A 50,953-nucleotide genomic window follows, 5' to 3' on the forward strand; every position below is an offset into this window, starting at 1 on the left:
CGATCCGCCGGACGCGCGCAGGCCTCAAGGACCCCAAGCGGCCGTCGGGCAGCTTCATCTTCCTGGGCCCCACCGGTGTCGGGAAGACCGAGCTGGCCAAGGCGCTGACCGAGTTCCTGTTCGGGGACCAGGACGCCATGATCCAGCTCGACATGAGCGAGTACATGGAGAAGCACACGGTCAGCCGTCTCGTCGGCTCGCCTCCGGGCTACGTCGGCTACGAAGAGGGCGGTCAGCTCACGGAAGCGGTGCGGCGCAAGCCGTTCTCGGTCGTGCTGTTCGACGAGATCGAGAAGGCCCACCCCGACGTGTTCAACGCGCTGCTGCAGATCCTCGAGGACGGGCGGCTCACCGACGCGCAGGGTCGCACGGTCGACTTCAAGAACACCGTGATCATCATGACGTCGAACCTCGGCACGGCCGACCTGCGCAAGGCGAACATCGGCTTCGCCCGGGCGGACGAGGCGGTCACCTACGAGAAGATGAAGGAGAAGGTCACCGAGGAGCTCAAGCGCCACTTCCGGCCCGAGTTCCTGAACCGCATCGACGAGGTGATCGTCTTCAACGAGCTCAGCCAGGAGGAGGTCACCGAGATCGTCGACCTCCTCATCAGGCGGGTGACCACCCAGCTCGAGAGCCAGGGTCTCGGCCTCGAGCTCACGCACGAGGCGAAGCTCCTGCTCGCCAAGAAGGGCTACGACCCGCAGCTGGGCGCGCGTCCATTGCGCCGCGCGATCCAGCGGCTCGTCGAGGACCCGCTGTCCGAGAAGATCCTGTGGAAGGAGTTCCACGCGGGCGAGACGGTCGTCGTCGACGCCGAGGGCGACGAGGTCGCCTTCCGTGCCGTCGAGGGCATCGAGCCGCCGCCGGTGGAGCTAGCGGGGAGCGGATCGGAGGGCTGAGCGACTCACGCTCGCTCGGTGAAGTCGCGTGATCGGCGGACGGGTGACCGTCCGCCGATTCGCGTCCTGATCGTCGCGCTCCTCGTTGCCGTCGTCGTGGCGTCGTGCAAGGCCGACACCGCGCTGACGGTCACGGTGAAGCCGGACGGCAGCGGAACGGTGCGCGTGCACGTCATGCTCGACGCGGACGCGGCGCGGCAGGTGCCGCCGAGCACGATCCCGCTGGACGACCTCGCACGGGCGGGATGGCGCGTGACGCGCGACGCGACGTCGATCACGGTCGAGAAGGGCTTCGCCGACACCGCCGCGCTGCCCGGAGTCCTGCGCGAAATCAGCGGTCCCGGCGGCGTGCTGCGCGACGTGTCGCTGACACGCGATCCGTCGTTCCTCGACGTGAAGTACGCGCTGCGCGTCGACGTCGACCTGCGCGGCCTGGGCGCGAACGTCGCGAGCGACGCTGCGCTCGCGCAGCGGCTGCGTGCCGCGGGCGTCGACCCTGCCGCGGTCGACGCCCGGCTGTCCGGCTCGCTCCGCGACGCGGTGTCCCTCGACGTCCACGCGCTGTTGCCGGGTGGCGGGGTCCGGACGTGGCACGTCGCGCCGGGCGGCCAGGTGGACGCGCGCGCGACGTCGACCGTGTCGAACGGCGGCCGGCTGTGGTGGCTCGTCGCGGCCGGGATCCTCGTGGTGCTCGCAGTGCTCGTCGCGGTGCTGTCACTCCTCGCCCGGCGACGCGCGGCGACCGTCAGGTGATCCGCAGCAGCTGGTCGTACACGTCGCGCGTCGACGGGCTCGGTGACGCGCCGAGCTCGTCGCGCAACGCCTCGCACAACGAGCTGTAGACCTGCAACGCCTCGGCCGCGTTGCCCTGCGCCGCGAGCGCGCGCATGAGCACGCAGTACCCGCTCTCGCGCAATGGCGCGAGCGCGACGAGCCGCCGCGCCGCGCGCACCGCGGCCGCGAGCTCGGTCCCGCCGATTCCGAGACCGGCTCGCGCGTAGGCCTCGAGCGCGCGCAGCTGGAGCTCGTGCAGATGGCGCCGCCGATCGACGATCCAGTCGAGGTCCTCGCCGGGGAGGAGCTCGCGCTCGGCAGCGAACAGCGCGACGAGCGACGGACCCCAGGCCCGGTCGTACGACTCCAGCGCGATCGCGGACTCGGCGCGGTGGATGGCCTCGAACGCCGCCTCGACGTCTATCCACGCGGGGTCGATGCGCAATCGCACCCCGGCGCGGCCGTCGACCGCGTGCGCTCCCAGCGCCCGGCGGAGCTTGGAGAGCAGCGCGTTCAGCGCGGTGTCGGTGGCCGCCGGCGACCCGTCGGGCCACAGCGCGGCGAGCAGCTCGTCGCGCGTCACGGGCCGGCGCCGGTTCAACACCAGGTACGCGAAGAGCAGGCGTCCCTGCCGTCCCGGCAGCGCGCCGTCGAGGCGCTCGCCGTCGCGCTCGATCACCAGTGGTCCGCACACCTGGACCCGCGTGGTCGCCACCGACGCCAAGGTCACACCAACATTCTGGCAATCACGCCGTCGTACAACGAGCGAGGGAGATCCCGATGGCCAGGGTGATCAGGTGCGAGTGCGGATTCGTCGCCCGGGGCGAGACCGACGACGAGGTGGTCGCGGGCATCCGCGAGCACATGCGGACGGACCATCCGGTCCTGCTCGAGACCGTCGGCCACGACGACCTCCTCGGTTGGATCGAGCTCGAGTGAGCACCCGACGGAGGTGGACGATGGAGATGCTCGACGACTTCATGGCCGCGCGCGACGACGCGCTGGTCGGGCCGGACTGGCTCGAGGCACACCTGGACGATCCCGACGTGCGCGTGGTCGAGGTGGACGTGAACGCCACCGCGTACGGCGACGGGCACATCCCGGGCGCCGTCCTCTGGGACATCTACACCGATCTGAAGGACGCCGACTACCGGCTCGTCGACGACGACGCGTTCGCGCGTCTCGTCGCACGCTCGGGGATCGACAGCGACACGGTGGTCGTGCTCTACGGGTACGGACCGGCGATCGGGTTCTGGGCACTCGCGCGCTCCGGTCATCCGCGCGTCCGCATGCTCGACGCGACGCGCGCGAGCTGGCAGAGCGACGGGCGTCCCTGGACGACCGCGACGACGGAGCCCGTCCCGCGGTCGGTGCCCCGCCCGCTCCCGCGCCCCGACGCGCGGGTCCGCGCCAGCCGGGCGGACGTCGAGCGGGTGATCGGCGACCCCGGCGTCGTCGTCCTCGACGTCCGCAGCGAGGCCGAGTACCGCGGCGAGCGGTTCTGGCCGTCGGGCGCGTCCGAGCCGGGCGGCCGAGCGGGGCACGTTCCGGGCGCGGTGCACCTCCCGTGCGACACGCTCTACGGACCGGATGGCCGGTTCCGGTCGACCGACGAGCTCCGCGAGGTGGTCGAGCCGCTCGGCCTCCGCGCCGGGACCGACGTCATCACGTACTGCACGATCGGCGCGCGCGCGTGCGCGGCGTGGTTCGTGCTCGCCGTGCTGCTCCGGCACGAGCGAACGCGCGTGTACGACGGGTCGTGGGCCGAGTGGGGCCGGACGCCGACGACACCCGTCGAGCGCTGAGCGCGCGCGGTCGGATCCACGCGCCGCGAGGTGGTCAGGCGTTCGTCGACGTCTCGAGCCACGCCGCGAAGTCGTGCAGCGTGGTGAGGACGACGTCCGCGCCGGCCTCGCGCAGCTCCTGGGCGTCGTGCGGCCCGGTCGTCACGCCGACGGGGACCGCGCCCGCGGTGCGCGCGCCCAGCACGTCGGGCGGGCTGTCGCCGACGAACACGTGCGCGCCGTGACGCGCGAGGACGTCGCCCTTGCCCGCGCCCCACACGAGCCCCTCGACGACGTCGACGTCCAGACCGACGTGCTCGACGCAGGCGCGCGCGTTCGCGGTGTCCTTGGCCGTCACGACGAGGGAAGTGCCGGACGCGCGACGCACCGCCGCGAGCGCCTCGTGCGCGCCGGGCATGGCGAGCGTGCCGGGCACGCCGAGGCGCGCGTAGATCGTGCGGTAGCGGTCCGCGGCGGCGTCGACGCGCTCGGCCGGGAACCAGTTCGCGAGCTCGACCTCGAGCGGGGCCCCCAGCCGGGAGAGCACGAGCTCGGTGTCCACGAACGTCCCGGTCTCGCGCGCGAGCGCGTCGCAGGACGCACGGATGCCGGGGCGGGAGTCCACCAGCGTCATGTCGAGGTCGAACCCGACGACGAGCCGTGCCATCGAAGGACGCTATGCGACGGGCCGTCGTTCGGTGTCACACCCCCGTGCGATCGTGCTCGCATGCCGAAGACACGCACGGTCCACCGCTGTCGCGAGTGCGGAGCCGCCGCGCCCCGCTGGCTCGGGCGCTGCCCGGAGTGCGGCGAGTGGGGGAGCCTGGTCGAGGAGGCGACCGGTCCGTCGCCGTCGTCGGGTGCCGTGCTGCGCGCGGGCGCGGAGCGACCCGTCCCCGTCCGCGAGATCGATCCCGTCGCGACGCTTCGGCGGTCGACGGGGATCGACGAGCTCGATCGCGTGCTCGACGGGGGGCTCGTCCCCGGGTCGGTCACGTTGCTCGGCGGCGAGCCGGGGATGGGGAAGAGCACGCTGCTCCTCCAGGCGCTCGCGGCGATGTGCGATCGCGGCGCACGCGCGCTGCTCGTCACCGCGGAGGAGTCGAAGGAACAGGTGCGGCTGCGTGCGTCGCGGCTCGGCACCACGCCGGACGATCTGTTCGTCCTCGCCGAGACGTCGCTCCCGGACGTGCTCGCGCACGTCGACGCGCTCGACCCGCACGTCGTCGCGATCGACTCGATCCAGACCGTCGTCGATCCCGACGTCGGCGGCGTGGCGGGCTCGGTCGCGCAGGTGCGGGAGTGCGCGGCCCGGCTCGTGCGGATGGCGAAGGAGCGCGACGTCGTCACGCTGCTCGTCGGCCACGTCACCAAGGACGGGTCGCTCGCCGGGCCGCGCGTGCTCGAGCACGCGGTCGACACCGTCCTCGCTTTCGACGGCGATCGCCACCACGCGCTGCGGCTGGTGCACGCGTTGAAGCACCGGTTCGGGTCCACCGGCGAGCTCGGGCTGTTCGAGATGACCGAGCGCGGCCTCGTCGGTGTCGACGACCCGTCCGCGCTCTTCCTCGCCGACCGCCGGCCCGGAGCACCCGGCTCCGTCGTCACCGCGGTCCTCGAGGGCGCGCGCCCGTTGCTCGTCGAGGTGCAGGCGCTCGTCGCGCCGGCGGCCAACAGCACGATGCCGCGCCGCACGGTGCAGGGTCTCGACCCCGGCCGTGTCTCGCTGGTGATCGCCGTCCTGCAACAGCGCGTGCGCCGCGGGTCGCTCGGGGCCTGCGACGTGTGGGCGAGCGTGGCGGGTGGCGTGCGCGTCCGGGAGGCGGCCGCCGACCTCGCGGCCGCGCTCGCGCTGGCGAGCGCCCGAGCCGGTGCGCCCGTCGCGGCGGACATCGTCGCGGTCGGTGAGGTCGGTCTCGGCGGCGAGGTACGCCAGGCCGCGCACACCGCGCGTCGGCTCGCGGAGGCGGCCCGCCTGGGGTTCCGGCGGGCGATCGCGCCGACGACCGCGCCGGATGTCGACGGGATGGAGGTCGTGCGGGTTGCCGACGTCGGGGAGGCGCTGCTCGCGGTCGGACTCGGCCGCGACCGCACGCGACCCGTCCCACCCCGCGACGACGACGCCGGCGAACCCGCCATGGTGCCGACCCGGGGCACGGCTCGCGTGCTCCGGGCGGTCGGGCCGGCGACCGGCGACACGCGGCATCGCTGGTAAATTCCCGGGCATCCCTCGGACGATCGCGTGCTGAACGTTCGAGTTCCCCCGAGGAGGTGACGGCTCGGTGCCGCTCCAGCCGCGATCCGAACCGATGCTCGCCGCGCTCCGGCTCGTCGCCCCCGGCCGTCCGCTGCGTGAGGGCCTCGATCGCATCATCCAGGCCAAGATGGGCGCCCTCATCGTCGTGGGCGACGGCCCCGACGTCCTCAGCGTCTGCTCGGGCGGCTTCCTCCTCGACGCCGAGTTCACGCCCCAGCGGCTCTCGGAGCTGGCGAAGATGGACGGCGCGATCATCCTCGCCGCCGACTGCTCGCGCGTCGCACGTGCGAACGTCCACCTCGTCCCGGACCCGAACATCCCGACGTTCGAGACCGGAACCCGTCACCGCACCGCCGAGCGGGTCGCGCGCCAGATCGACGTGCCCGTCATCACCGTCTCGGAGGACATGTCGGTCGTCGCGATCCATCGGCGCGGGCAGAAGCACACGCTCGAGCCCGTCGCCCGCGTGCTCGCGCGCGCCGACCAGGCGTTGCAGATCCTGGAGCGGTACAAGGCGCGCCTCGACGCCGTGAGCGGGTCGTTGTCGGCGCTCGAGGTGGAGGACCTCGTGACCGTGCGCGACGTCGCGACGGTCCTGCAACGCGCGGAGATGGTCCGGCGCATCTCCGAGGAGATCGAGGGCTACATCATCGAGCTGGGTACCGACGGCCGGCTCGTGCTGCTGCAGCTCGAGGAGCTCATGGGCGGTGTCGGCGACGACCGTCGGCTCGTCGCCAAGGACTACTTCCACGAACGGGGCGACTGGGAGCTGCAGGACGTGATGGAGAAGCTCGCCGCGCTCGACACCGAGCAGCTCGTCGACCTGCGCGAGGTCGCGGCCGTCCTCAACCTCAACGCGGACTCCGATCTCGACACACCGCTGCAGCCGCGCGGCTTCCGCCTGCTCCACAAGGTGCCGCGCCTGCCCGAGATCGTCGCCGACCACGTCGTCGAGCGCTTCTCGAACCTGCAGAAGATCATGCGCGCCGGCGTGGCCGATCTCGTCGAGGTGGAAGGTGTCGGCGAGGCGCGTGCGCGTGCGATCAAGGAAGGGCTGTCGCGTCTCGCCGAGACGTCGATCCTCGAACGGTACGTGTAGCGCGCTTCGCGTCGCTTCTCGCTAGCGTCGAAGGCATGGGACTGCTCGCCGAGGGAACACACGAGCCGTTCGTCGAGCGTGTCACGATCCGGAGCGCCGACGGCACGACGGTGCCGACGATCCACGCGCGGCCCGAGGGGTTGCCGCTCGGCGGGCTCGTGCTCGTCACCGACATCATGGGCGTGCGCGAGCTGTTCGATGACACCGCCCGTCGTCTCGCGTCGCACGGTCTCGCGGTCGCCGCGCCGGAGCCGTTCGCGCACGTTCCGGGCTACGAGTCGCTCGACGCGAACGCCCGCATGGCGCAGATGAAGGACCTCGTCGACGACGTGCAGCTCGACGACCTGGCCCGTGCCGCGGACCTGCTCGTCGTCGAGGACGACGTGTCGGATGTCGCGGTGCTCGGCTTCTGCATGGGCGGGATGTACACGCTGAAGGCCGCCGCGACCGGTCGGTTCGACCGCGCGGTTGCGTTCTACGGGATGATCTGCCTGCCCGACGCGTGGCGCGGTCCCCGACAGCGTGACGCGCTCGACACCGCGGCGGACACGTGCCCGACCCTCGCGATCTTCGGCGGCGACGACCCGTTCACGCCGACGGAGGACATCGACGCGCTGCGCGCCGCGTTCGCCGGTCTTCCCGACCACGAGGTCGTCGTGTACCCGGGCGCGCAGCACGGCTTCGTGCACGCACCGGACCGCGACGCGCACCGCCCCGACGACGCCGCCGACGCGTGGCGCCGCGCGCTGTCGTTCCTGTTGGGCTAGGACCCACCACCGCGTTGGGACAGTTTCTCGGCGTATGGACGACAAAACGACCCAACGCGGCGAGAGGTCACGGGTTCGCGCGCTGCTCGAGTGCTTCGCGGTCGAGGAGCTTGTAACGGCCGCGGCCCTTCGGCTCGACCCAGCCGAGCCGGACGAACAGCGCGAGGGCCTTGTTGACCCGCTCGCGTGACGCACCCACCAGACCGGCGAGCTCCTCCTGCGTCATCGCGAGCCGGAACTCGTCCGCGTCGCCGGCCGCCTCGAGCAGCCGCTTCGCGGTCCGCGCGGGCACGTCGAGGAACTGCGCGTCCGCGAGCGCCTCGTCCGTCGCCCGCAACCTCCGGGCGAGCAGGCGAACGATCACCCACAGCAGCTCGGGTCGGTCGCGGAGCACCTCCTGCACCGGGTCGTAGTCGAGCGCGAGGAGGCGGGCATCGGTCAGCGCGCGCGCGTCGGCCGAGCGGCGACCGCCGTCGAAGAGCCCCAGCTCGCCGAACAGCCCGCCACCGTCGAGCACCGCGACGACCGACTCCCGCCCGTCCGTCGAACGGCTCAGCACCGCGATGCGACCGTCGAGCACGACGAACAGCTCGCTCGACGGGTCGCCCTGGACGAACAGCAGCTCGTTGCGCCGCAACGACCGGACGCGCGCCTTGGCGCTCAGGTCGTCCAGCACGTCGGGTGGCAGCGCCGCGAAGAGCTCGGTCGTGTCGAGAAGGCGACGCTCGGGCACGGCTGTACCTCCGGATGCGAGCGAGGTGTTCGACGATCGAGGCTACCGGTCGCCCGCGCCGTCGCCCTTGGTGCGCCCCCGGGATTGGGGAACGTCGGCACGTCCGGTATCCTTGAAGGCCCTGCTGGCACGGCGTGCTCCGAGGAGTGACATGGCGTTCGACGTCGGTGACAAGGTGGTCTACCCCCATCACGGGGCGGCGACGATCGAGCGACGTGAGAAGAAGGACGTCTTCGGCGAGAAGCGCGACTACCTGGTCCTGCGCCTCGCGTACGGCGATCTCACGCTGATGGTCCCGGCCGACAACGCCGAGGAGATCGGCCTCCGTGACGTCATCAACGACGAGGAGGTCGAGGAGGTGTTCGCGGTGCTCCGCAAGAAGGAGGCGCGGATGCCGACCAACTGGTCGCGCCGCTTCAAGAACCACGTCGAGAAGCTCAAGAGCGGCGACATCTACCAGGTCGCCGAGGTGGTCCGGAACCTCACGATCCGTGAGAAGGACAAGGGCCTGTCGGCCGGCGAGAAGCGGATGCTCGGCAAGGCCCGCCAGATCCTCGTCTCGGAGCTGACCTTCGCCATCGGCGTCGACGAGGACGCCGCCGAGGCCAAGCTCGACGAGGTCCTGACGAAGTAGCTGCCGCGCGCGCTGCGCGCGGAGGTTCAAGCCGCCTCGGTGAGGCGCCGATCCTCTCTTGCGGGATCCCGCGGGAGGAAGCGCCATGTTCGTCGAGGTCGTGCGCCTGTTCATGGTCGTGCTGTTCACCGCGGCCGGCTACTGGCTCGGTCGCGACACCGGCAGCACGGCGGCGACGGCGTCGGGCATCGCCGCGATGCTCGGCTGCCTCGTCGGGTACGTCATGGGCGGGCTGTTCGGCCGGTTGCTCGAGCGCGCGGTCGGCGTCGTGGAGCGCCGCGTCGAGCGCCTCCCGGCCGCGCAGGTCATCGCGGGGTTCGTGGGCGCGTGCATCGGTGGTCTCGCGGGCGCCATCCTCGCGGCACCGATCGTGCTCGTCGCGCCGCCCCAGCTCTCGCTGCCGTCGGGCGGGATCCTCGTGTGGACGGGCGGCTACCTCGGGTTCCGCATCGCGGCCGGCAAGAGCACCGAGCTCTTCCACCTCGTCGGCCTGTCGACCCGCCCGCTCGTGCGCGCGCACCCGTTCGACGGCGAGGACGGGTTTCTCGTGGACACCTCTGCGGTGATGGACGGGAAGCTGCTCCCGCTCGTCACCGCGGGTCTCTTCCGCGACGACCTGATGGTGCCGCGCTTCGTGCTCGACGAGCTCCAGGGTCTCGCCGACGCCCCCGACGTGAAGCGTGCGCGTCGCGCGCAGCGCGGGCTCGAGATGCTCGACGTCGTACGCCGCGACTCTCCGCTGCGCGTGTACGTGCTCGACGACGAGGTCCCGGAGATCGCGGCCGTCGACGCGAAGCTCGTCGCGCTCGCGAAGCGCCTGCAGCTCCGGCTGCTCACGACCGACACGAACCTCGTGCGCGTCGCCGAGGTGCAAGGCGTGCCGACGTGCAACCTGCGCCAGCTCGCAACCGACCTCGGCCCCGAGGTGACGGCCGGCGAGGTGCTCGAGGTCGACCTGACGAAGCCGGGCCGCGAGCCCGGTCAGGGCGTCGGGTTCCTCGACGACGGCTCGATGGTCGTCGTCAACGGCGGCGCGGACCTCGTCGGCGCGGGCCGCGTGCCGTTGGTCGCGACGTCCGTCGTCCCCACGTCGGTCGGTCGCATCGTGTTCGCGCGCCCGGCCGAGGACGACGCCGAAGGCGGGTAATACTGGCCGGCGTGCCGGTGTGGGCGATCGTCGTCGCGGCAGGTCGCGGCGACCGGTTCGGCGGCGCCAAGCAGTTCGTGACGCTGGGCGGCGCGCGCGTGGTCGATCGCTCCGTCGCGGTCGCGCGCCGCGCGTGTGACGCGGTCGTCGTCGTGTTGCCACCAGGCGAGCACTGGACCGGTGAATCCGTGACCGCGGTCGTCGAAGGCGGCGCGACGCGCTCGGAGTCGGTGCGGGCGGGCCTGGCCGCCGTACCGGACGACGTCGACGTGGTCGTCGTGCACGACGCGGCGCGGCCGCTCGCGTCGCGCGAGCTGTTCGACGCGGTCGTCGGCGCGGTGCGCGCCGGCGCGGACGCCGCCGTGCCCGGCGTCGCGGTCGCGGACACCGTCAAGCGCGTCGACGGTGCGCAGGTCGTCGAGACGGTCACGCGTGACGACCTCGTCGTCGTGCAGACGCCGCAGGCGTTCCGCGCGGGTGCCTTGCGTGACGCGCACGCGCGGTCCCACGACGCGACGGACGACGCTGCACTCGTCGAGCGGGCCGGCGGCCGTGTGGTCGTCGTGCCGGGCGGCCGTCACAACCTGAAGATCACGGATCCGGACGACGTCCGCATCGCGACCGCTCTGCTGCACGACGAGGCGCGGAGACCGTGAGCGGGCGCGTCGGGATGGGCTTCGACGTGCATCCGTTCTCGTCCGACGGGGCGCGGCCGCTCGTGCTCGGGGGCGTGACGATCGACGGCGCCGGGCTCGACGGCCATTCCGATGCCGATGTCGTCGCGCACGCCGTGGCGGACGCCGTCCTCGGCGCCGCCGCGCTGCCGGACCTCGGCACGCTGTTCCCGGCCTCGGACGAGCAGTATCGGGGCGCGTCGTCGATCGAGTTGCTCACAGAGGTCGCGGGGCGCGTCGCGCAGCGTCGGCTCTGGGTCGTCAACGTCGACGTCGTCGTCGCGGCGGAGCAGCCGAGGCTCGCACCGCACGTCGAGCAGATGGGCGAGAACCTGGTCGCCGCGCTCGCCGCCGCGCGTGAACCGATGGGCGAGGCGCTGCGCGTCTCGGTGAAGGCGAAGCGGGCCGAGGGCCTGGGCGCGATCGGCCGCGCGGAGGGCATCGCCGCGTGGGCGGTCGCGCTCCTCGAACGCGGCTGAACGGATCCCGTCCGGTCCCGCGGGACCGCTCGATCGCGTCCGTGCGTCGCTCGTTGTCGCATGGCGACGTTCAGCGACGCAGAAAGTGCGCCGGGTGCCGCCGCAGGCCGGCGGTAGCCTCGGGTGATGGTCCGCCTGTACGACACGTTGGCGCGCCGCGTGGAGGAGCTGCAGCCGCGCGAGCCCGGCCGGGTGTCGATGTACGTGTGCGGACCGACGGTGTACGACGTTCCCCACCTCGGGCACGCGCGCACGGCGGTCGTGTTCGACACCGTTCGTCGCTATCTCGCGTGGGCGGGGAACGACGTCACGTTCGTCTCGAACGTCACCGACATCGACGACAAGATCATCGCCCGCGCCGCGCGCGACGACACGACCGAGCCGGAGATCGCGCGCACGTACGAAGGCGTGTACTGGCGCGACATGGATCGGCTCGGCATCCTCCGCCCCGACCGAGCACCGCGCGCGACCGAGTACGTCGACCGCATGCTCGAGCTCGTCGGAGAGCTCGTCGAGCGTGGGCACGGTTATGTCGTCGACGGGCACGGCGTGTACTTCGCGGTCGACACGTACGACGGGTACGGCGCGCTCTCGCACCGCAGGCTCGAGGACCTCCTGGAGTCGGCCGGCGGTCGCGTCGAGGTCGACGAGGCGAAGCACAGCCCGGTCGACTTCGCGCTCTGGAAGGCGGCGAAGCCGGGGGAGCCGTCGTGGGACTCGCCGTGGGGACCGGGCCGTCCCGGTTGGCACATCGAGTGCGCCGCGATGTCACTCGACCTGCTGGGCGAGTGCTTCGACCTGCACGGCGGGGGCGACGACCTCGTCTTCCCGCACCACGAGAACGAGCGCGCCGAGGCCGAAGCCGCGGGACGGCGTTTCGCGCGCCACTGGATGCACTCCGGGATGCTCAACGTCGGCGGCGAGAAGATGTCGAAGTCGCTCGGCAACTTCACGACGCTCGCCGACGCGCTCGACGCGCACGACCCTCGCGCGCTGCGGCTCGCGATCCTGCAGACGCACTACCGCAAGGCGGTCGAGCTCGGTCCCGACGAGCTCGCCGCGTCGGAGCGCGCGCTCGACCGGCTCGACGCGCTGATGCGCGCGTTCGAGGTTGCCGGCGTGTCGCTCGACGGCGTCGAACCCGACGCCGAGGTCGTCGGCGCGTTCCGTGCCGCGATGGACGACGACTTCGGCACGCCCGAGGCGCTCGGCACCGTGTTCGCCGCCGCGCACGACGCGAACAAGGCGCTGAGCGCGGGCGACCAGAACCGTGCCGCGTCGCTCGCGGCCGCCGTGAGGTCGCTCGCGGGCGCGCTCGGCATCGAGCTGCGCAGCGACGTCGGTTCCGGCGACGCGGAGATCGACGCGCTCGTCGTGCAGCGCGACGACGCACGTGCGGCGCGCGACTTCGCGACCGCCGACCGCATCCGCGACGAGCTCGCGCAGCGGGGGATCGTGCTCGAGGACACTCCGCACGGCACGGTGTGGCGGCACAGCTGAACCGGCGCCGGCGACCGCGCGATCGCGCGACCGGCGGGGAGCAGGTCGAGGGCCGGCGATCGGTGCGCGAGCTCTTGCGCGCCGGTCGTCGCCGGACGCGCCAGGTGTGGATGGCCGACGACAACGCGCCCGCCGCGGTGCTCGACGAGATCGTCGACCTCGCAGCGGAGCGGGGCGTTCCCGTCCGGCACGTCCCCGCCGCGCGTCTGGAATCAGCCGCACGCACGGACGCGCCGCAAGGCGTGCTGGCGTTCGCGGATCCGCTCCCCGAGGCCGACGTCGACGCCTTGTTGCACGATCCGCATGCGTTCCTGGTCGTGCTCGACGGCGTCACCGATCCGCACAACGTCGGATCGATCCTCCGGAGCGCGGAAGGCGCGGGAGCAACCGGCGCGGTGCTGCCGCGACACCGCGCGGCGGGGCTCGGACCGACGGTCGCGAAGGCCTCCGCGGGCGCGATCGAGCACGTGCCCGTCGCGAGGGTCGGCGGCATCCCGGCGACGCTCGAGCGCGCGTCGCGTGCGGGCGTGTGGACCGTCGGTCTCGACGGCGACGCGGTCGACGACCTGTTCGCGCTCGATCTCGCCGACCGCCCGATCGCGCTCGTGCTCGGGTCGGAGGGACGCGGGCTGTCGCGGCTCGCGGCCGCGCGCTGCGACGTGCTCGTGCGCATCCCGATGCACGGCGCAGTCGAGTCGCTCAACGTCAGCGTCGCCGCCGCCCTCGCCTGCTACGAGGTGGCGCGCAAACGGGGTGCGGAGCCGGAGGTCGGATTCGAACCGACGACCTGACGCTTACAAGGCGCCTGCTCTGACCAGCTGAGCTACTCCGGCGAGCGCACGCGCAGGCTAGCCACGATCGTCGAGCTCGCACGGCGGCACGCGCGCCGCGGCGGCGTCGACCTCGAAATGCTTGATTCGCGCGCGGTGGGCGGCCAGGATCGACGCCCGATGCCGCTCTCCGACCGCGATCGCGCGATCCTCGATCTCGAACGCACCTGGTGGCGGTCGTCGGCGTCGAAGGAGTCGCAGATCCGCGACCGGCTGCGTCTCTCACCGGCGCGCTACTACCGGTTGCTCGCGTCGCTGGCCGACGAGGACTCCGCTCTTGCGTACGACCCGCTCACCGTCAAGCGTCTGCGTCGCCGTCGCGCCGCGCGCCAAGCTGCACGCGTGCACGGACGCCAGGAGCGGAAGACATGAGTGAATCCGGCGGCACGTTCCTTCCCGGTGGCGAGCAGGGGCCGCGGCGGCCGCGCAACTCGGGCGGCGGCACGCCGTCGCACGGCATCGGCGTGCACACGACGCGCGCGGCGCGTGGCGCGGGTCTGATCGCGCTCGCGGTGATCCTCGGCATCGTCCTGCTCCAGGTCGTCGACAAGGGCAACACCGGCCCGATCGGTGACCGCAGCGCCGCGAAGCACGCGGTCACGACGACGACCACGACCGGCGCCGCGACGTCGTCGACGACCGCGACCACGGCGCCGCCCGCGTCGACCACGACGGGCGCCGCCGCGACGCGGCCACCGAGCCAGGTCGTCGTCGACGTGCTCAACGGCTCGGGCACCGCGGGCGTCGCCGGTCAGCTCACGACGCAGCTCAAGGGCAAGGGCTACCAGACGATCACACCGGGCGACACGACCCATCGGACCGGATCGGTCGTGTACTACCGCTCCGGGTTCGAGCGCGAGGCGACCGCGCTGGCCACGCTCGTGCCGAACAACCCGAAGGTCGCGGCGATGCCGTCGCCGGCGCCGCAGAACGCCGACTCGAGCGCGAACGTCGTCGTCGTCATCGGCGCCTGATCCCGGCGTGAACCTGGTCGCGACGCTCGCGGACGGTGATGCCGCGCGCCTCGCCGTCCTGTCCGACTTCGACGGGTCGCTGTCGCAGATCGTCGACGAGCCCGACGACGCGGTCGCGCTGCCCGCCGCCCGCGACGCGCTCGCCGCCGTCGCGCGCCGTGCCGGTCTCGTCGCCGTCGTGAGCGGCCGGCCGGTCGCGTTCCTGCGTGAGCAGCTCCCGATCGATGGTCTGCGCTACGTCGGGCAGTACGGCCTCGAGTGGACCGACGACAACGGCGCGATCACGTACGACGACCGCGCCGAGCCCTACCTCGACGCCGTAGCCCGAGTCGCCGATGAGGCCGACGCGCGCTTCCCGTCCGCGTGGATCGAGCGCAAAGGTCGTCTCGCGGTCACGCTGCACTGGAGGATGCATCCCGAGCTCGGCGACGACGTGACGCGCTGGGCCGACGACGCCGCCGCGCGCCACGGCCTGGCGGTGTACCCGACCCGGATGGCGCGCGAGCTGAGACCGCCAGTACCCGTCGACAAGGGCACTGCGGTCGGCGCGCTGCTGGACGCGCACCCTGCGATCGACCGGGCGTGCTTCGCCGGTGACGACCACGGCGATCTCGCCGCGTTCCAGGCCCTCCGTGACCACCGCGCTGCGGGGCGGTTGCGGGACGCCGTGCGCATCGCGGTCCGTTCCGACGAAGCGCCGCCGGACCTGCTCGCACGGGCGGACGTCGCCGTCGACGGACCGGCCGGTCTCGCCGCGCTGCTCGACGAGCTCGCGCGCTCGCTCAGTTGACGCGGTCGGGCTCGACCCCGCACGCGCGCAGCTGATCCACGAGCCAGTCGTGCGGAGTGCGCGCCGACGCACGCTCGCACAGCGTCTTGGCGCGCGCCCGCCGCTCGACGGCGTCCATGTCGAGCGCGGTGTGCAAGGCGGCCGCGGTCTGCTCGAGGTCGTACGGGTGCACGCGCACGGCCGCGTCACCGAGCTCCTCGTACGCACCCGCCTCTCGCGACAGGCACAGGACGCCGTCGCGGCGGTTGAGGATGGGACCTTCCTTCGCGACGAGGTTGAGCCCGTCCTTGATCGGGTTGACGAGCAGCACGTCCGAGCGCTGGAGACCGGCCACGCTGCGCGGGAAGTCGTCGCGGCTGTTCACCACGACGGGTGTCCAGTCCCGACGCGCCCACCGCTCGTTCACGCGCGCGGCCGCCTGCTCGACCTCCTGCGCGTACGCGAGGTACTCGGCGAGCCCCTCGCGTGACGGGTACAGGTAGGCCACGAACACGACTCGCTCGTGCCATTCGGCGTGCGTCTCGAGGAACCGGTCGTACGCGAGGAACCCACGCACGATGTTCTTCGAGAGCTCCATCCGGTCGGTGCGCAGCACGACGCGCCGGTCGCCGACGAGCTCGTCGAGCGCGTCGCGTGCCGCGGCCGTCTCGTCGGACTCGGCGACCTCGGCGAGCGCCTCGCGGTCCGGACCGAACGACGCCGCGAACGCGGGCGCGTCGATGCCCAGGAGCTCCGTCACCGTCGAGCGGTACTGGGCGACCCAGCGAGCGGTGTGGAAGCCGGCGGGCCCGCCCGCCATCGACGCGCAGATCTCGTCCGCGACGTCGTCGGGCAGCACGCGCATCATGCTCGGACCGCTGAACGGCGTGTGCGTGAAGTGCCCGACGTGGAGGTCCGGGCGCACCCGGCGGATCATCCCGGGCGTCAGCGCGAGCTGGTAGTCCTGCACGAGGACGACCTCACCGTCCCCGGCGCGTGCCGTCACCGCGTCGGCGAACACCTGGTTCACGGTTCGGTACGCCTCCCAGGCCTCCCGGAAGCGGTGGTCGAAGCGCGGTCGCCGCGGCAGGTCGAAGAGCACGTGGTGGAGGAACCACAGGACGCCGTTCGACACGACGTCGTAGTGCATGCGGTGCAGCGCGGGGTCGATGTCGAGGAGCGTCAGGTCGATGTCGTCGTCGCGCGCCGCGCCGGCGTGCACGGCGGCGCGGTCGTCGTCGGTCATCGCGGCCGCGACCCAGACGTGACCTTGGCGCGCGAGCAGCGGCGTCAACGCGCTCACGACGCCCCCCGCGCCGCGACGCGTCTCGAACGTGCCGTCGTCGCGCCGCGCGAACGAGTACGGACCCCGGTGCGAGACGACGATCATGCGCGGGCGCCGGTACGGGGGCCGTTCACGACCCGAGGTCCACGAACAGCCGGAGCCAGTCCTCGAGCTCGCGTGTCGACAGGAAGTTCGCACGCACGTGCTCGCGCCCGCTCTCGCCCATCGTGTCCGCAGTTGCCGGATCGGCGAGGAGCTCGATCGTGCGGCGCGCGCACTCGTCGACCGAGTCCACGAGGTAGCCGTCGACGCCGTCGCGCACCTGCAGCACGATCCCGCCCGCGCGGCCGCCGATCACCGGCCGGCCCTTCCAGAGGCCTTCGCTGACGGTGAGCCCGAAGCCTTCGCGCAACGACTTCTGCAGGACCACGTCGGCGGCGCGTTGGAACGCGTTGATCTGCACGTTGCCCACCTGCTGGATGTTCGACAGCAGGTGGATGTCGCGGTCGCCGCCGCGCGCGTCCTCGGTCTGCTCCCACACGCGGAAGCCCTCGGGATCGTCGGTCGCCATCGAACCCGCGAGGACGAGCTGCGCGTCCGGCACCTTCTCGCGTACGACGCGGAACGCCTCGATCACGCCGACCGGGTCCTTCCACGGGTCGAATCGGCTCACCTGGCAGACGAACGGACGTCGCGTATCGACGCCGTACTGCTTGCAGATCTCGGTGACGAACGGGGTCGGCAGGTCGAGGTTCTTGACCGACAGCGGATCGATGCACGGCGGTGCCTGCACGATGCGGTCCATCTCGAGCGACGTCGGCACGAACTCCGGCATCGTCCACACCGACGCGTCGTACCGTTCCACGTGCGGACGGAAGAACTCCCACACCGCGTCGTTCGCGTCCGTGAGGTCGATGTGGCAGCGCCAGATCCAGCGCGTGTCGGGCCGGTCGATCGCGGTCCCGTGCAGGAAGCTCAGCATCGCCGCCGGTTGCGGGTCGTGCACGACGATGAAGTCGTACTCGCCCTCGAGCAGCAGCGCGTTGTCGAGCACCTTCTCGAGGTAGGTGCGGGCCATCTCCGGCGTCCACTCGACGTCCGAGCCCTGCAGCGCGTTGTGCACCTGCTTCGTGACACCGAAGAAGTCGTCGCTGCCGTGCATCACCTGCCACTCGGCCTCGAGCCCGGCGCTCCGCAGCAACGGGACGTGCGTGGCGAGCAGCTCGGCGACGCCACCGCCGTACGCCGTCGCGTTGAGATGCAGCACGCGTGCACCCCGCAGCGGCTCGGCGAGCGCACGGATCCGTTCGATCGTGTCGCTTCCGGCGATCTCGACATAGTCGTCGAGGTCCTTCTCGAGCAGCGGGACGCGTTCGAGCACGGGCGCGCTTTCCGGTTGGGGCGGGAACGCGGTCAATCTATCGGGATCATGAGCGTCGCCCTTGCCTGTCCCGACAAGTTCCGCGGGACCCTCACCGCGTCCGAGGCGGCCGATCGGATCGCGGCGGGTCTCCGGACGGCCGGCTTCGACGAGGTGCGCGCGCTGCCGCTCGCCGACGGCGGCGAGGGCACGCTCGACACGTTGCTCGCCGCCCGCGGTGGCTCGCGTCGCCCGGCCCGGGTCACGGGACCGCTCGGCGAGCCCGTCGACGCGGAGTGGGGCCTCCTCCCCGACGGCACCGCGGTCGTGGAGATGGCGAACGCGAGCGGGCTCGCGCGCGTCGACGGTCGCAACGACCCGTTGCGCGCGACGACACGCGGCACCGGCGAGCTCGTCGCGGCCGCGGCGCGCGCTGGCGCGCGCCGGATCATCGTCGGTGTCGGTGGCAGCGCGACGACCGACGGTGGGCTCGGCGCGGTCGACGCGCTCGGATGGTCGCTCGCGGGACTCGACGTCGTCGTCGCGTGCGACGTGCACACGCGCTTCGTCGACGCGGCGCGTGTGTTCGGCCCGCAGAAGGGGGCGACCGACGCGCAGGTCGCGCTCTTGACGCGCCGGTTGCAGAGCGTCGCGCAGCAGTACCTCGACCGGACGGCATTCGACGTGCACGGTGTCGAGGGTGGCGGTGCAGCAGGCGGGCTGGCCGGTGGCCTCGCCGCGATCGGTGCCCGTCTCGAACCCGGCTTCGACGTCGTCGCGCGCGTCGCGGGCTTCGAGGACGCGGTTGCGGACGCCGACGCCGTCGTCACCGGGGAGGGAAAGCTCGACCCGACGAGCTTCGACGGCAAGGTCGTCGGCGGCGTGCTCGAGTGGGCGGGCGAGCTCGGCGTCGAGCACCGCGCGGTGATCGCCGGTCAGGTGACGCCCGAGGCGCGTGACGAGGCGTCCGTCCTCGGCGACGTGCAGGTGCTCGCGCTCACCGACCGCGTCTGGCAGGCGGGCGAGGCGTTCCAGCGCGCCGGCACGCTCGTCGAGGAGGCCGCGATCGAGGCCGGCAAGGACGCGCTGACGAAGATGCGGCACTGACCGTCGCTTTGCGTACGTCAGTGCCGCATCTTCACCCTCGTCACCCGTCGAGGAGCGTGTCGACGGCCTCGGCGAAGCCGGCCCCGTGGCCCTGGCGCGTGATCGTCGCGTTCGGCACGCGCGCCACCACGTCGGCGAACGGCGGGTCCTTCTCGATCGCGTTGCGGACGACGAAGCAGCGCGCGACGACGTCGTGACACGCGAGGTCGGCGGCCGCGTCACCGACGACGGCACACTCGGCCGCCGCGATCCCGCGCTCCTTCCGGTCCGCGAGGACGGCGTCACGCTTCGAGATCCCGCGCGGTGCGAGGTGGTAGACGCGCACCTTCGAGACGGACGGCAGCGAGTCGTACGTCCGCGGGATGATCCCGTTCTCGACGATCTCGACCCACCCGTACCCGTCGCGGTCGAGGCGCGCGTGCGCGTCGTCGACGTCGAGCTCGCCGCGCACCATCAGCGAGACGAGCCGGCCGTCGTTCCACGGATCGTGCGGCTCCAGCCGACCTGGCGCGCGAGCGACGAGCTCGCCGACCAACGGATAGAGCGCGTCGACCGGTGATCCGTCACCTCGGTACGCGCCGACGTCGACCACACGCCGCGTGCCGCGCTCGTACACGCGCACGCCGCCGAGCTCCGCGATCCATGCCGCGAGACCGAGCAGCCGGCCGAGCTCGTCGACGCGCGCGACGTCACGGCCGCTCAACGCGACGATCTCCAAGCCGCTCGCACGAGCGCGCAACAGCGCGTCGACCGCGACGCGTGTCGGCGCGCCCGACCCGTCGAGCAACAGGTTGCCTCCAGGACCGACGAGCGTGCCGTCGACGTCGGTGTAGAGGACGCGCACGCGCTATGCGGAGAGCTCGCGCGAGAACTTCGCCCGGTACGCGGCGACGGTGTGCATCGGCGGACGCTCGCGCGTCTCGACGGGCACCCGCTCGACGACGTGCGCGTCCGTGAACCGCACGAGGTCCCGCCCGTCGCTCACGTCGATGCCCGCGCGCCGCAAGGCCGTCACGAGGATCTCCGTCGCCTGCGGGCCGAGCTCGTCCAGCGGGCGGTTGCGGTGCCGGCGCGTCCCGAGGTCGACCTGCGCGACGGCACCCAGGCCGTACCGGTCGACGACGTCGACGAGCAGCCCGAGCTCGACGCCCCAACCCTCGACGAACGGGACGGCTTCGAGGAGTTCGCGCCGGCCCGCGTACTCGCCGGACAGCGGCTGCACGAACCCGGTGAGGTGGGGGAACAGCTGCGAGACGAGCGGCCGGGCCACGAGCTCGGTCACCCGGCCCCCGCCGTCGCCGTCGTCGCCGGTCGGGCGGCGGTAGAAGCCCTTCACGAAGCCGATCTCGGCGCGGGTCAGCAGCGGGCCGACGAGACCCGTGACGAAGTGCGGCTCGAAGCCCCGGATGTCCGCGTCGACCCAGCACAGGAGGTCGCCCTCGCACGCGAACAGCGACTTCCACAGGACGTTGCCCTTGCCCGTCCCCGGTCCCGCATCGGGCAGCACCTCGGCGGCCCCGACGACCCGCGCCCCTGCCGCGGCCGCGGCCGCGGCCGTGCCGTCCGTCGAGCCGTCGTCCATGACGACGATCTCGTCGACGAGCGGGACGCGTTCGGCCAGCTCACGGCGGATGCCGGCCACGATCGGGCCGACCGTGGCGACCTCGTCGCGGGCGGGGAGGCACACCGAGACGGTCGTCCCGAGCGCCGCCTTCACCGCCGCCAGGGCGGCCGGCGTGAAGTCGCGGTGGTGGGACGGCGCGAACGGCAGGGACACGGCCGGAGTGTACGGGAGGCCCGGGTCTTCGGATCGCCCCGATCGTGCCGATGAACCCGCGATGCTTTGACCAGGGCCGCCGCGACGTGCGACCCTGGTCGCACGCGTTCATCAAGAGCGGCTGAGGGACAGGCCCGACGACGCCGCGGCAACCAGCACCGATGTGCGAGGAGCACTGACGTGCCAGGTGCCAATGCCTGAACGATGAGCCGCCGAAGAGCGATCCGGCCGCCGATCGGCCTCCGCTCGAGGCGCTCACAGAGCGCGTCGAGGCGAGCGGGCACGGGGCCCGCTCCACGGAGGACGAGGAGCAACGGCGATGCCCCACGTGGCCGGACTTCGGTGTCGTGAATGCGGACGTGAGTACGACGTCGCGCCCACCTACACCTGCGAGTGGTGCTTCGGGCCGCTCGAGGTCGTGTACGACTACGCGTCGATCAGGAAGACGGTGACCCGCGAGTCGATCGCGGCCGGGCCCGCGAGCATCTGGCGCTACCAGGACCTGTTGCCCGTCGAGCGTGCGGCGGCCGTCGACCTCGGTGCCGGGTTCTCGCCGCTGATCCGCGCGGACCGGCTCGCGGCCGAGCTCGGTCTGAGCGAGGTCTGGGTCAAGAACGACACCGTCAACCCGACGAACTCATTCAAGGACCGCGTCACCGAGGTCGCGCTGTCGAAGGCGCTCGACTTCGGGTTCAAGACGGCCGCGTGCGCGTCGACCGGGAACCTCGCCAACGCGGTCGCCGCGCACGCCGCGCGCGCCGGGCTGCACAGCTTCGTGTTCATCCCGTCGAACCTCGAGGCCGGCAAGGTCGTGACGACCGGCATCTACGGCGGGAACCTCGTCGCGATCGACGGGAACTACGACGACGTCAACCGTCTCTGCGCCGAGCTCGCCGGCACGTACCGCTGGGCGTTCGTGAACGTCAACATGCGGCCGTTCTACGCCGAGGGCTCGAAGACGCTCGCGTTCGAGACGGCCGAGCAGCTCGGCTGGGAGACGCCCGACCACGTCGTCGTGCCGGTCGCGAGCGGCTCGCTCCTCACGAAGATCCACAAGGGGTTCCACGAGCTGCACGAGGTCGGACTGCTCGACGCCGAGCCGAACGTGCGCGTCTCGGGCGCGCAGGCGCTCGGATGCTCACCGGTCGCGACCGCGTGGATCGAGGCGAGCGACACGATCCGTCCCGTGAAGCCGGACACGATCGCGAAGTCGCTCGCGATCGGGAACCCGGCCGACGGCTACTTCGCGCTCGACGCGGTGCGCAGCACCGGCGGCGGGCTCGCGGCCGTCACCGACGACGAGGTCGTCGAGGGCATCCGGTTGCTCGCGCGGACCGAGGGGATCTTCGCCGAGACCGCGGGCGGCGTGACGATCGCGAGCCTCAGGCGTCTCGCGCAGGATGGCGTGGTCCGCGCCGACGAGCGCGTCGTGGTGTACATCACGGGCATCGGGTTGAAGACGATCGAGGCGGTCGCGCCGCGCGTGGCACCGACGGCGACGATCGCGCCGACGCTCGATGCGTTCCACGACGTGTTCACGCCGGACACCATCGAGGACTGAGAGGAAGCGAATCCATGCCCGTGTCCGTCCGCATCCCGACGCAGCTGCGCGAGCTGTCCGGCGGCAGGTCCGAGGTCGAGGTCGACGGCGGCAACGTCGCCGAGGTGCTCGCCGGGCTCGAGAAGCTGCACCCGGGCTTCGCGAACCGACTCCACGACGACGACGGCTCGTTGCGCCGCTTCGTCAACGTGTTCGTCGCCGACGAGGACATCCGCTTCCTGCAGGGTCTCGACACCGCGGTCAAGGACGGCGACACCGTCAGCATCGTCCCCGCCGTCGCCGGCGGCTGACGTCTCGGGAACGCGCGACTCGGGTACGCCCGCGCGCGCTGGCAGACTGACGATCGTGCGCCGCCTCCTCGCTGCCGGTCTCACGTCCGCGCTCGCGGTGGCGCTCGTCGGCGCGTGCGGCAACGGCTCCACGGGGTCGAACCCGGCGACCGCGTCCACGTTCGCCATCGACACGCAGGTCACCGACGGGTTCCAGACGATGGTCGCGTCGGCAAACCAGGCGACCGCGGGACTCGGCCAGGCGAGCACCGCGGCCGACGCGTGCGCCACCGCGTGGAACGGGATCCGCGCCCGGGTCACGCAACGCGAACCCGCGCTGGGCCAGGAGCTCGACGCCGCCGTCGCGGCGTTGCAGCGGGGTGCCGCGGCCCACGATGCCGTCGCGGTCGCCAACGCGGCCGCGACGATCGCGCGCGACGCGGCCCGGTACACCCGGCTGTACCCGTGACCGCGCCCGATCCCGCCTTGACGGTCGATCGGACAGTTAGTTAGGCTTCCCTTACCGCTGCTGGCGGGTACACCCCAAGCATCGGCGGTCCGCACCGCGAGTGGTGGCGGGACCGGCGACGTGAACAGCGACACGGAGGAGCCGCGTGTCCACGCCCGAGATCCTCGGCCTCGGCGCCATCGCCGGCCTGACGATCTTCCTCGGTCTGCCGATCGGCCGGCTGCGCTCGCCGGCGCCGCGCACGCAGGCCTTCCTGAACGCCGTCGCGATCGGGATCCTCGTCTTCCTCGTCTTCGACGTGCTGGAGCACGCCAACGAGACCGTCGAGACCGCGCTCACGCACGCGAGCGACGGCGACGGGAGCTGGTGGCGGTTCGCGATGCTCGCCGCGATCTTCGCGGCGGGCGTCGGCATCGGGCTGCTCAGCCTCGTGTACTACGACCGCTGGCTCGCGCGACGGCGCCGGGCCCGGTTCGGGCCGGGCGCGATGGCCGTCGAGGAGCTGCACCGTCCCGCGCCCCGCAAGATCCACGAGCCTGCGTACCAGCTCGCGACGTTCATCGCGCTCGGCATCGGGTTGCACAACTTCTCGGAGGGGCTCGCGATCGGTCAGTCCGCCGCGCGGGGCGAGATCAGCCTCGCGCTCGTGCTGATCATCGGCTTCGGCCTGCACAACGCGACCGAGGGTTTCGGCATCGTCGGACCGCTCGCCGCGGAAGGCGAGCGCGCGTCGTGGGGGTTCCTCACCGTGATGGGCCTCATCGGCGGCGGCCCGACCTTCCTCGGCACGCTCGTCGGGCAGTCGTTCGTGAACGACGAGCTGTTCCTCGCGTTCCTCGCGCTCGCGGCCGGCTCGATCATCTACGTCGTCGTCCAGCTCGTGCAGGTCGCCCACCGTCTCGGCCACAAGGAATGGCTGATGTGGGGCCTGTTCCTCGGCTTGGTGCTCGGCTTCGCGACGGATTACGTCCTAGTAGCTGCCGGCGCGTGAGAAGAGTTGCTGAGACGCGTGACGCGGCGTGACCTGCGCGACCGAGACGCGTTGCGCAGCGTGGGTCGCTGTTGGCAGGGCGCCGCTTGCCAACGGTCCAGCCTGCCCCGCTCCGACTCCGGGGCGGCGCAAGGAGACATCGCGCCGCCGTCAGGCGGCGCGCACGTACATGAGGTCGGCGATGCGTGACGGGACCGTGTGCTCGCCGGCGTCGGTCTTGACGACCGTCCCGTCCGTCGAGTGGCTCACGACGATGCCGTGGGAGCCGGGCACGAGACGCAGCGAGGCGAGCAGGCGGAGCGCGTCGTCGTCGAGCTCCATCTTCTCGCTGATGCGGCTCACGACCATGCCGCCCGGCGAGGCCTTGCTCAACGCCACCGCGTCGCCGGCGTCGACGCGCTGCTTCGAGCCCGGGATGGGGTTGCCGTGCGGGCACGTCGCCGGGTCGCCGAGCAGCGCGACGAGCTTCTCCTCCACGTCGGCCGAGATCGCGTGCTCCCAGCGGTCGGCCTCGCGGTGCACCTTCTCCCACTCGAGCCCGATCACGTCGGTCAGGAGCCGCTCCGCGAGCCGGTGGCGCCGAACGACGGTCGTCGCCAGCGCGCGGCCCTTCGGTGTGAGCCGCAGGCTGCGGTCCCCGAGCAGCTCCGCGTAGCCCTGGTCGACGAGGCGGTTGACGGTCTCGGAGACGGCCGGCGCGGACAGGCCGAGCCGCTCGACGAGCCGGGCCCGGATCGGGACGACGCCCTCCTCCTCGATCTCGAGGATGGTCTCGAGGTACTCCTCGGTGGCGTCGTGCATCTCGGCCATGGGGTCTCGGAGGATACCGCCGATGCAGGCCGTGAGGACCCCGGTTCCCGCGCTTGCACTCACGCACCGAGAGTGCCAACATGCATTAGCACTCCTCGACCACGAGTGCTAACACCCCAGAGCAAGACCTCGCCGTCGACGACGCGCCCAGCGGCCGTACCGGCGGCGACGCGGACGCACCAGCAACCGCACGCATCAGCAAACCGCACGCACCAGCAACGACGCTGCCCCAGGGGGTATGACGCAATGCCGAAGCAGATCGCGTACAGCGAGAACGGGCGCCGGGCGCTCGAGGCGGGCATGAACAAGCTCGCCGATGCCGTCCGGGTCACGCTCGGGCCGAAGGGCCGGAACGTGGTGCTCGAGAAGAAGTGGGGCGCGCCGACGATCACGAACGACGGCGTCTCCATCGCCAAGGAGATCGAGCTCGAGGACCCGTACGAGAAGATCGGTGCCGAGCTCGTCAAGGAGGTCGCGAAGAAGACCGACGACGTCGCCGGTGACGGCACCACGACCGCGACGGTGCTCGCGTGGGCGATGGTGCGCGAGGGCCTGCGCAACGTCGCGGCCGGCGCGAACCCGATGAGCCTGAAGCGCGGCATCGAGCTCGCGGTCGAGCGCGCGGTCGACTCGATCAAGTCGTCGGCGCAGCAGGTGAAGGAGTCGGGCGAGCAGGTCTCGAACGTCGCCGCCATCTCGGCGAACGACAAGGAGATCGGCTCGATGATCGCCGAGGCGCTCGGCAAGGTCGGCAAGGACGGCGTGATCACCGTCGAGGAGAGCCAGACCTTCGGCATGGAGCTCGACCTCGTCGAGGGGATGCGCTTCGACAAGGGCTACATCTCGCCGTACTTCGTCACCGACCCGGAGCGCATGGAGGCCGTCCTCGACGACGCCTACGTCCTGCTCGTCAGCTCGAAGATCTCGGCGGTCAAGGACCTGCTCCCGGTGTTGGAGAAGGTCATGCAGTCAGGCCGTCCGCTCGCGGTGATCGCGGAGGACGTCGAGGGCGAGGCGCTCGCCACGCTCGTCGTCAACAAGATCCGCGGCACGTTCAAGTCGTGCGCGGTGAAGGCGCCCGGCTTCGGCGAGCGTCGCAAGGCGATGCTCCAGGACATGGCCATCCTGACGGGCGGCCAGGTCATCAGTGAGGAGGTCGGCCTCAAGCTCGAGAACGTCGGGCTCGACCTGCTCGGCAAGGCCCGCAAGGTCGTCATCACGAAGGACGAGACGACGATCGTCGAGGGTGCCGGCTCGCGTGCCGACGTCCAGGGCCGCATCAACCAGATCCGCACCGAGATCGAGAACACCGACTCCGACTACGACCGCGAGAAGCTGCAGGAGCGGCTCGCGAAGCTGTCGGGTGGCGTCGCGATCATCAAGGTCGGTGCCGCGACCGAGGTCGAGCTCAAGGAGAAGAAGCACCGCATCGAGGACGCGGTGCAGACGACCAAGGCCGCGGTCGAGGAGGGTGTGGTGCCCGGTGGTGGCGTCGCGCTGCTCCGCTCTCAGGCCAAGGTGAACGAGCTCGCCACGACGCTCGACGGTGACGAGGCGACGGGTGCGCGCATGGTCGCCCGTGCGCTCGAGGAGCCGCTCAAGCAGATCGCGGTGAACGCGGGCATGGAGGGCGGCGTCATCGTCGAGAAGGTGCGCAGCCTGAAGGGTGCCAACGGCCTCAACGCCGCGACGGGCGACTACGAGGACCTCGTCAAGGCCGGCGTCATCGACGCTGCGAAGGTGACGCGCTCGGCGCTGCAGAACGCGGCCTCGATCGCGGCGCTGTTCCTCACGACCGAGGCGGTCGTCGCCGACAAGCCCGAGGAGAAGTCCGCGGCGCCGGCGATGCCCGGCGGCGGCATGGACGGCATGGGCGACTTCTAGTCGCACCACTCGCGGCTGCGAACGTCCGAGCGGGGCGCCCTCCGGGGCGCCCCGCTCTCGCGTCTCCACGCACGTTCATGCGTCGTTCGTCGTCGTATGGCGACGTTTGACGACGCATGAAGGCGTGAGGGCTGGACCGGTGCACCGGGCGGCCGATCAAGTCCCGTGCGTGTGTGGTCGATCCCGTCGACGGTGCCGTCGTTCGTCCGCGTCCGTGCTGCCGTCGTCGTCGTGGCGGTCGCCTCCGTCGTCGCTGCGGCGTGCGGGACCGGGTCGCAGCCCAGCCGCTCGTCGCAGCAGCGCTCGACGTTGCCGACGCCGCTCGAGCTCGTCGCCGCGAGCGCGGACCGCACCGCCGCCGCGAAGACGTCGAGGGTGTCGCTCGAGCTCAGCGTGACAGGCAGCGACGCCGTCACGATCACGGGTGACGGCAACGTCGACTACGTCACCGTCCGGATGGCGCTCGACATGAGCGTGTCGAGCGCGTCGGCGGGCGTGGTCGCGACGACGAGCGAGCGCGTCGTCGGGAGCGCGCTGTATCTCGACGTGTCGGGCATCCCGGGGAGCGGATTCGACCGTGCGCTCGGCGGCAAGCGGTGGGTGAAGGTCGACATCGGCGACGACGCGCTCCACCGTCTCGGCCTCGACGACACGAGCGCGCTCGGGTCGAGCGATCCGTCGCAGGTGCTGCAGGCGCTGCGCGGCGTCGCGGACGTGCGCGAGGTCGGGCACGACGTCGTGCGCGGTGTCGACACCACGCACTACGCCGCGAACGTCGACCTGCAAAGGGCGATCGCGAGCACGCCGTCGCAGGACCGCAACGACGCGCGCCGCGCGCTCGGCATGCTCGGGTCGACGACGATCCCGATCGACGTGTGGGTCGACGCGCAGGGACGCGCGCGCCGCATGACGGTGCACGCGGACACGAGCGCCCTCGGCGTGTCGGGCCGCGCGTTCACGATGACGGTCGAGCTGTACGACTTCGGCGCTCCGGTCGACGTGCAGCCGCCGCCGGCGGACGACACCGTCGATCTCAGCGCGCTGTTCGGCGGGGCGAGCGCCCGCCGTCCCCGCCACGACGGCGGGGCGTCGCGCATCTCGGCCTGACAGGGCCGGTCGGACACGCCGAGGGCTACCCTCGACGGTCATGCAGCCGGTCTACCCGTCCGTCGGCTGGGGGGTCCTCCACCTGCTCTACCGGGTCGACCGGGCGCGCGCCGAGGCCGAGCCGCAGGCCGCGAAGCGGGTGCTCGACGCGGTCGCGTCGCTCGAGGCCGACGATCACCAGGCGCTCGTGTTCGCGGTGCTCGGTCACAAGGCCGACGTGGGGGTGATGGCCCTCGGGCCTGACCTCGCACGGCTGCAGGCGTTCCAGCAGGAGCTGCTGCGCGCGCCGCTCGTGCCCGCGTACTCGTACGTCTCGCTCACGGAGCTGTCCGAGTACTCCTCGAGCGAGCAGGAGGAACGGGCGCGGCTCGCGCATGACGAGGGTCTCGCCGGTGACGAGCTCGACGCGCGCCTCGCGACCTGGCGCGAGCGGATGGCGCACTACGCGGAGAACCGGCTGCACCCGCGCTTGCCGCGCAAGAACCTGATCTGCTTCTACCCGATGTCGAAGCGGCGCGACGGCGACGTCAACTGGTACGAGCTGCCGTTCGACGAGCGGAAGCGGCTCATGGGCGGGCACGCGCGCGTCGGCCGCGCGTACGCCGGTCGCGTGTTGCAGCTCATCACCGGTTCCGTCGGGCTCGACGACTGGGAGTGGGGTGTGACGCTGCTGGCCGACGATCCCGTCGCGCTGAAGGAGATCGTGTACGAGATGCGCTTCGACCCGGTCTCCGCGCGCTACGCCGACTTCGGGCCCTTCTACACGGGCCTGCTCCTCGACCCGGCCGATGCCCTCGCGCGTGTCGGCCTGGACGTCGACGGAGGGGCGTGACGATGGCGAGCGAGCGACTGTTCGTGTCGTTCCCCGAGTCGCTCGTCGAGCGGCCGATGATCTACGAGATCGTGAAGTCCTACGACGTCGTCCCGAACATCCGGCGCGCCAACGTCGAGGCGCACTCGGGCTGGGTGATCCTGCAGCTCACCGGCGAGCAGGACCAGCTCGACGCCGCGGTCGCGTACCTCGAAGGGGTCGGCTGCCAGGTGAACCGCATGGAAGGCGACATCGTCGCCGGTTGATGCGCGCGTGACCCGCAGCCGGTGAAGATCCTCGCCACGGCGGTGTTCGAGCGGATCGTCTACTTCTGCCACTGCGTGGACCCGAGCGATCCCGCGCACCCCGCGCTGCAGGTCGACGCGCTGTTGCGACCCGGCGACGCGGACGGACCGCTGCTGCTCCCGGTGGCGGAGTGGAAGCGGATGGCAGGCTTCGACGTCGTCGACGCGAACCTGCCTCGGCTGCGGGCCGCCCGGCGCACGACGCGCCGTGACGGTGTCGAGTACGTCGTGTTCCCGGTCTGGGAGCGGTGCCCGTGACCGACCCGCGCGAGCTGCCGCCGGGTGTCGGCGCGGGCGCGCCCGACGTCGAGGCGGATCCCGCCGGCGCCGAGGCGCGGGGCATGGCGATGCTCGAGGAAGCCGCGCGCGCCATCGTGGACGGCGTCGCCCGCGAGGTCCCGGGCTGGTCCGTTCGGCGCGTGACGGAGCTGGTGACCGCATGGGGCGCGGATCCCGACACGCGCGCCCGAGCCGTCGACGCGGCCGGCGACGCCGGTGAGCGGGCGGCCCGACGCGTCACCGCCGCGCTCGTCGAGCTCTTCGCCCAGGACGTCGAGGTCCAGCGGGCGACGCCGCTGCAGATCGTCCGGTCGGTCTACGAGGAGCCGAGCCGCGTGCTCGCCGACGCGGGCGTGCCCCCGGTCGTGCGCGACGAGTTCGACGAGCGGGCGCTGCCCGGCGACCGCTACGGGCTCGCGCCGCGGGGCCTCGGGGACCTCGGCGATCCCGAGCTGGGGCCCATGCAGCTGGCGTGGGGGATCGGGAAGGCGACGGTCATCCGGGCCCGCCGCGCGGCCCGGGGCCGCGGCCGCCGGCGCCGCTGAAGTCCCGAATCCGGGCCGGTTTCCCTGATCGGTGGCCCCGATCGCCCGATAGCACTCGTGACGGCCGACACGCCGGCCGGGCGCGAGGGCGCAGATGCGGAGCGAGCGCGAACGGACGGACACCACGGGCTCCACGGGCGGGGCGAAGCCCGCGCGCGGCCCCGTCGCGTCCGCAGCGCCGCGCGCGGCGGACGAGGCGCCGGGCGCCGCGCTCGCGGCCGAGCACCGACCCGCGACGGCGGTGCTCTCGGCGGACGGGCTCGTCGTCTCGTGCGACGACGAGTGGCTCTCGCTCGCCGCCGCGCCCGCCGCCGAGGTCCTCGGCCGCCTCCCGTTCGAGTCGGCCTGCTTCGCGCGGGACCGTGACCGGCTCCACCGGGCCGTCGACGGCGTGGTCCGCGAGCGCGCGTCGGCGAGCGTCGCGCACCGCGTCGTGCGTGACGACGACACGGTCGCGTGGTTGCACACCTGGATCGTCCCCGTGCCGGGTGACGCGCGCGGGATCCTCGCGGTCAGCGAGGAGACGACCGACCGCGTCGCGCTCGTGCAGCTCGGCGACCAGCTGCGCGCCGCGCTCGACGAGACGACGGATCACGTGATCCTCGAGACCGGCGACGGCCGCGTCCTCTACGTGAACCGCGCCGCGCGCCGGGCGTACGGCGTCGCCGACGACGCCGACGTCGCGACCCTCGACGTCCGCGCGATCTACCCGCCTGCGATGCGCGAGCGCTTCGCCGAAGACGTCGGCCCCACGCTCGCACGCGAGGGGATCTGGCGTGACGACGTCACGATGCCGACCGCGGACGGGGACACCATCCCGCTGTCCGTCGTGTGCGTCGCTCGCCGCGCGCCCGACGGCGCGATCGAGCACATCGCGACGCTCGGGCGTGACATCCGCGACCTCAAGGACGCCGAGGCGCGGCTGACCGCGTCGGCCGAGTGGTTCCAGTCGCTCGTCCAGCATTCGAACGACATCATCAGCGTCAGTGACGCCCACGGCCGGTGCCGGTACGTGAGCCCGTCGATCGAGCCGCTGCTCGGCTACCCGCCCGAGCTCCCCTTCGTCGAGGACGGGCTCGACCTCGTGCACCCGGAGGACCGGGAGTCGGTCGCGGCGATGCAGCGCGAGCTGCGGGCCCGGCCGGGCGCCACGATCACGCACGAGTACCGCTTCCTCGGCTCCGACGGGCGGTACCGCCACATCCAGTCGCACGTGACGAACCTTCTCGACGACCCGCGCGTGAACGGCATCGTCGCGAACTCCCGTGACGTCACCGACGCCCGTCGCGCGCAGGAGGCCTTGCAGCGCGGTGAGGAGCGGCTGCAGGCGCTGCTGCAGAACTCGACCGACTTCGTGCTCGTGTGGGACGAGGACGGGAACATCACCTACGTCACGCCGTCGGTCCGCCGGTTCCTGGGCGCCGCGCTCGACAGGCACACACCCGGTCAGGCACTCGACATCACGCACGAGGACGACCGCGCTCGCGTCGACGCCGTCCTCGCACGTGTCCGCGCGACGCCCGGCGCGGAGGAGGCGATGCGGTTCCGGGGCCGACGCGCCGACGGCGAGTACCGCTGGCTCGAGACCGTCGTCACGAACCTGACGGAAGACCTGGCGGTGGGCGGCATCGTCCTCAACGCGCGCGACGTGACCGCGCAGGTCGCCGCCGAGCACGCGCTGCACGAGTCGCACGACGCGTTGCGGCGTTCGAACTCGACGATGACGGCCATCCTCGAGAACGCGCCGCTCGCGATCTACGCGATCGATCGCGACTGCAACGTCATCCTGTGGAATCGCGCGTGCGAGACGTTGTTCGGGATCCCGGCCGCGGACGCGCTCGGGCGCTACCTGCCGATGATCAACGACGACGAGGTGGAGCGCTTCGAGCAGTTGTGCGCGCACGTCGCCGAGGGTCGCGTGTTCAACGGGATCGAGTCGCGCACGGTTCGGCCCGACGGACGCCCGGTCGACATCAGCCTGTCCGTCGCGCCGATGGTCGGACCCAACGGCGCCATCACGGGGATGCTGCTGCTGTGCGCCGACATCACCGACCGCAAGCAGACGGAGCGCGCGCTGCTCGCGAACGAGGCGATGTTCCGCGGCGTCGTCCAGCACGCGTCGGACCTGATCCTCATCGTCGGCCGCGACGGCCTGATCCGGTACGCGAGCCCGGCGGCCGAGTCCGTCTTCGGGTACGCGCCCGACGAAGCGATCGGTCTCGACCCGCTGTCGTTCGTGCACCCCGACGACGTCGAGCGCGTCGCGCTCGAGCTCGCCGAGTCGCTCGTCGAGGCGGGGCCGCGCACGCCGTCGGAGTTCCGCGTCCGGCACGCCGACGGCTCCTACCGAACCGTGCAGTCGGTCGGGCACAACCTGATGGACGACCCCGCGGTCGAGGCGCTCATCGTCACGGCACGGGACATCACCGAGCAGCGCAGCTCCGAGATCGCGCTGCGCCGGAGCGAGGAGCGGTTCCGCGCGCTCGTCCAGAACCTGTCCGAGATGATCACGGTGATCGGATCCGACGGTGAGCTCGTCTACTCGAGCCCGTCGGCCGTGGAGTTCTTCGGGAACACCGGGGTCCACCTGGAGGACAGGGCGTCCGTCATCCATCCCGACGACGTCGAGCGCGTGACCGAGGCGTTCGTGCACCGCGTCGCGAACCCGACGAGCGACCGCGCTCCGATGCGCTATCGGGTGAGACGGGCGGACGGGGAGTGGCGGCACGTCGAGTCCGTGGTCCTCGACCTCAGCGAGGATCCTGCCGTCGGCGGCGTCGTCGTCACGACGCGCGACGTCACCGAGCAGCGCGAGGCGCAGGAGCGCATCGCCGCGAGCGAGGAGCGCTATCGCGCGATCGTCGAGGACCAGACCGAGTTCATCGCGCGTGTCGACCGCCACGGGCGCTTCACGTTCGTGAACGACGCCTACGCGCGCTACATGGGCAGCACGCCCGAGGAGCTCCTCGGAGGGCGGCTGGCCGACGTCCTCGGCGAGGAGGGCGCCGAGCGCGCGAGCGAGCACGTGAGCAGGATCAGCGCCGACGGCGGCACGCTCGCGCTCGAACGCCAGGTCACGATGCCTGACGGCGCGACGCGCTGGCAGGCGTGGACGACGCGCGCCATCGTCGACGAAGCCGGCCGCGTCGTCGAGTACCAGTCGATCGGCCGCGACGTGACCGAGCGCAAGAAGGCCGAGGCTCGGCTCGCGGAGCAGGCGAAGATCCTGGAGCTGGTCGCGGAGGGGCGTCCGCTCGCGCAGACGCTGGAAGCCGTCGCGCGCGCCGTCGAGGCCGGGCTGGGCGGCGCACGATGCTCGATCGTCCTGCTCGAGGAGGGAAGCCGCCGCCTGCACTGCATCGCCGCACCCAGCATGCCGGACGGATTCGCCGCGGACGTCGAGCGCATCGACGTCGGTGACGACGTCGCGTCCGGCCTCGTCTCGATGGGCGACGTCGTGATCGTCGAGGACCTGGTCGCCGACGAGCGTTGGGGCGAGCGGTACGGCCGGATCGCGCGCGGGCTCGGCTTCCGCGGCGTCTGGTCGACCCCCGTGCGTTCGGCGTCGGAGCGGCGAGCGCCCCGGAAGGCCGCGCCGGGTATCCCGGCGCCGAGCGAGAGAGATCCGACGGCATCGAGTGCGTCCGTCCTCGGTGCGCTCACCGTGTACTTCGACGACGTGCGCACGCCGCTTCCGGAGGACCGTCAGCTCGTCGATCAGATGGTGCACCTGACCGCGATCGCGATCGAGCGCAAGGAGTTCGAGTCGCAGCTCGCGCACCAGGCCCATCACGACCCGCTCACCGGGCTGCCGAACCGCGTCCTGTTCCTGGAGTTCCTCGACGTCGCGCTCGCGCGCTCGCGCCGGCGCGACACGACGGTCGGTGTCCTGTTCCTCGACCTCGACCGCTTCAAGTACGTGAACGACAGCTTCGGGCACGACGCCGGCGACGAGCTCCTCACGTCGCTCGCGCGCCGGCTCCGCAGCGTCGTGCGTCCGGGCGACACGATCGCCCGGTTCGGCGGCGACGAGTTCGTCGTGCTGTGCGAGGACCTCACGCCCGGTCTCGCGCGCGAGCAGGCCGTCGACGTCGCGGAGCGGCTCATCGCCGCGATCCAGCAGCCGTTCTCGCGCCAGGGTGAGTCGCAGTTCCTGAGCACGAGCATCGGCATCGCGCTCTCGACCGGTGAGGACGACCGGCCCGAGGCGTTGCTCCGCGACGCCGACGCCGCGATGTACCGCGCCAAGGAACGCGGCAAGGGCCGGTGGGAGCTGTTCGACGAGGCGATGCGCGCGACGGCGCTCCGGCGCGTCGAGACCGAGAACGCGCTGCACCGTGCCGTCGAGCGCAACGAGTTCCGCGTCTTCTACCAGCCCGTGATGTCGCTGCGGGACGGCACGTGCGTCGGGGCCGAGGCCCTGGTGCGCTGGCAACACCCGGATCGAGGGCTGGTGTCGCCGGCGGAGTTCATCACGCTGGCCGAGGAGACCGGTCTCGTCGTGCCCCTCGGACGGTGGGTGCTCGAGGAGGCGTGCCGGCAGACCGCGCACTGGCACCGCGTGCGCGGCGGGGGACCGTTCACCGTCTCGGTGAACCTCTCGGCCCGTCAGCTCGCGCGCGCGGAGCTCGTCGGCGAGGTCGCGGCCGCGCTCGACGCGTCCGGCGTCGCGCCGGAGTGCATCTCGCTCGAGATCACCGAGAGCGTGCTCATGGAGGACGTCGAGGCGTCACTCGGTGCGATCAAGGCGTTGCGCGCGCTCGGCGTGCGGCTCGGCATCGACGACTTCGGCACCGGCTACTCGTCACTCGGCTACCTGAAGCGCCTGCCCGTCGACACCGTGAAGGTCGACCAGTCGTTCGTCGACGGTCTGGGCACCGACGCCGAGGACTCCGCGATCGTCGCCGCGGTCGTCAACCTCGGTCACACGCTGACGTTGAACGTCGTCGCGGAGGGCGTCGAGACGGAGGAGCAGCTCGCGGAGCTCGTCGCGCTCGGATGCGACAGCGCGCAGGGCTTCCTCTTCGCGCCTGCGTTGCCACCGACGGAGTTCGAGGCGCTGCTCGCGCCGGGTGCGCTGTGGCGCCCGACCCGTGGTGCGCTCCCCGGTCCGTTCGGCGAGGCACACGAGCGCCGCGCCGGCTAAGGGACCCGCCGTAACACGCCCGTAACCGAGCAGCCATCGGCACGAAACGCGCGACGTTCATGCTCCCGCAGGCCACATGAACGGGAGGTGACGCGTGCTGGGGGTGGTGAACGCGGGGGACACCGCCTGGGTGCTCGTCGGCGGCGCACTCGTCATGTTCATGACGCCGGGCCTCGCGCTGTTCTACGGCGGGATGGTGCGGTCGAAGAACGTGCTCGCGATGCTGATGCAGAACTTCTTCTCGCTCGGGCTCGTGAGCGTGCTGTGGGCCGTGCTCGTCTACTCGCTCGCGTTCTCGGGCACGAACCGGTGGATCGGCAACCTCGACTTCGCGGGCGTGACCGACGCCGCGAAGCACGCGCCACCCGGGTTGCTGCTTACGATCCCGCCGCTGCTGTTCATGGCGTACCAGATGATGTTCGCCGTGATCACGCCCGCGTTGATCACCGGCGCGATCGCGGACCGGATGCGGTTCTCGGCGTGGGTCTGGTTCCTCGGTGCATGGCTGATCCTCGTGTACGCGCCGGTCGCGCACTGGGTGTTCGCGCCCGCCGGTTGGCTGTTCCGTCGCGGCGCGCTCGACTTCGCCGGCGGAACGGTCGTCCACATCAACGCGGGCGTCGCGGCGCTCGCGGTCGTCCTCGTGATCGGCCGGCGTCGCGGGTGGCCGCACACGCCGATGCCCCCGCACTCGTTGCCGTTGACGCTCATCGGCACGGGGATCCTCTGGTTCGGGTGGTTCGGGTTCAACGCAGGCTCCGCGCTCGCGGGCAACCACGTCGCGGTCCAGGCGTTCGTCAACACGCACCTCGCCGCGGCGGCCGCGATGCTCGGCTGGCTCGTCTTCGAGCGTCTGCAGAGCGGGCACGCGACGACCCTCGGTGCCGCGTCGGGCGCGGTCGCGGGACTCGTCGCGATCACACCGTGCGCGGGCTTCGTCGGAGGGATGTCGCCACTGTGGATCGGGTTCATCGCCGGCGCGGTGTGCTCGTTCGCGGTCTCGCTGAAGTTCCGCTTCGGCTACGACGACTCGCTCGACGTCATCGGCGTGCATCTCGTCGGCGGGGTCGTCGGCTCGTTGCTGCTCGGCTTCTTCGCCGACAAGGCGGTCAACGCGGCCGGTCGCAACGGGGTGTTCCTCGGCGGTGGCTGGGGTCTGCTCGGCGAGCAGGCACTCGCCGTGGGCGTGACGCTCGTGTACTCGTTCGTCGTCACGCTGGTGATCTGTCTCGTGTTGCAGCGGGTGCTCCCCGGCGGACTGCGCGTCTCCGGCGAGGACGAGGAGGTCGGGCTCGACCTCAGCCTGCACTCCGAGGTCGGATACGCCCTGGACCGGGTGTGATGCAGGTGGACCGGGCACTCTCGGGGCGCGGCGAGCGGAGCAGCCCAAAGGGTGCGGAGCGAGCTCGCAGGAGCGGCGAGCTCCGCGAGCGCGACCAGGGGGCATCGTGAAGCTGATCACCGGGATCATCAAGCCGTTCAAGCTCGACGACGTGAAGGAAGCGCTGAAGGATCTCGGCGTGCACGGGCTCACGATCGGTGAGGTACAGGGATTCGGCCGCCAGCGCGGCCACACCGAGGTGTACCGGGGCGCGGAGTACACGATCGACTTCGTCCCGAAGGTGCGCGTCGACGTCGTCGTCGACGACGCGGACGTCGAGCGTGTGACGTCACGCCTCGTCGAGGTCGCGCGCACGGGCAAGATCGGTGACGGCAAGGTCTGGGTCGTCCCCGTCGAGGAGGTCCACCGCATCCGCACGGGTGAGGTCGGTCCCGACGCCATCTGACGCGCGCTCGCTGCGGGCGGCCCGCGACGCGCTCGTCGCCGACGGCACGTTGCGCGGCGAGTCCTTCGGACGCGCGCTCGCGTCCTTGGTGGACGCGGCGCTCACGCACGCGCTGCACGACGCGGGCGCGAACGACGGCGTCGTCGTGTGCGCGCTCGGGTCGTACGGTCGCAGGGAGCTGTGCCCGCAGTCCGACGTCGACGTGCTGCTCGTCGACGACGGCGCGCGCGCCGGCGCGCTCGCCGACGCGCTCTGGTACCCGCTGTGGGACGCGGGGTTCGTGCTCGGCCACGCGGCTCGGACGCCCTCCGAGGCCGTGGCGTTCGCGGACGAGGACCTCGACGGGATGACCGCGATGCTCGACTTGCGGGTCGTCGCGGGTGACGCGCGCGTCGGCCATGACCTCCTCGCGCGTGTGCGAGAGCTCGCCCGCCGCAGGCGGACGCGCGTCGTCTCGCAGCTGGCGGCCGCGGCCGCGGCGCGCGTCGCGCGTCCGGGGCCCGTCGCGGAGATGCTCGAGCCGAACCTGAAGGACGGCGCCGGAGGTCTGCGCGATCTGCAGTCCCTCGACTGGGCGGGCTGGGCGCGCGGCGAGCCGGGCGGGCTGGCGACGCTCGTCGACCGCGGGTACCTGCGGCCCGGCGACCCCGACGTCATCGCACGGGCCCGGGCGCTCCTCTTGGACGCGCGCGTCGCGCTGCACCGGTGCACGGGTCGAGCCCACGACGTGCTCGCGTTGCAGGACCAAGACGCTGTCGCCGACGCGACCGGGTTCCGCGACGCCGACGAGCTGGTGCGCGCGCTCGCGGGACGCGCCCGCGAGGTCGCCTGGATCGCCGCGGACGCGTGGGAACGGCTGCAGGCGACCGAACGCGGGCCGATCGGCCGCCTGGCCCGCCGTGACCGCCGTGTCGCACCCGGAGTCGTCGTGCGCGACGGCCGCGTCGTCGTCGAGAGCGATGCAACCGTCGACCCCGCGCTCGTCCTGCGGGTCGCCGCGGCCGCGGCCGAGCGGCACGCACCGATCGATCGGGCGACGCTCGAACGGCTGCGGTCGGCGCCGGCGCCGCGCTGGACGGGCGACGAGCGGCGTTCGCTGATCGCGCTCCTTCGTGCCGGGCGGGACGCGATCCCGGTGCTCGAGGCGCTCGACCAGGTCGGGCTCGTCGCCCGCCTCTTCCCCGAGTGGGAGCACGTGCGGTCCCTGCCGCAGCGCAACGCCTACCACCGGTACACGGTCGACCGGCACCTGCTCGAGGCGGTCGCGCAGTGCGCCGCGATGCTCGACGACGACGGCTACGACGGCCACGTCGCGGCCGAGTGCGATCCCGAGGTGCTGTTGCTCGGCGCGCTCCTGCACGACGTCGCGAAGGGCCGGGACGGTGACCACTCGGTGGTCGGTGCGAGCGTCGCGCGCGAGGTGGGTGCGCGCCTCGGGCTCGACGGCCCGTCGACCGACACGCTCGCATGGCTCGTCGCGAACCACCTCGCCCTGGCCGAGACCGCGACTCGGCGTGACCTGTCGGACGACACGACGATCGAGCGCGTCGCGCGTCTCGCGGGCACGCCCGAGCGCCTGGCGCTGCTGTACCTGCTCACCGTGGGCGACTCGCGCGCGACCGGGCCCGCGGCGTGGAGCGCGTCGAAGGCCGCGCTCGTGCGCGAGCTGTACGTCAAGGCTCAGGCCGCGCTCGTGGGTTCCGCGACCTCGGCGACCGAGCACCGCGACGACGCGCGCGACGCGCTCGCGTCACGCATCGGTGTGCAGGAGGCGACGAGGCTGATCGACGGGTTCCCCGAGCCGTACGCGAACGCCTTCGCGCTCGACGACCTCGTCTACCACGCGTCGCTGCTCGACCGCGACGGAACGGTCGTCGAGTGGGGCGACGCCGCCGACGGTCATGTGCGGTGCACGGTCGTCGCGCGCGACAGGCCGGGCCTGCTCGCGACGGCGGCCACCGCGCTCGCGCTCGACGGGCTCGACGTGCGGGACGCGCTCGCGTTCACGCACCGCGACGGTCGCGCGCTCGACGTCTTCACCGTCGTCGACCGCTTCGGGCGGCTCGACGACGCGTCACGCCGTGCCACCGTGGCGGCGCGGGTCGCACGCGCGCTCGAGGACGGCGCCGATCGGCGCGACGCCCTGACCGAGCACGTGCGCCGGTACGCGCGGGCGCGGCCAGGCGACGACGGACGCGTCTACGTCGAGATCGACGTCGAGAGCACGGCCGCGTCGGTGATCGTGGAGGTGCACGCACCCGACCGCGTCGGCCTCCTCGCGCAGCTCGCCGGCGCGCTCGACCGGGCGGATCTCGACGTCCGCCTGGCCAAGGTCGAGACCATGGCCGACCGCGTCGTGGACGTGTTCTACGTGCGCAACCGCGACGGCACGAAGCCGACCGACGCGACACGACTCGCCGAGGTCGGCGCGGCGATCCGAGCAGAGCTCGGTCTCGTCTGAAGCGCACGTAGGCTGCCGGCCGTGCGGACGACGCCGGGCCGTGCGCGGCGGCGCGGGACGGCCCGGCCCGAGGGAGTCGACGACATGAGCGATCCGGAAGCGCACCCCGTCTCGGCGGCGGACCTGCTGCGGTGGTGCGAGGCGCTGTCCGGCATCGCGCGCACGGGACTCGGCTTCACCGAGAACCTCTACGAGCGCGAGCGGTTCGAGGAGGTGCTGAAGGTCGCCGCCGACATCCGCGCGGCGGCCATCGAGGAGGCCGAGGCGGACGCGCTGTTCGACGAGTGGATCAGCACCGTCGGTCAGGGCGTCGCGGGGTACGTCACACCGAAGGTCGCGGTCGCCGCGGTCGTCGGCAACGACGACGGCGAGATCCTGCTCACGCAGCGGGCCGACTCCGGCATCTGGCTCTACCCGGTCGGCTGGGCCGACGTCGGCTACTCGCCCTCCGAGATCGCGATCAAGGAGGTGCACGAGGAGACCGGCATCGAGGTCGAGCCCGTCCGCCTCATCGCGGTGTTCGATGGGCTGCGCCTCGGCTTCGCGCGCGTGCCGATGTACTCGATGGTGTTCCACTGCCGGATGCTCGGCGGCGAGCTGCGCGGCCACCCGCTCGAGACGCGCCAGGTCGGCTTCTTCTCGCGCGACACGCTGCCGTGGCCGCTCGCAGGAGGCGAGCGTTGGGTCGACCTGGCGTTCGCCGCGATCAACGGCGAGGAGCGCCCCTGCGTGTTCGACGCGCCGCGTACGCCACCTTGGCGCGGCGACTCCTGACGTTCGTGCGTCGTTGAACGTTGCGCTGCGACGACGAACGACGCACAAAGGCGGAAGCTCAGGACCGCAGCTGCTCCTCGAGCAACGCGACGACCGACACGTCACCACGCGACCGCTCCCACGCGTCACCGATCCGGTCGTGGTCGACCATGCCGACGGCGTCGGGCGGGATGCCGAGCGCGTCGCTGACGACACGCGCGAGGTTGACGGGCTCGAGGTCGTCGCCGAACGCGACGAAGCACTCCAGCCCGTCCCACAGCGAGCCGAGCGCGCGCTGCTCGTCACCGAGCTGCAACGCGTCGGCCGGCGCGCCCGCGGACAGCTGCGCGACGACCTGCTCCCACACGTCGTAGTGCGAGATGCCGGCCGGTGCGCGGTACCCGGCGACGGGGTGCAAGCGCCACTCGAACGTCGGCGCCGGGTCGCCGGCCGTGTGGCCCGACTCCTCCACGAGCCACGTCTGCGCGCCGTTGACGTAGCTGTCGACCGGCAAGCCGAGCCGCTCGTCGAGGGCGAGCACGATCTCCGGACGGGTGTGCCACAACGCGCTCGCGACGCGCTCGGCCACGACGACCTCGTCAGGCCGCGACGTCGGACGGCTCGACGCGCCCGTAGCGCACGATCGCGTCGAACAGGTCGAGCGCGGTGCGGTCGTCGTCGAGGATGCCGCGGACACGCGGCGGCGCGAGCCGGCGACGCGCGAAGCGCTGCGCGACGACGGCCTTGCGCGCGTCGCCGTCACGTCGCAGCGACCACGACGCCTCGTCGAGCAGGAGCGCGCCTTCGGCGAGATCCGCGAGGAGGTACGAGAACCGGCGGGCGTGCAGCAGCTGCAGGTCGGTGGGCGACGTCTCGAGATGCGCGATCGCCTCACGGGCGTCCTTCAACGTCGTCGCGACCGCGTCCGCTGTCAGCGCGAGCGCGCGGTTCCCGTTCGCCTCGTCGAGCGCGCGCTCGACCCTCGCGAGGAGCGCCTCGTGTGCCCCTTCGTTGCGCATCGCGCGGCGCACGTCGAGGCAGAGGATGTTCTCGGCGCCCTCCCAGATGGTGTGGCACTGCGCGTCGCGCAGCTGGCGTGCCATCGGCCAGTCCTCCATGTAGCCGTTGCCACCGAAGATCTCGAGCGACTGACTGGCCGCGCCGATTGCTTCGCGCGTGGCGCGCATCTTCGCGAGCGGCACGAGGATCCGGCGCAGGAGCCGTCCCTCGTCCTCCGAGGCGGCGGCACGTGTCGCGACCGCGCACTCGAACGTCATGGCGAGCCCGGCCTCGAGCTCGACGAGCACGTCGACGAGTGTCTCGCGCACGAGCGGGTAGCGGTCGATGCGCTGACCCCACTGCTCGCGGTGCGCGGCGTAGATCGCGGCCTCCAGGAACGAACGCCGGTGGATGCCGAGCCCCATGAGCGCGACGCCGAACCGGCTGCCGTTCACCATCTCCATCATCTTGTTGATGCCCGCGCTGCGGCCTCCTCCGTCGGCCTTGGCGGGTGCGGCAACGCCGCCGGCGCTGTCGCCCTGACGGGCGCTGCCGCGCGGGTCGCCCGCCATCCATGCGCGCGCGCCGTCGAGGGTGACCTCCGCGGTCGGGACGCCGACGGTGCCGAGCTTCGGCTTCAGCCGCTTGATCCGGAACCCGTTGGGCGAACCGTCCGGAAGCACCCGCGGGACGATGAACGTCCCGAGGCCCGCGGCGCCGTCGGGCGCGCCCTCCGGACGTGCGAGGACGATGAACACCTCGGCGTCGACGTTCGAGCAGAAGTGCTTGTCGCCGAAGATGCGCCACTCGTCGCCGTCCGGGACGGCACGTGTCGTGTTCGCGCCGACGTCGCTGCCGCCCTGACGTTCGGTGAGGAACATTCCCCCTTCCCAGGCGTCCTCGGGGTCGAGGCTGGTGAGGCGACGCAGCAGGTCGTCGCGCACGCCGTCGGGCGCGTACCGCTCGACGATGTCGGCCGCGCCCGCGGTCATGCCGAGGCCGCAGTAGATCGCGGTCTCCGCCTGTGACACGAGGTACGCGATCGCAGCGGTCACGACGGCGGGCACGGGGCGTGACGCGTGCCACGGGAGCCCGACGAACCCGGCCCGCACGAGGTCGGCCTTGTTCGCGGTCCACGTCGGGTGGTGGACGACCTGGTCGACCTCGAGCCCCCAGTGGTCGTAGCGGCGCAGCTCGGGACCGTGCTTGTCGGTGATCTCGGCGCGGCGCGCGACGTCGCCGCCGACGAGCGCGCCGAACCGGCCCACGTGCTCCTCGGCGAAAGTCCGGTCGGCGGGGTCCGGGAGGTGACGGTCGAGGAGGAACCGCAGGTTGGGGTCGCCGGCGTACCAGTCGAGTCCGACCGCCTGCTCGTGCGTCGCGTAGTCGGGAAGCATGCTGCCGAGGGTACTGGTGCCCAACCTGCGCGAGAGCCCGATCCGGCGCCACGGGCGCGACTACCTTGCCCCGGAACGTGCGGCGAACGATCGCCGGAGGCAGGCGTGGGAACCCGACTCGCAACGCTCCTGGTCGCTGCGACGGTCGCGCTCGTGACCGTGTCGTGCGGCGGTGGTGGCACCAAGGCCGACGCGCCCACTCGCTCGCAGTACGTCGCGCAGGTCAACCGGCTCTGCCTCGAGTCGCTCGCGCAACGCCGCACGCTCGTCCCGTCCACCGCGACGCCGAAGGCGCTGACCGACGCGCTCCAGCAGTCGGTCGCGATCGACGAGCAGCTCCAGCAGCAGATCGCGGCGATCCAGCCGCCCGCCGCGCTCCGGCAGGACGTGCGCCGGCTCCTCGACCTCGAGACGCAGGAACACCAGGTGATCCTGCAGCTCGTCGTCGCGATCAACCGTTCGGACGCGCAGTCGACGAACACGCTCTACACGCAGCTCGACCAGCTGGGTTCGCAGCTCCGGCCGCTCCTCGACCGGCTCGGCTTGACGAAGTGCAGCGAGAAGGTGTGAGTGGCCGACGGGCCGCGTGTGGTGTCGTCGCGGCCGCGCTCGTCGCGGCGGTGTCGTCGTGTGGCGGTTCGTCGCACAGCATCTCGAAGCCCGAGTACGTGACGCGCGCGTCGGCCGTGTGCCGGGATGCCGACCGTGCCGTCAACGCGGTCCGCGGCGACGCGACCGACACGACCGCGCTGGCCACCTCGATCGGGCGCGTGCTGTCGATCGAGCGCGACGCCGTGAAGCGGGTTCGCGCCATCCCGCCGCCGCGCGCCGACGAGCCCGCGCTCGACCACTGGCTCGATCTCGTCGACCGGTCGCTCGACGAGGTCGACGACGCCCGGCAGGCCTCCGAGCACGGCGACGCCGCCGCGGCGGCCGCGGCGAACGCACGGGGTGCCGACCTCGCCCAGCAGGCGACGGAGGCGGCCCGTGCCTACGGCATCACCGCGTGCGTCACCGGCTGAGCGACCGTACTGTCCCCCCGAGCGCGAGAAGCGAGGCGCCAGGGAGCGGAGACATGACCGAGTTGTGGGAGCGGGACGCATGGACGATCGCGGACGACGTGCGCGCCGGGACGCTGCGCGCGCGTGACGTCGTCGACGTCCATCTCGCGCGGATCGAGCGCCGCAACGGGGAGCTGAACGCGATCTGCCACCTCGACGAGGACGGTGCGCGCCGGCAGGCCGACGACGTCGATCGACGCGTCGCGGCCGGTGAGGACCCCGGGCCGTGGGCCGGCATCCCGATCGGCGTCAAGGAGCTCTCGCAGGTCGACGGGTTCCCGGACACGCACGCGTCACTGTTGCATCGTGACGCGGTCGCGAGCGCCGACGCCCACGAGGTCGCGCGCCTGCGCGCCGCGGGTGCGGTGATCGTCGGGCTGACCACGTCGCCCGAGTTCGGCTCCGTCAGCTTCACGAACACGCCGCTCCACGGGATCACGCGCAATCCGTGGGATCCGAAGCGGACGCCCGGCGGCTCGTCGGGCGGCTCCGCGGCGGCCGTCGCCGGCGGCCTGCTGCCCGCGTGCACCGGCAGCGACGGAGGTGGCTCGATCCGCATCCCGTCGAGCTACAGCGGCCTGTTCGGATGGAAGTGCACGTTCGGGCGCATCGGTGCGGGCCCCGACCCGTTCGACACGTCGCTCACCTCCGTGCACGGCCCGATCGTCCGGTCGGTGCGCGATGCCGCGCGCTACATCGACACGGCCGCGGGCCCGACCGCGACCGACCCGACGTCGCTGCCGCCGCCCGCGCTGTCGTACGAGGACGCGCTCCTGTCCGGCGAGGCCGTCGCGCGCCTTCGTGGGTTGCGCGCCGGTTGGAGCAGCACGCTCGGTTACGGCGTCGTCGACCCCGAGGTCGAGCGGGTGACGCGCGAAGCCGCGGCGGTGCTCGCCGAGCGGGCCGGGATCGAGCTCGTCGACATCGACGTCGACCTGCCGCCGCCCGGCCGCTCGTGGAGCATCGAGTCGTCGGTGTCGATGGCCGCGTGGCACCTCGACGCCGCGCGCGAGCACTGGGACGAGCTCACGCCCATCGTGCGCTCGGGCCTGCAGATGGTCGACCGGTTGCGACCCGACGGCCTGCTGAAGGCGATGCGTCGCCGCCACGAGCTGCTCACCGCGGTCGGCGCCGTCTTCCGCGACGTCGACCTGCTCGTCACCCCGACGACCGCGACGACCGCGCTGCCCGCGGAGGGTGTGTTCGTCACCGAGGTCGCGGGACGCGAGGCGGACCTGTTCGTCGCGTCCGCCGCGTTCACCGCGCCGTTCAACATGACGGGTCAGCCCGCGGCGAGCATCCCGGCCGGGCTCGTGGACGGCATGCCCGTCGGCGTGCAGGTCGTCGCGCGCCGGCACTGCGACGAGCTGCCGCTCGCGGCCGGCGCGGTGCTCGAGGCGGCGCGGCCGTGGCCCAAGCTCGCACCCGGCTGGTAGCCCACCGGCGAACTGGGAAGTGCGGCGGCAACCCAGTGGCCGTCCCGCTTCACAACACGCGCGAGCGGGTCCGTCAGGGTGTCGGGTTGCAGACGAGCGAGCCCGGGTCGTTGTCGACCGTGTAGCCGAACGGGACGACCGCGCGACCGCAGCCGACGTCCGCGATCTCCGATGGCGCACCGACCCGCGCGACGTCGTCCTGCTGCGCGACGTCGGGCGGGAGCTGGCACGTGCCGTACTCGAACTGCGTCCCGTCGGTCGGGCACGCCGGCGGCGTGACGCCCTCCGGGACGAGCGACACGCTCGCCACGCGGTGGGGCGGGTTCACGGCCGCCTGGTGCGGCTGGAGGTCGCAGGCGCCGAGCGCAGCGGCGGCGACCACGACGAGCACGAGCGCGTATCGGCGCATGGGAGACCCCTCCTTCGACCTGTGGGTCTCTCATCGGGCGCCGACGGCCCGGAATGAGGAAAACCGCCCGACGGCTTTCGCGGCGCGCCGGTTCAGAAGTGATACGTCTGCACGTCGAACGTGCCGCCGTTCTCGTTCGTGGGCGTGACGGTCACCGTGTTCCCGTTCACCGAGACGAGCAGGAACCCGTAGACCTGGCTGTCGCTCGAGGGCGCAGGGGCGTTGCACGACGTACCGGACGCGCCGATCGCGTAGGCGTCGAAGCTGCTGCACCCCTGGACCTTGCTGATGAAGTCCGCGCCCCCCGTCCCGTCGATGTAGCTCACCATCGACGTCCCCGCGATCTGCGGCGTGTTCCGCTCGTAGTCGTGGGTGTGTCCGTTGAACACGATGTTCACACCGTTGCTCGCGAGCAGACCCTCGAGGCCGTTCGGTCCGTCGAGGTAGGTGTCGGACCCGTCCCCACCGTCCGAGTGCAGCGGATAGTGGAAGAACGCGAACTTCAGCGGCGTGCTCGCGTGCGCGGCGAGGTCGCTCTTGAGCCATTGCAGCTCGGCGCCGCACGCCGCGCAGCCCGGGACGGGTCCGTTCCAGTGTCCCTCGAAGTCCGCCTCGAAGGCGGGATAGTTGTCCGACCACGCGACCTCGAGGACGTAGAACCGGGCGTTGCCCCAGTTGAACGCGTACCAGGCGCTGGCGAACGTGTTCGTCTGCTGCATGGCCGGGATGCAGCAGTACTGGTCCTGCTGCATCCGGCCTCCCGAGCTCGTGACCGCGCTCGTCTCCGGGAAGTTCTGCAGGTACGGCTGGCTGATGTCGAAGCCGTGGTTGCCCTGCGCGAGGAACCACGACTTGGTCTGTCCGCCGAGGGGCCAGTCGTCGAGGTTGAAGACGTTCCCGTCTCCGATGTCCCCGTAGTCGGACTGCGTCCCGTCCGGGTACGCGTTGTCGCCGACGCTCACGACGAAGCTCGCGTTGCTCGCGCGGACGCGCGACAGCACGTTCGTCTCGTCGGGCGTCCCCCCGCCGAAGTCACCGATGACCGCGAAGGAGAACGGCGTGGTCGCCCCCGGCGTGACCGCGGTCGTGAACGTGCCCGGCGCGCCGTTCTGGAGGTCGGTCGAGCCCTGGGTGAGGTGGTAGCAGTACGAGGTGTTCGCGGTCAGACCGGTGAGCGCGGCGCTCCACTGGTACTCGGTGTTGCTCCCGACCGTGATCGGCGAGACGAGCGTCGCGTTCACGCTCGACCCGCTGCACGACGGCGACGGGCCGAAGGTGACGACCGGTACCGCGTTCTGATCCGCCGTCGCGAAGTTGATCCTCTCCGACGTCGTCGTCGCGTCGGTCGGGTACGGGGTGCGGGCGAGGCACCCCGCGGCGACGACCGAGAACGCGACCAGCGCGCCGAAGACGAGCGCGCGCGATCGCGTCACCGGCCCATCCTCCCCGCTCGTAGTGCGGTGGAAAACCCCGCGTGTTGTAACCGTCGCGGACGCGCGACGTCACGCGCGCGAACGAAGATTTTGCGCTTCGTTCATCGTCGTCACACACGCGTGACATCTCGCGCGCGACGCCCGCGTCCGTCCGCGAGAAATTGATGGGGCGCGCGTTGTAGCGCGCCGGTCGCCGGACATACTTTCGTTGCCGGTTCGTCGCGTCCCCCCGGCGCGCACGTGCCAGTGACGACGCGGCGGGACAACATTCGAACGCGCCACTCCGTCGCCTGGTGCCAGTGGTTCAACCGGTTGGTTCCAGCGGTTAGGGGCTTCCTTTTGGGCAAGGGAGGAAGCATGCTGGTGAGCGACCGCGACGTGGTCGTCGACCTCCCGGGAGCCGGTTCCGCGGGGCCCGATGCGATCCGCGTCAGCGTCGTGATCCCGACGCTCGACGAAGCGGCGAACCTTCCGCACGTGTTCGACCGTCTGCCGGCCGACGTCTACGAGGTGATCCTCGTCGACGGGGGTTCGACGGACGGCACGGTCGACGTCGCGCGCCGTCTGCGACCGGACGTGCGCGTGCTGCACCAGACCGGCCGGGGCAAGGGCAACGCGCTGCGGGAAGGGTTCACCGCGTGTCGCGGCGACGTCGTCGTCACGCTGGACGCCGACGGCTCCACCGACCCCGCCGAGATCCCGCGCTTCGTGCGCGCGCTCGCCGACGGTGCCGACTTCGCCAAGGGCTCGCGGTTCATGGTCGGGGGTGGGAGCAGCGACATCACGGGGTTCCGCCGCCGCGGCAACCGCCTGCTGCGAGCGACGGTGAACTCCCTCTACCGGACCCGCTACACCGATCTCTGCTACGGCTACAACGCGTTCTGGGCGCGCCACGTCGCCTTGCTCACGGCCGACGCAGTCGTGCGGGCCGACGGCGCCGCGCGCATGCGTCTCGGTGACGGCTTCGAGATCGAGACGTTGATGAACGTGCGCGTCGCGGCCGCGGGGTTGCGCGTCGTCGAGGTGCCGAGCTTCGAGGGCGAGCGGATCCACGGGGTGAGCCGGCTCAACGCGCTGCGCGACGGCGCGCGTGCGGTGGTCGTCATCGGCCGGGAGCGGCTCGGCCGGCGTGCGGGGGCACGTCGCATCCCGAGCGCGGTCGCGTCGACCGACGGCCGGTCGACGGACCTGGCGGCGGCGGCCGGCGCGTCCCGCGACGGCGCGTCCCCCGACGGCGGGTGTCCCGAGCACGTGCCCGCGTGGGTCTGCTGCTGCCCCGCGGAGGTCGCCGGATGACGGCGACGAGCAGCGCGCAGGACGACGCGCAGCGCGCACCGACCGCACAGGACGTCGGTACCGTCACCGTCGTCGTGTGCACCTACGACGGTGACCGCTGGGACCTGCTGTGCCGCGCGCTCGCCTCGGTCCGCCAGCAGTCGCGGGTGCCGGAGCAGATCGTCCTCGTCGTGGACCACAACCTCGCGCTGCTGGAGCGGGCGCGTCGTGCGTTCCCGGACGTCGACGTCGTGCCGAACGCGTGTCCACGCGGCCTCGCCGGCGCGCGCAACACCGCGCTCGTGCACGCGCGCGGCGACGTCGTCGCCTTCCTGGATGACGACGCGCGCGCCGATCCCGCGTGGTTGGAGCGGCTGCTCGCGACGTACGCCGACGACCGGGTCGTCGGCGCGGGCGGTGCGGTCGAGCCCGCGTGGGTCGCGCCCAAGCCGCGCTGGTTCCCCGACGAGTTCCTGTGGGTGGTTGGGTGCAGCTGGCCGGGCCTGCCGTCGTCGGTCGGCGCGGTGCGCAACCCGATCGGGGCGAGCATGTCGTTCCGCCGGCGCGCGTTCGAGCGGGCCGGATCCTTCACCGACGGCGTCGGGCGCGGCGCGTCGAACCTCATGGGCTGCGAGGAGACCGAGTTCTCGATCCGGCTGCACCAGGCGCTGCCGGACGGTGTGGTCCTGTACGTGCCGGCCGCTCGCGTCGGCCACTCCGTCGACCGGTCCCGCACCACGTGGCGCTACTTCGTCACGCGCTGCGTCTCGGAGGGCCGCTCGAAGGCGCTCGTCGCGGCGAGCGTCGGCGCGGACGCCGCGCTCGCGAGCGAGCGGACGTACACGACGCGGACGCTCCCGCGCGGGATCGCCCGCGGCATCGGCGACGCGATGCGCGGCGACTGCGCCGGGTTGCTCCGCGCCGGCGCGATCGTCGCCGGGCTCGGCGCGACGGCGGCCGGCTACATCCGCGGTCGCGTCGCGTTCGTACGAGCGAAGAGGAGGTCGTCACTGCCGTGAGCGACGACGGGATCCCCGTCCTGCTGTACCACGCCGTCTCCGACGTCGCCCGCCCGGGGCTGGAACGGTGGACCGTCTCGCGTGCGGCGTTCGACGACCACGTCGCGAGGATCGCGGCGTCGGGGCGCGTACCGCTGACGATCCCGGAGCTCGCCGACGGTCTTCGGGGTGAGCGGCCGCTGCCCGACCGCCCCGTCGCAGTCACGTTCGACGACGGCTACGACGACACGCTCGCTGCGGTCGGGCTGCTGGCGGACCGCGGCATCGCGGCGACCGTCTACGCGACCGTGTCGTCGCTCGGGACGACCGGGATGCTCACGGCCGACCACCTCGCGGACCTCGCGCGCGTCGCACGTGTCGAGGTCGGCGCGCACGGCATGACGCACCGACGGCTCGACGAGCTCGATCGTGCCGACATCGTCCACGAGCTCGTCGCGTCGCGCGGCTGCATCGAGGCGATGACCGGCCGCCCGTGCACGACGTTCGCCTACCCGCACGGCGCGCACGACCGTCGCGTCCTGACCGCGGTCGTCGCGGCCGGCTACCGGTCGGGCGCGGCCGTCAAGAACGCGCTCTCCCACAGAGGCGACGACCCGTTCGCGATCGCGCGTGTGACGATCGAGGCCGGGACGTCGACGTCCGATCTCGAACGCGTCCTCGCGGGCGTGCGCGGGCTCGCACCACGCCACGACCGGCTGCGCACGCGCGGGTACCGGTGGGCACGCCGTACCCGCAGCCGGCTCCTCGCCGGGACGGCCCGTCGATGAGGTCGGAAGCGGCATCCGGAGCGACGGACGCGCGGGTCGTGACCCTGCCCGGCACCGCGACGCGTGTGGACCCCGGCGCCCGCTCGCTCGCGTCGCCCGTCCTCCTGCGCCAGGTCGAGCTGGCGCGTGGGTTCGCCGACATCGCGGTGCCACACGGCGCGCACGGCCCGTACGGCGAGCGCGCGCCGTACGCCGAGCTGCGACTGCTCGTGCGACTCCACCGCCGCCCGCTGGGGATCGTCTCGATCGGTGTCTCGGGCCGCGACGTCGTGACCGCGTCCGAGCTCGCAGCGGCCGTCGTCGACGAGCTCGGCGACGACATCCACGCTCACCTCCGCGACGACGCGTTGCAGCGGCGTCAGACGAACGGATCGTCGTCGCACGCGATCCCGCCGACCGCGGGAGCGTCGTGCACCCATGAGGTACGGCTCGCGCGCGCGGCGAAGCCATACGTGTCGGTCGTCGTCACGACGTGCAACGACGCGGCGCACCTCGTCCCCTGCGTGCGCAGCATCCTCGCGTCGTCCTACGACATGTTCGAGGTCGTCGTCGTCGAGAACCGACCGCGCGGCTCGACCGTCGCGCACGCGCTCCGCGACGCGTTCGCCGGCGACTCCAGGGTGAGGTACGCCGAGGAGCCGATCCGCGGTCTCTCCGCGGCGCGCAACCGTGGAGCCGACGAGGCGCGCGGCGACGTCGTCGTGTTCACGGACGACGACGTCATCGTCGACCGGCACTGGCTCGCCCACGTGGTCCTCGCCTTCGTGGAGACGTCGGCGGACTGCGTGACCGGGCTGATCCTGCCGTACGAGCTCGAGACGTCCGCGCAACGGTGGCTCGAGGAGTTCGGCGGCTTCGCCAAGGGGTTCCGTCGCGTCGTGTACGACGCGAGGTCCGGTGACGGTGACCCGCTCTACCCGTACGCGGCGGGCCGGTTCGGCTCCGGCGCGAACACCGCGCTGCTGACGTCGGTCGCGCGCGAGATCGGGCCGTTCGACACCAGCCTCGGTGCAGGAACGGCGTCTGCGGGTGGTGAGGATCTCGACCTGTACATCGGGCTGCTCCGCGGTGGTCGCCGTCTCACGTACGAGCCGGCGGCGATCGTGTGGCACCGCCATCACGCCGAC

The 50,953-nt window shown here is 72.2% G+C and carries 51 protein-coding genes, 1 tRNA gene and 1 riboswitch; of the genes, 39 read left to right on the forward strand and 13 right to left on the reverse strand.

The features are described from left to right. On the forward strand, positions 1-902 hold a 902-nt coding region (locus VFC33_11500), incomplete at its 5' end, for an AAA family ATPase (protein HZR13862.1). An 18-nt stretch (positions 903-920) separates the two neighbouring features. Continuing rightward, entirely contained in the window at positions 921-1,655 is a 735-nt protein-coding gene (locus VFC33_11505) for a hypothetical protein (protein HZR13863.1), read from the forward strand. Here the strand turns inward: VFC33_11505 and VFC33_11510 are convergent. Then, the gene (locus tag VFC33_11510; protein HZR13864.1) at positions 1,648-2,391 is read right to left on the reverse strand and encodes a BTAD domain-containing putative transcriptional regulator; all 744 of its coding nucleotides are present in this window, start codon (positions 2,389-2,391) and stop codon (positions 1,648-1,650) included. The two genes, VFC33_11505 and VFC33_11510, sit on opposite strands and share 8 nt — an antisense overlap. A 65-nt stretch (positions 2,392-2,456) precedes the next feature. Here VFC33_11510 and VFC33_11515 point away from each other — a divergent pair, with 65 nt between their 5' ends. Together VFC33_11515 and VFC33_11520 are read left to right on the forward strand one after the other, a co-directional pair. Beyond that, positions 2,457-2,615: a DUF1059 domain-containing protein gene (locus VFC33_11515; protein HZR13865.1), complete on the forward strand. Its 159-nt coding sequence runs from the start codon at positions 2,457-2,459 to the stop codon at positions 2,613-2,615. A gap of 20 nt (positions 2,616-2,635) precedes the next feature. Beyond that, positions 2,636-3,481, forward strand: coding sequence for a sulfurtransferase (locus tag VFC33_11520; GenBank protein HZR13866.1), 846 nt, complete (start codon positions 2,636-2,638; stop codon positions 3,479-3,481). Positions 3,482-3,515: 34 nt separating this feature from the next. Here the strand turns inward: VFC33_11520 and VFC33_11525 are convergent, their stop codons facing one another. Continuing rightward, the gene (locus VFC33_11525; protein ID HZR13867.1) at positions 3,516-4,127 is read right to left on the reverse strand and encodes an HAD family hydrolase; all 612 of its coding nucleotides are present in this window, start codon (positions 4,125-4,127) and stop codon (positions 3,516-3,518) included. Between the two features lie 60 nt (positions 4,128-4,187). Between VFC33_11525 and radA the strand changes: the two genes are divergently transcribed. The 3 genes from radA (at position 4,188) to VFC33_11540 (ending at position 7,583) form a co-directional block, all read left to right on the forward strand. Next, positions 4,188-5,675 (forward strand): DNA repair protein RadA, encoded by a 1,488-nt coding sequence (radA, locus tag VFC33_11530; GenBank protein HZR13868.1) that lies wholly within the window; start codon positions 4,188-4,190, stop codon positions 5,673-5,675. Positions 5,676-5,742: 67 nt separating this feature from the next. After that, entirely contained in the window at positions 5,743-6,816 is a 1,074-nt protein-coding gene (gene disA / locus VFC33_11535; protein HZR13869.1) for a DNA integrity scanning diadenylate cyclase DisA, read from the forward strand. 35 nt (positions 6,817-6,851) lie between these two features. Then, a complete protein-coding gene (locus VFC33_11540) occupies positions 6,852-7,583 on the forward strand; it encodes a dienelactone hydrolase family protein (GenBank protein HZR13870.1) in 732 nt (243 codons plus the stop codon). 67 nt (positions 7,584-7,650) lie between these two features. Here the strand turns inward: VFC33_11540 and VFC33_11545 are convergent, their stop codons facing one another. Continuing rightward, positions 7,651-8,316, reverse strand: a complete 666-nt coding sequence (locus tag VFC33_11545) for a Crp/Fnr family transcriptional regulator (GenBank protein ID HZR13871.1) — start codon at positions 8,314-8,316, stop codon at positions 7,651-7,653. 151 nt (positions 8,317-8,467) lie between these two features. Here VFC33_11545 and VFC33_11550 point away from each other — a divergent pair, with 151 nt between their 5' ends. From VFC33_11550 to rlmB, 6 genes are all read left to right on the forward strand, one after another. After that, the gene (locus VFC33_11550) at positions 8,468-8,950 is read left to right on the forward strand and encodes a CarD family transcriptional regulator (protein HZR13872.1); all 483 of its coding nucleotides are present in this window, start codon (positions 8,468-8,470) and stop codon (positions 8,948-8,950) included. An 85-nt stretch (positions 8,951-9,035) separates the two neighbouring features. Further along, positions 9,036-10,097: a PIN domain-containing protein gene (locus tag VFC33_11555; GenBank protein ID HZR13873.1), complete on the forward strand. Its 1,062-nt coding sequence runs from the start codon at positions 9,036-9,038 to the stop codon at positions 10,095-10,097. An 11-nt stretch (positions 10,098-10,108) separates the two neighbouring features. Continuing rightward, a complete protein-coding gene (gene ispD / locus VFC33_11560; protein HZR13874.1) occupies positions 10,109-10,753 on the forward strand; it encodes a 2-C-methyl-D-erythritol 4-phosphate cytidylyltransferase in 645 nt (214 codons plus the stop codon). Next, on the forward strand, positions 10,750-11,250 hold the full coding sequence (gene ispF, locus VFC33_11565) for a 2-C-methyl-D-erythritol 2,4-cyclodiphosphate synthase (protein ID HZR13875.1): 501 nt from the start codon (positions 10,750-10,752) through the stop codon (positions 11,248-11,250). The genes ispD and ispF overlap by 4 nt, the downstream gene beginning before the upstream one ends. A 126-nt stretch (positions 11,251-11,376) precedes the next feature. Further along, entirely contained in the window at positions 11,377-12,750 is a 1,374-nt protein-coding gene (gene cysS, locus VFC33_11570) for a cysteine--tRNA ligase (protein HZR13876.1), read from the forward strand. After that, on the forward strand, positions 12,735-13,541 hold the full coding sequence (rlmB, locus tag VFC33_11575) for a 23S rRNA (guanosine(2251)-2'-O)-methyltransferase RlmB (GenBank protein HZR13877.1): 807 nt from the start codon (positions 12,735-12,737) through the stop codon (positions 13,539-13,541). Before cysS ends, rlmB begins: the two co-directional genes overlap by 16 nt. Here the strand turns inward: rlmB and VFC33_11580 are convergent. After that, positions 13,510-13,583, reverse strand: a tRNA-Thr gene (locus VFC33_11580). The two genes, rlmB and VFC33_11580, sit on opposite strands and share 32 nt — an antisense overlap. Before the next feature lie 117 nt (positions 13,584-13,700). Here VFC33_11580 and VFC33_11585 point away from each other — a divergent pair. Genes VFC33_11585 through otsB form a run of 3 tightly spaced genes read left to right on the forward strand, consistent with a single transcriptional unit; the run spans position 13,701 to position 15,344 of the window. Continuing rightward, positions 13,701-13,952 (forward strand): DUF3263 domain-containing protein, encoded by a 252-nt coding sequence (locus tag VFC33_11585; GenBank protein HZR13878.1) that lies wholly within the window; start codon positions 13,701-13,703, stop codon positions 13,950-13,952. Beyond that, positions 13,949-14,554, forward strand: a complete 606-nt coding sequence (locus VFC33_11590; protein HZR13879.1) for a LytR C-terminal domain-containing protein — start codon at positions 13,949-13,951, stop codon at positions 14,552-14,554. Before VFC33_11585 ends, VFC33_11590 begins: the two co-directional genes overlap by 4 nt. 7 nt (positions 14,555-14,561) lie before the next feature. Continuing rightward, a complete protein-coding gene (gene otsB, locus VFC33_11595) occupies positions 14,562-15,344 on the forward strand; it encodes a trehalose-phosphatase (protein HZR13880.1) in 783 nt (260 codons plus the stop codon). Here otsB and VFC33_11600 read toward each other — a convergent pair. Both VFC33_11600 and VFC33_11605 read right to left on the reverse strand, forming a co-directional pair. Next, positions 15,337-16,713 carry a trehalose-6-phosphate synthase gene (locus VFC33_11600; GenBank protein ID HZR13881.1) on the reverse strand — a complete coding sequence of 459 codons (1,377 nt, stop codon included), beginning with the start codon at positions 16,711-16,713 and terminating at the stop codon, positions 15,337-15,339. The genes otsB and VFC33_11600 overlap by 8 nt on opposite strands. Positions 16,714-16,738: 25 nt before the next feature. Next, positions 16,739-17,989: a glycosyltransferase gene (locus tag VFC33_11605; GenBank protein ID HZR13882.1), complete on the reverse strand. Its 1,251-nt coding sequence runs from the start codon at positions 17,987-17,989 to the stop codon at positions 16,739-16,741. A gap of 48 nt (positions 17,990-18,037) precedes the next feature. On the opposite strand from VFC33_11605, the gene VFC33_11610 reads away from it, so the two are divergent. Next, the gene (locus tag VFC33_11610; protein HZR13883.1) at positions 18,038-19,075 is read left to right on the forward strand and encodes a glycerate kinase; all 1,038 of its coding nucleotides are present in this window, start codon (positions 18,038-18,040) and stop codon (positions 19,073-19,075) included. A 40-nt stretch (positions 19,076-19,115) separates the two neighbouring features. On the opposite strand, the gene VFC33_11615 is transcribed toward VFC33_11610, so the two are convergent. Continuing rightward, positions 19,116-19,919, reverse strand: coding sequence for a hypothetical protein (locus tag VFC33_11615; GenBank protein HZR13884.1), 804 nt, complete (start codon positions 19,917-19,919; stop codon positions 19,116-19,118). 3 nt (positions 19,920-19,922) lie between these two features. Beyond that, positions 19,923-20,852 carry a glucosyl-3-phosphoglycerate synthase gene (locus VFC33_11620; protein HZR13885.1) on the reverse strand — a complete coding sequence of 310 codons (930 nt, stop codon included), beginning with the start codon at positions 20,850-20,852 and terminating at the stop codon, positions 19,923-19,925. A gap of 105 nt (positions 20,853-20,957) precedes the next feature. Next, positions 20,958-21,063: riboswitch (SAM riboswitch) on the forward strand. 108 nt (positions 21,064-21,171) lie between these two features. Here VFC33_11620 and thrC point away from each other — a divergent pair. The 4 genes from thrC (at position 21,172) to VFC33_11640 (ending at position 24,142) form a co-directional block, all read left to right on the forward strand. Next, positions 21,172-22,413 carry a threonine synthase gene (gene thrC, locus VFC33_11625; GenBank protein HZR13886.1) on the forward strand — a complete coding sequence of 414 codons (1,242 nt, stop codon included), beginning with the start codon at positions 21,172-21,174 and terminating at the stop codon, positions 22,411-22,413. A 14-nt stretch (positions 22,414-22,427) separates the two neighbouring features. Then, positions 22,428-22,703, forward strand: a complete 276-nt coding sequence (locus tag VFC33_11630; GenBank protein ID HZR13887.1) for a ubiquitin-like small modifier protein 1 — start codon at positions 22,428-22,430, stop codon at positions 22,701-22,703. Positions 22,704-22,758: 55 nt separating this feature from the next. Continuing rightward, a complete protein-coding gene (locus VFC33_11635) occupies positions 22,759-23,151 on the forward strand; it encodes a hypothetical protein (protein ID HZR13888.1) in 393 nt (130 codons plus the stop codon). 145 nt (positions 23,152-23,296) lie between these two features. Then, positions 23,297-24,142, forward strand: coding sequence for a ZIP family metal transporter (locus VFC33_11640; protein HZR13889.1), 846 nt, complete (start codon positions 23,297-23,299; stop codon positions 24,140-24,142). 150 nt (positions 24,143-24,292) lie between these two features. Here the strand turns inward: VFC33_11640 and VFC33_11645 are convergent, their stop codons facing one another. Continuing rightward, positions 24,293-24,952 (reverse strand): metal-dependent transcriptional regulator, encoded by a 660-nt coding sequence (locus tag VFC33_11645; protein HZR13890.1) that lies wholly within the window; start codon positions 24,950-24,952, stop codon positions 24,293-24,295. Positions 24,953-25,198: 246 nt separating this feature from the next. On the opposite strand from VFC33_11645, the gene groL reads away from it, so the two are divergent. The 11 genes from groL to VFC33_11700 all read left to right on the forward strand — a co-directional run bounded on the left by groL (position 25,199) and on the right by VFC33_11700 (position 40,051). Continuing rightward, a complete protein-coding gene (groL, locus tag VFC33_11650) occupies positions 25,199-26,836 on the forward strand; it encodes a chaperonin GroEL (GenBank protein HZR13891.1) in 1,638 nt (545 codons plus the stop codon). Positions 26,837-27,001: 165 nt separating this feature from the next. Continuing rightward, positions 27,002-27,943 carry a hypothetical protein gene (locus VFC33_11655; protein HZR13892.1) on the forward strand — a complete coding sequence of 314 codons (942 nt, stop codon included), beginning with the start codon at positions 27,002-27,004 and terminating at the stop codon, positions 27,941-27,943. Positions 27,944-27,983: 40 nt separating this feature from the next. Next, positions 27,984-28,775 (forward strand): hydrogen peroxide-dependent heme synthase, encoded by a 792-nt coding sequence (hemQ, locus tag VFC33_11660; GenBank protein ID HZR13893.1) that lies wholly within the window; start codon positions 27,984-27,986, stop codon positions 28,773-28,775. A gap of 2 nt (positions 28,776-28,777) precedes the next feature. Then, positions 28,778-29,020: an NIL domain-containing protein gene (locus VFC33_11665; protein ID HZR13894.1), complete on the forward strand. Its 243-nt coding sequence runs from the start codon at positions 28,778-28,780 to the stop codon at positions 29,018-29,020. Between the two features lie 21 nt (positions 29,021-29,041). After that, the gene (locus VFC33_11670; GenBank protein ID HZR13895.1) at positions 29,042-29,317 is read left to right on the forward strand and encodes a hypothetical protein; all 276 of its coding nucleotides are present in this window, start codon (positions 29,042-29,044) and stop codon (positions 29,315-29,317) included. After that, on the forward strand, positions 29,314-29,883 hold the full coding sequence (locus tag VFC33_11675) for a hypothetical protein (protein HZR13896.1): 570 nt from the start codon (positions 29,314-29,316) through the stop codon (positions 29,881-29,883). The genes VFC33_11670 and VFC33_11675 overlap by 4 nt, the downstream gene beginning before the upstream one ends. 94 nt (positions 29,884-29,977) lie before the next feature. Next, positions 29,978-35,029, forward strand: a complete 5,052-nt coding sequence (locus tag VFC33_11680; protein ID HZR13897.1) for a PAS domain S-box protein — start codon at positions 29,978-29,980, stop codon at positions 35,027-35,029. Positions 35,030-35,123: 94 nt separating this feature from the next. Beyond that, on the forward strand, positions 35,124-36,371 hold the full coding sequence (locus VFC33_11685) for an ammonium transporter (GenBank protein ID HZR13898.1): 1,248 nt from the start codon (positions 35,124-35,126) through the stop codon (positions 36,369-36,371). Between the two features lie 106 nt (positions 36,372-36,477). Further along, positions 36,478-36,816 (forward strand): P-II family nitrogen regulator, encoded by a 339-nt coding sequence (locus tag VFC33_11690; protein ID HZR13899.1) that lies wholly within the window; start codon positions 36,478-36,480, stop codon positions 36,814-36,816. After that, a complete protein-coding gene (glnD, locus tag VFC33_11695; GenBank protein HZR13900.1) occupies positions 36,791-39,277 on the forward strand; it encodes a [protein-PII] uridylyltransferase in 2,487 nt (828 codons plus the stop codon). Before VFC33_11690 ends, glnD begins: the two co-directional genes overlap by 26 nt. Before the next feature lie 84 nt (positions 39,278-39,361). Beyond that, entirely contained in the window at positions 39,362-40,051 is a 690-nt protein-coding gene (locus VFC33_11700) for an NUDIX hydrolase N-terminal domain-containing protein (protein ID HZR13901.1), read from the forward strand. A gap of 58 nt (positions 40,052-40,109) precedes the next feature. Here the strand turns inward: VFC33_11700 and VFC33_11705 are convergent, their stop codons facing one another. Next, positions 40,110-40,619, reverse strand: coding sequence for a hypothetical protein (locus VFC33_11705; protein HZR13902.1), 510 nt, complete (start codon positions 40,617-40,619; stop codon positions 40,110-40,112). 10 nt (positions 40,620-40,629) lie between these two features. Then, the gene (locus VFC33_11710) at positions 40,630-42,426 is read right to left on the reverse strand and encodes an acyl-CoA dehydrogenase family protein (protein HZR13903.1); all 1,797 of its coding nucleotides are present in this window, start codon (positions 42,424-42,426) and stop codon (positions 40,630-40,632) included. Positions 42,427-42,531: 105 nt separating this feature from the next. On the opposite strand from VFC33_11710, the gene VFC33_11715 reads away from it, so the two are divergent. Genes VFC33_11715 through VFC33_11725 form a run of 3 tightly spaced genes read left to right on the forward strand, consistent with a single transcriptional unit; the run spans position 42,532 to position 44,923 of the window. After that, entirely contained in the window at positions 42,532-42,996 is a 465-nt protein-coding gene (locus VFC33_11715) for a hypothetical protein (protein ID HZR13904.1), read from the forward strand. Next, positions 42,993-43,448 carry a hypothetical protein gene (locus tag VFC33_11720; GenBank protein HZR13905.1) on the forward strand — a complete coding sequence of 152 codons (456 nt, stop codon included), beginning with the start codon at positions 42,993-42,995 and terminating at the stop codon, positions 43,446-43,448. The genes VFC33_11715 and VFC33_11720 overlap by 4 nt, the downstream gene beginning before the upstream one ends. Before the next feature lie 53 nt (positions 43,449-43,501). After that, positions 43,502-44,923, forward strand: coding sequence for an amidase family protein (locus tag VFC33_11725; protein ID HZR13906.1), 1,422 nt, complete (start codon positions 43,502-43,504; stop codon positions 44,921-44,923). Between the two features lie 73 nt (positions 44,924-44,996). On the opposite strand, the gene VFC33_11730 is transcribed toward VFC33_11725, so the two are convergent. Then, positions 44,997-45,332, reverse strand: a complete 336-nt coding sequence (locus tag VFC33_11730) for a hypothetical protein (protein ID HZR13907.1) — start codon at positions 45,330-45,332, stop codon at positions 44,997-44,999. Between the two features lie 92 nt (positions 45,333-45,424). Then, positions 45,425-46,765 (reverse strand): metallophosphoesterase family protein, encoded by a 1,341-nt coding sequence (locus tag VFC33_11735; GenBank protein HZR13908.1) that lies wholly within the window; start codon positions 46,763-46,765, stop codon positions 45,425-45,427. A 357-nt stretch (positions 46,766-47,122) separates the two neighbouring features. Between VFC33_11735 and VFC33_11740 the strand changes: the two genes are divergently transcribed. The 4 genes from VFC33_11740 to VFC33_11755 form a co-directional block, all read left to right on the forward strand. Beyond that, a complete protein-coding gene (locus tag VFC33_11740) occupies positions 47,123-48,061 on the forward strand; it encodes a glycosyltransferase family 2 protein (protein HZR13909.1) in 939 nt (312 codons plus the stop codon). Then, positions 48,058-49,059, forward strand: coding sequence for a glycosyltransferase (locus tag VFC33_11745; protein ID HZR13910.1), 1,002 nt, complete (start codon positions 48,058-48,060; stop codon positions 49,057-49,059). Before VFC33_11740 ends, VFC33_11745 begins: the two co-directional genes overlap by 4 nt. Beyond that, the gene (locus VFC33_11750; protein HZR13911.1) at positions 49,056-49,826 is read left to right on the forward strand and encodes a polysaccharide deacetylase family protein; all 771 of its coding nucleotides are present in this window, start codon (positions 49,056-49,058) and stop codon (positions 49,824-49,826) included. Before VFC33_11745 ends, VFC33_11750 begins: the two co-directional genes overlap by 4 nt. A 38-nt stretch (positions 49,827-49,864) precedes the next feature. Beyond that, positions 49,865-50,953: glycosyltransferase (locus VFC33_11755; GenBank protein HZR13912.1), on the forward strand; the 1,089-nt coding region annotated here is incomplete at its 3' end.

Source organism: Acidimicrobiia bacterium, from assembly GCA_035651955.1.
Taxonomy (GTDB): Bacteria; Actinomycetota; Acidimicrobiia; order IMCC26256; family JAMXLJ01; genus JAMXLJ01.

Coding starts and splice junctions, on each gene's coding strand:
- VFC33_11515 (HZR13865.1), top strand. CDS start 2,457: ATGGCCAGGGTGATCAGGTGCGAGTGCGGATTCGTCGCCCGGGGCGAG.
- VFC33_11520 (HZR13866.1), top strand. CDS start 2,636: ATGGAGATGCTCGACGACTTCATGGCCGCGCGCGACGACGCGCTGGTC.
- VFC33_11525 (HZR13867.1), bottom strand. CDS start 4,127: ATGGCACGGCTCGTCGTCGGGTTCGACCTCGACATGACGCTGGTGGAC.
- radA (HZR13868.1), top strand. CDS start 4,188: ATGCCGAAGACACGCACGGTCCACCGCTGTCGCGAGTGCGGAGCCGCC.
- VFC33_11540 (HZR13870.1), top strand. CDS start 6,852: ATGGGACTGCTCGCCGAGGGAACACACGAGCCGTTCGTCGAGCGTGTC.
- VFC33_11550 (HZR13872.1), top strand. CDS start 8,468: ATGGCGTTCGACGTCGGTGACAAGGTGGTCTACCCCCATCACGGGGCG.
- VFC33_11555 (HZR13873.1), top strand. CDS start 9,036: ATGTTCGTCGAGGTCGTGCGCCTGTTCATGGTCGTGCTGTTCACCGCG.
- cysS (HZR13876.1), top strand. CDS start 11,377: ATGGTCCGCCTGTACGACACGTTGGCGCGCCGCGTGGAGGAGCTGCAG.
- VFC33_11585 (HZR13878.1), top strand. CDS start 13,701: ATGCCGCTCTCCGACCGCGATCGCGCGATCCTCGATCTCGAACGCACC.
- VFC33_11590 (HZR13879.1), top strand. CDS start 13,949: ATGAGTGAATCCGGCGGCACGTTCCTTCCCGGTGGCGAGCAGGGGCCG.
- VFC33_11600 (HZR13881.1), bottom strand. CDS start 16,713: ATGATCGTCGTCTCGCACCGGGGTCCGTACTCGTTCGCGCGGCGCGAC.
- VFC33_11610 (HZR13883.1), top strand. CDS start 18,038: ATGAGCGTCGCCCTTGCCTGTCCCGACAAGTTCCGCGGGACCCTCACC.
- thrC (HZR13886.1), top strand. CDS start 21,172: ATGCCCCACGTGGCCGGACTTCGGTGTCGTGAATGCGGACGTGAGTAC.
- VFC33_11630 (HZR13887.1), top strand. CDS start 22,428: ATGCCCGTGTCCGTCCGCATCCCGACGCAGCTGCGCGAGCTGTCCGGC.
- VFC33_11645 (HZR13890.1), bottom strand. CDS start 24,952: ATGGCCGAGATGCACGACGCCACCGAGGAGTACCTCGAGACCATCCTC.
- groL (HZR13891.1), top strand. CDS start 25,199: ATGCCGAAGCAGATCGCGTACAGCGAGAACGGGCGCCGGGCGCTCGAG.
- hemQ (HZR13893.1), top strand. CDS start 27,984: ATGCAGCCGGTCTACCCGTCCGTCGGCTGGGGGGTCCTCCACCTGCTC.
- VFC33_11665 (HZR13894.1), top strand. CDS start 28,778: ATGGCGAGCGAGCGACTGTTCGTGTCGTTCCCCGAGTCGCTCGTCGAG.
- VFC33_11680 (HZR13897.1), top strand. CDS start 29,978: ATGCGGAGCGAGCGCGAACGGACGGACACCACGGGCTCCACGGGCGGG.
- VFC33_11700 (HZR13901.1), top strand. CDS start 39,362: ATGAGCGATCCGGAAGCGCACCCCGTCTCGGCGGCGGACCTGCTGCGG.
- VFC33_11710 (HZR13903.1), bottom strand. CDS start 42,426: ATGCTTCCCGACTACGCGACGCACGAGCAGGCGGTCGGACTCGACTGG.
- VFC33_11725 (HZR13906.1), top strand. CDS start 43,502: ATGACCGAGTTGTGGGAGCGGGACGCATGGACGATCGCGGACGACGTG.
- VFC33_11730 (HZR13907.1), bottom strand. CDS start 45,332: ATGCGCCGATACGCGCTCGTGCTCGTCGTGGTCGCCGCCGCTGCGCTC.
- VFC33_11740 (HZR13909.1), top strand. CDS start 47,123: ATGCTGGTGAGCGACCGCGACGTGGTCGTCGACCTCCCGGGAGCCGGT.
- VFC33_11745 (HZR13910.1), top strand. CDS start 48,058: ATGACGGCGACGAGCAGCGCGCAGGACGACGCGCAGCGCGCACCGACC.